At 35.1% G+C, this 57,671-nt stretch carries 54 protein-coding genes and 4 pseudogenes (1 of these 58 running past the window's edge); 26 read left to right on the top strand and 32 right to left on the bottom strand.

The annotated features are described in order from the left end of the window. The 3 genes and pseudogenes from A9G40_RS06670 to citG all read left to right on the top strand — a co-directional run. A protein-coding gene (locus tag A9G40_RS06670) for a gamma carbonic anhydrase family protein (RefSeq protein ID WP_065579575.1) crosses the window boundary here: on the top strand, positions 1-360 show its 3' portion. The gene continues 165 nt to the left of window position 1, outside the view; only the last 360 of its 525 coding nucleotides appear in the window; its start codon lies beyond the left edge, outside the window; its stop codon occupies positions 358-360. Between the two features lie 146 nt (positions 361-506). Further along, positions 507-3,440: pseudogene (locus A9G40_RS15835) on the top strand (DNA translocase FtsK 4TM domain-containing protein); the annotation flags it as partial. 219 nt (positions 3,441-3,659) lie between these two features. Beyond that, positions 3,660-4,553: a triphosphoribosyl-dephospho-CoA synthase CitG gene (citG, locus tag A9G40_RS06660; RefSeq protein WP_065582408.1), complete on the top strand. Its 894-nt coding sequence runs from the start codon at positions 3,660-3,662 to the stop codon at positions 4,551-4,553. A 145-nt stretch (positions 4,554-4,698) separates the two neighbouring features. Here citG and A9G40_RS06655 read toward each other — a convergent pair whose 3' ends face one another. From A9G40_RS06655 to A9G40_RS06635, 6 genes are all read right to left on the bottom strand, one after another. Next, positions 4,699-5,841 (bottom strand): AAA family ATPase, encoded by a 1,143-nt coding sequence (locus A9G40_RS06655; RefSeq protein WP_065582407.1) that lies wholly within the window; start codon positions 5,839-5,841, stop codon positions 4,699-4,701. After that, positions 5,838-6,701: an RNA ligase family protein gene (locus tag A9G40_RS06650; protein ID WP_176700446.1), complete on the bottom strand. Its 864-nt coding sequence runs from the start codon at positions 6,699-6,701 to the stop codon at positions 5,838-5,840. Before A9G40_RS06650 ends, A9G40_RS06655 begins: the two co-directional genes overlap by 4 nt. Before the next feature lie 548 nt (positions 6,702-7,249). Continuing rightward, complete coding sequence (locus tag A9G40_RS14955; RefSeq protein WP_176700445.1) at positions 7,250-7,387, bottom strand: hypothetical protein; 138 nt, start codon at positions 7,385-7,387, stop codon at positions 7,250-7,252. A 124-nt stretch (positions 7,388-7,511) separates the two neighbouring features. Beyond that, complete coding sequence (locus A9G40_RS06645; RefSeq protein ID WP_065582406.1) at positions 7,512-9,062, bottom strand: hypothetical protein; 1,551 nt, start codon at positions 9,060-9,062, stop codon at positions 7,512-7,514. 701 nt (positions 9,063-9,763) lie between these two features. Then, the gene (locus A9G40_RS06640) at positions 9,764-10,465 is read right to left on the bottom strand and encodes a response regulator (protein WP_065582405.1); all 702 of its coding nucleotides are present in this window, start codon (positions 10,463-10,465) and stop codon (positions 9,764-9,766) included. A 14-nt stretch (positions 10,466-10,479) separates the two neighbouring features. After that, positions 10,480-12,069, bottom strand: coding sequence for an ATP-binding protein (locus tag A9G40_RS06635; protein WP_065582404.1), 1,590 nt, complete (start codon positions 12,067-12,069; stop codon positions 10,480-10,482). 275 nt (positions 12,070-12,344) lie between these two features. Between A9G40_RS06635 and A9G40_RS06630 the strand changes: the two are divergent. The 7 genes and pseudogenes from A9G40_RS06630 to citX form a co-directional block, all read left to right on the top strand. Continuing rightward, positions 12,345-13,637 (top strand): annotated as a pseudogene (locus tag A9G40_RS06630) (2-hydroxycarboxylate transporter family protein); the annotation flags it as partial. A 94-nt stretch (positions 13,638-13,731) separates the two neighbouring features. After that, on the top strand, positions 13,732-14,571 hold the full coding sequence (locus A9G40_RS06625; protein ID WP_065582403.1) for a fumarylacetoacetate hydrolase family protein: 840 nt from the start codon (positions 13,732-13,734) through the stop codon (positions 14,569-14,571). Positions 14,572-14,581: 10 nt separating this feature from the next. After that, complete coding sequence (gene citC / locus A9G40_RS06620; protein WP_065582402.1) at positions 14,582-15,616, top strand: [citrate (pro-3S)-lyase] ligase; 1,035 nt, start codon at positions 14,582-14,584, stop codon at positions 15,614-15,616. Positions 15,617-15,637: 21 nt separating this feature from the next. After that, positions 15,638-15,928: a citrate lyase acyl carrier protein gene (gene citD / locus A9G40_RS06615; RefSeq protein WP_065582401.1), complete on the top strand. Its 291-nt coding sequence runs from the start codon at positions 15,638-15,640 to the stop codon at positions 15,926-15,928. Continuing rightward, entirely contained in the window at positions 15,925-16,812 is an 888-nt protein-coding gene (citE, locus tag A9G40_RS06610; RefSeq protein ID WP_065567640.1) for a citrate (pro-3S)-lyase subunit beta, read from the top strand. The genes citD and citE overlap by 4 nt, the downstream gene beginning before the upstream one ends. Positions 16,813-16,824: 12 nt before the next feature. Then, entirely contained in the window at positions 16,825-18,354 is a 1,530-nt protein-coding gene (citF, locus tag A9G40_RS06605) for a citrate lyase subunit alpha (protein ID WP_065582400.1), read from the top strand. Between the two features lie 77 nt (positions 18,355-18,431). Continuing rightward, positions 18,432-18,983, top strand: a complete 552-nt coding sequence (gene citX, locus A9G40_RS06600; RefSeq protein ID WP_065582399.1) for a citrate lyase holo-[acyl-carrier protein] synthase — start codon at positions 18,432-18,434, stop codon at positions 18,981-18,983. 77 nt (positions 18,984-19,060) lie between these two features. Here the strand turns inward: citX and metB are convergent, their stop codons facing one another. Continuing rightward, complete coding sequence (gene metB / locus A9G40_RS06595; RefSeq protein WP_065582398.1) at positions 19,061-20,227, bottom strand: cystathionine gamma-synthase; 1,167 nt, start codon at positions 20,225-20,227, stop codon at positions 19,061-19,063. A gap of 177 nt (positions 20,228-20,404) precedes the next feature. On the opposite strand from metB, the gene metJ reads away from it, so the two are divergent. Beyond that, the gene (metJ, locus tag A9G40_RS06590; protein WP_065582397.1) at positions 20,405-20,722 is read left to right on the top strand and encodes a met regulon transcriptional regulator MetJ; all 318 of its coding nucleotides are present in this window, start codon (positions 20,405-20,407) and stop codon (positions 20,720-20,722) included. Between the two features lie 95 nt (positions 20,723-20,817). Here metJ and rpmE read toward each other — a convergent pair whose 3' ends face one another. From rpmE to A9G40_RS06550, 8 genes are all read right to left on the bottom strand, one after another. Next, complete coding sequence (gene rpmE, locus A9G40_RS06585; RefSeq protein ID WP_065567636.1) at positions 20,818-21,033, bottom strand: 50S ribosomal protein L31; 216 nt, start codon at positions 21,031-21,033, stop codon at positions 20,818-20,820. 140 nt (positions 21,034-21,173) lie between these two features. Continuing rightward, positions 21,174-22,226, bottom strand: coding sequence for an outer membrane-stress sensor serine endopeptidase DegS (gene degS, locus A9G40_RS06580; protein WP_065582396.1), 1,053 nt, complete (start codon positions 22,224-22,226; stop codon positions 21,174-21,176). A 110-nt stretch (positions 22,227-22,336) separates the two neighbouring features. Then, positions 22,337-23,710, bottom strand: coding sequence for a Do family serine endopeptidase (locus A9G40_RS06575; RefSeq protein WP_065582395.1), 1,374 nt, complete (start codon positions 23,708-23,710; stop codon positions 22,337-22,339). An 80-nt stretch (positions 23,711-23,790) separates the two neighbouring features. Further along, positions 23,791-24,195, bottom strand: a complete 405-nt coding sequence (locus A9G40_RS06570; protein ID WP_065582394.1) for a YhcB family protein — start codon at positions 24,193-24,195, stop codon at positions 23,791-23,793. Between the two features lie 62 nt (positions 24,196-24,257). Continuing rightward, positions 24,258-24,719 carry a DUF721 domain-containing protein gene (locus A9G40_RS06565; RefSeq protein ID WP_065582393.1) on the bottom strand — a complete coding sequence of 154 codons (462 nt, stop codon included), beginning with the start codon at positions 24,717-24,719 and terminating at the stop codon, positions 24,258-24,260. 238 nt (positions 24,720-24,957) lie between these two features. Then, entirely contained in the window at positions 24,958-26,220 is a 1,263-nt protein-coding gene (locus tag A9G40_RS06560; RefSeq protein ID WP_065582392.1) for an MFS transporter, read from the bottom strand. A gap of 41 nt (positions 26,221-26,261) precedes the next feature. Continuing rightward, complete coding sequence (gene uxaC, locus A9G40_RS06555) at positions 26,262-27,668, bottom strand: glucuronate isomerase (protein WP_065582474.1); 1,407 nt, start codon at positions 27,666-27,668, stop codon at positions 26,262-26,264. 16 nt (positions 27,669-27,684) lie between these two features. Beyond that, positions 27,685-29,154, bottom strand: coding sequence for a mannitol dehydrogenase family protein (locus A9G40_RS06550; RefSeq protein WP_065582391.1), 1,470 nt, complete (start codon positions 29,152-29,154; stop codon positions 27,685-27,687). Positions 29,155-29,427: 273 nt separating this feature from the next. Here A9G40_RS06550 and A9G40_RS06545 point away from each other — a divergent pair, with 273 nt between their 5' ends. The 3 genes from A9G40_RS06545 (at position 29,428) to A9G40_RS06535 (ending at position 32,135) form a co-directional block, all read left to right on the top strand. Then, positions 29,428-30,189 (top strand): GntR family transcriptional regulator, encoded by a 762-nt coding sequence (locus A9G40_RS06545; protein WP_065582390.1) that lies wholly within the window; start codon positions 29,428-29,430, stop codon positions 30,187-30,189. Between the two features lie 75 nt (positions 30,190-30,264). Continuing rightward, positions 30,265-31,446, top strand: coding sequence for a mannonate dehydratase (uxuA, locus tag A9G40_RS06540; protein ID WP_065582389.1), 1,182 nt, complete (start codon positions 30,265-30,267; stop codon positions 31,444-31,446). 257 nt (positions 31,447-31,703) lie between these two features. Beyond that, a complete protein-coding gene (locus tag A9G40_RS06535) occupies positions 31,704-32,135 on the top strand; it encodes a DUF3597 domain-containing protein (protein WP_065567627.1) in 432 nt (143 codons plus the stop codon). 89 nt (positions 32,136-32,224) lie between these two features. Here the strand turns inward: A9G40_RS06535 and pth are convergent, their stop codons facing one another. Continuing rightward, complete coding sequence (gene pth / locus A9G40_RS06530) at positions 32,225-32,815, bottom strand: aminoacyl-tRNA hydrolase (RefSeq protein ID WP_065582388.1); 591 nt, start codon at positions 32,813-32,815, stop codon at positions 32,225-32,227. A 73-nt stretch (positions 32,816-32,888) separates the two neighbouring features. Then, entirely contained in the window at positions 32,889-33,836 is a 948-nt protein-coding gene (locus A9G40_RS06525) for a ribose-phosphate pyrophosphokinase (RefSeq protein ID WP_065582387.1), read from the bottom strand. Between the two features lie 240 nt (positions 33,837-34,076). Here A9G40_RS06525 and trmB point away from each other — a divergent pair, with 240 nt between their 5' ends. Genes trmB through A9G40_RS06505 form a run of 4 tightly spaced genes read left to right on the top strand, consistent with a single transcriptional unit; the run spans position 34,077 to position 36,687 of the window. Next, positions 34,077-34,781, top strand: coding sequence for a tRNA (guanosine(46)-N7)-methyltransferase TrmB (gene trmB / locus A9G40_RS06520; RefSeq protein ID WP_065582386.1), 705 nt, complete (start codon positions 34,077-34,079; stop codon positions 34,779-34,781). A gap of 18 nt (positions 34,782-34,799) precedes the next feature. Next, positions 34,800-35,525, top strand: coding sequence for an oxygen-insensitive NADPH nitroreductase (gene nfsA, locus A9G40_RS06515; protein WP_065582385.1), 726 nt, complete (start codon positions 34,800-34,802; stop codon positions 35,523-35,525). Continuing rightward, positions 35,522-35,740: a histidine-type phosphatase gene (locus A9G40_RS06510; protein WP_065582384.1), complete on the top strand. Its 219-nt coding sequence runs from the start codon at positions 35,522-35,524 to the stop codon at positions 35,738-35,740. Before nfsA ends, A9G40_RS06510 begins: the two co-directional genes overlap by 4 nt. After that, positions 35,737-36,687 carry a histidine-type phosphatase gene (locus A9G40_RS06505; RefSeq protein WP_141675210.1) on the top strand — a complete coding sequence of 317 codons (951 nt, stop codon included), beginning with the start codon at positions 35,737-35,739 and terminating at the stop codon, positions 36,685-36,687. The genes A9G40_RS06510 and A9G40_RS06505 overlap by 4 nt, the downstream gene beginning before the upstream one ends. Before the next feature lie 557 nt (positions 36,688-37,244). Here A9G40_RS06505 and A9G40_RS06500 read toward each other — a convergent pair. Further along, the gene (locus A9G40_RS06500) at positions 37,245-37,814 is read right to left on the bottom strand and encodes an IS3 family transposase (protein WP_065582382.1); all 570 of its coding nucleotides are present in this window, start codon (positions 37,812-37,814) and stop codon (positions 37,245-37,247) included. 165 nt (positions 37,815-37,979) lie between these two features. On the opposite strand from A9G40_RS06500, the pseudogene A9G40_RS06490 reads away from it, so the two are divergent. Both A9G40_RS06490 and A9G40_RS15455 read left to right on the top strand, forming a co-directional pair. Then, positions 37,980-39,061, top strand: a pseudogene (locus tag A9G40_RS06490) (IS3 family transposase). A gap of 222 nt (positions 39,062-39,283) precedes the next feature. Then, a pseudogene (locus tag A9G40_RS15455) lies at positions 39,284-39,994 on the top strand (IS256 family transposase). Between the two features lie 103 nt (positions 39,995-40,097). On the opposite strand, the gene hslU reads toward A9G40_RS15455, so the two are convergent. From hslU to sucC, 11 genes are all read right to left on the bottom strand, one after another. After that, positions 40,098-41,426 (bottom strand): HslU--HslV peptidase ATPase subunit, encoded by a 1,329-nt coding sequence (gene hslU / locus A9G40_RS06480; RefSeq protein ID WP_065582381.1) that lies wholly within the window; start codon positions 41,424-41,426, stop codon positions 40,098-40,100. A 26-nt stretch (positions 41,427-41,452) separates the two neighbouring features. After that, entirely contained in the window at positions 41,453-41,980 is a 528-nt protein-coding gene (gene hslV / locus A9G40_RS06475; protein WP_065582380.1) for an ATP-dependent protease subunit HslV, read from the bottom strand. Between the two features lie 150 nt (positions 41,981-42,130). Beyond that, the gene (tolA, locus tag A9G40_RS06470) at positions 42,131-43,261 is read right to left on the bottom strand and encodes a cell envelope integrity protein TolA (protein WP_176700444.1); all 1,131 of its coding nucleotides are present in this window, start codon (positions 43,259-43,261) and stop codon (positions 42,131-42,133) included. Between the two features lie 29 nt (positions 43,262-43,290). Then, positions 43,291-43,710 (bottom strand): colicin uptake protein TolR, encoded by a 420-nt coding sequence (gene tolR, locus A9G40_RS06465; protein WP_065582378.1) that lies wholly within the window; start codon positions 43,708-43,710, stop codon positions 43,291-43,293. Positions 43,711-43,712: 2 nt separating this feature from the next. Beyond that, complete coding sequence (gene tolQ / locus A9G40_RS06460) at positions 43,713-44,393, bottom strand: protein TolQ (protein WP_065582377.1); 681 nt, start codon at positions 44,391-44,393, stop codon at positions 43,713-43,715. Further along, positions 44,394-44,789 (bottom strand): tol-pal system-associated acyl-CoA thioesterase, encoded by a 396-nt coding sequence (ybgC, locus tag A9G40_RS06455; RefSeq protein WP_065567709.1) that lies wholly within the window; start codon positions 44,787-44,789, stop codon positions 44,394-44,396. A 192-nt stretch (positions 44,790-44,981) separates the two neighbouring features. Then, complete coding sequence (locus A9G40_RS14670; protein ID WP_141671992.1) at positions 44,982-45,092, bottom strand: cytochrome bd oxidase small subunit, CydX/CbdX family; 111 nt, start codon at positions 45,090-45,092, stop codon at positions 44,982-44,984. A 9-nt stretch (positions 45,093-45,101) separates the two neighbouring features. Then, positions 45,102-46,238: a cytochrome d ubiquinol oxidase subunit II gene (gene cydB, locus A9G40_RS06450; RefSeq protein WP_065582376.1), complete on the bottom strand. Its 1,137-nt coding sequence runs from the start codon at positions 46,236-46,238 to the stop codon at positions 45,102-45,104. A 19-nt stretch (positions 46,239-46,257) separates the two neighbouring features. After that, entirely contained in the window at positions 46,258-47,829 is a 1,572-nt protein-coding gene (locus A9G40_RS06445) for a cytochrome ubiquinol oxidase subunit I (protein WP_065582375.1), read from the bottom strand. Positions 47,830-47,927: 98 nt separating this feature from the next. Next, positions 47,928-48,800 carry a succinate--CoA ligase subunit alpha gene (gene sucD / locus A9G40_RS06440; RefSeq protein WP_065582374.1) on the bottom strand — a complete coding sequence of 291 codons (873 nt, stop codon included), beginning with the start codon at positions 48,798-48,800 and terminating at the stop codon, positions 47,928-47,930. A 27-nt stretch (positions 48,801-48,827) separates the two neighbouring features. Continuing rightward, complete coding sequence (sucC, locus tag A9G40_RS06435) at positions 48,828-49,997, bottom strand: ADP-forming succinate--CoA ligase subunit beta (RefSeq protein WP_065567705.1); 1,170 nt, start codon at positions 49,995-49,997, stop codon at positions 48,828-48,830. A 178-nt stretch (positions 49,998-50,175) separates the two neighbouring features. Here sucC and fldA point away from each other — a divergent pair, with 178 nt between their 5' ends. From fldA to cls, 5 genes are all read left to right on the top strand, one after another. Next, positions 50,176-50,688 (top strand): flavodoxin FldA, encoded by a 513-nt coding sequence (gene fldA, locus A9G40_RS06430; RefSeq protein WP_065582373.1) that lies wholly within the window; start codon positions 50,176-50,178, stop codon positions 50,686-50,688. Between the two features lie 78 nt (positions 50,689-50,766). Continuing rightward, the gene (gene fur, locus A9G40_RS06425; protein WP_065567703.1) at positions 50,767-51,225 is read left to right on the top strand and encodes a ferric iron uptake transcriptional regulator; all 459 of its coding nucleotides are present in this window, start codon (positions 50,767-50,769) and stop codon (positions 51,223-51,225) included. A 67-nt stretch (positions 51,226-51,292) separates the two neighbouring features. Next, positions 51,293-51,835, top strand: coding sequence for an inner membrane-spanning protein YciB (locus tag A9G40_RS06420; RefSeq protein ID WP_065567702.1), 543 nt, complete (start codon positions 51,293-51,295; stop codon positions 51,833-51,835). Between the two features lie 26 nt (positions 51,836-51,861). Further along, positions 51,862-52,317, top strand: a complete 456-nt coding sequence (gene yciA, locus A9G40_RS06415; protein WP_065567701.1) for an acyl-CoA thioester hydrolase YciA — start codon at positions 51,862-51,864, stop codon at positions 52,315-52,317. Positions 52,318-52,322: 5 nt separating this feature from the next. Next, entirely contained in the window at positions 52,323-53,786 is a 1,464-nt protein-coding gene (cls, locus tag A9G40_RS06410; RefSeq protein ID WP_065582372.1) for a cardiolipin synthase, read from the top strand. A 54-nt stretch (positions 53,787-53,840) separates the two neighbouring features. Here the strand turns inward: cls and cpdA are convergent, their stop codons facing one another. After that, positions 53,841-54,671 carry a 3',5'-cyclic-AMP phosphodiesterase gene (gene cpdA, locus A9G40_RS06405; RefSeq protein WP_065582371.1) on the bottom strand — a complete coding sequence of 277 codons (831 nt, stop codon included), beginning with the start codon at positions 54,669-54,671 and terminating at the stop codon, positions 53,841-53,843. A gap of 166 nt (positions 54,672-54,837) precedes the next feature. Then, positions 54,838-55,467, bottom strand: a complete 630-nt coding sequence (gene nudF, locus A9G40_RS06400; protein WP_065567698.1) for an ADP-ribose diphosphatase — start codon at positions 55,465-55,467, stop codon at positions 54,838-54,840. A gap of 138 nt (positions 55,468-55,605) precedes the next feature. Between nudF and tolC the strand changes: the two genes are divergently transcribed. After that, positions 55,606-56,952: an outer membrane channel protein TolC gene (gene tolC, locus A9G40_RS06395; protein ID WP_065582370.1), complete on the top strand. Its 1,347-nt coding sequence runs from the start codon at positions 55,606-55,608 to the stop codon at positions 56,950-56,952. 40 nt (positions 56,953-56,992) lie between these two features. Here the strand turns inward: tolC and A9G40_RS06390 are convergent. Continuing rightward, positions 56,993-57,671: transposase (locus tag A9G40_RS06390; protein ID WP_141675209.1), on the bottom strand; the 679-nt coding region annotated here is incomplete at its 5' end.

Below are 57,671 nucleotides of genomic sequence, written 5' to 3'. Positions count from 1 at the left end.
AATGTGCAAGATAATTGCACTGTACATGTTGAAACAGGTACCCCTTGTATTGTTGGTGAAAATGTAACAATTGGTCACAATGTTATTCTTCATAGCTGTATTATTGAAGATAATGTATTAATTGGTATGGGAAGTACTATTTTAAATGATGCGAAAATAGCTAAAAATTGCATAGTGGGCGCTAACTCATTAGTCACACGCACGCTTCCTTATAGTGAAGGTTGTTTAATTATCGGTTCGCCAGCAAAAATTATTCGTAAACTGACTGAAAACGAAATTGAAGGCAATATAAACAATGCAAAAAGTTACGTGCAAAATAGCAAACGATTTAGTGAAAATCTATTTCCTATAAATCGATAGTAACTACAATAAATGATGTTTTATATTTCATTCGCTCTGTGACATAGCGCAATTTATGGTAAAATGCCAGCAATTTTAATAGCGATAGTTTTTTAGGTACTTGTTTGAAAAAGCCCAAAATGACAAGAAAGCAGATTATTACTCAATTCATTTTGCTTGCAATACTAGGTTTATCTGTTTGTTTATTTTTATCTCTGTTTACTTACGATCCCGCTGACCCTGGCTGGTCTCGTACTGCTTGGCACTATCCTATTAGTAATTTTGGCGGTTATCTTGGCGCATATGCCAGCGACATTTTTTTCCAATTTTTAGGGTTTATCGCTTATAGCATCCCTTTTATTACTATTTTTATTTGTTTACAACTCATAGTTCATTTTTATAAACATGCCAATGATCCCATTAATTATTTTAGTCTTTCATTTAGAATTATTGGTGTTTTGGCATTTATCTTCAGTTCGACGGGTTTTTTTGCTTTAAATATTCGTGATGCAGAACAATTTGAAGCAGGTGGTTATCTTGGGGCAATAGTCATTGAAAGCCTTCTACCCATTATAAATAACTTAACTTTATCATTAACTCTTCTTGGAACTTGCTTAGCCTGTATAACATTATTAACTGGATTTTCGTGGTTGAATCTAATGGAAAAATTAGGTGCTTTTGTCATGATTTTACTGTTACCTATTAGATGGTTAATTAAGGCTTGTACAACAAATAACATTGAACAGACTGCGTTAAAACAAGAAAAAAATATTATACGATCTGATGATGTAACAAAAGAACCTCAATTTACAATACCTTGTGATAACAAAGGTGATAACACCGAAATTATTTCACCAAGTTATTCTGTTAATAATGAAATACCTCAAGAGCAGGCATCAAATACTCTTATTTCAGCTGATGAAAATGAAAAGATTTTAATCAAAACGACCGAAGAATTAATTAAAACCAAAGATTCTTTGCAATTATCACAGGTAACAACACCCCAAGCCGTTGATAATCCACCTAGGAAAGAACTCGACCCAGAGGAAATTTTGTCTCGTCTTGAATCAATTATTCAAAACATAAATGGGGATAAAGCAACACCAGATCAAGAACAGGCTTTATCTTCTTCAATGGCGCAAATAAAGCAGGTGATCCAAACGCAAAAATCTGAAGAAAAACCATCATTTGAACAATCAGATAAATACACAATATCAGATGCACCAAGTAAACCTTTATTTACTTCGGTAGACAATAAACATGAAATTAAATTCAATAATGAAAAGGATTCATTTGAACCCGCTCTAGATATTTCAATAATGAAAACCATTGAAACTGAGCAGCCATTGGTGCAAGAGCCTGAGGCTATTATAAACACAGCTACCATACAAGAGATAGCAGATGCAAAAACTGAAACGCAAACAGGCGTAAAATTAGAAGTAGAACAACTTGAATATGTTGATACTGAAGCATTAAAAAAAGCTAATCCAATCATTGATGATATTTATCCTGAAGAGATAACTCAAGATAATCAAAATTATCATTCCTCAGAAAATGATGAGGCTAGTTTAATTCATCCATTATTGAGACGTAATGATAAACCATTGCCAAAACCAACTACGCCACTACCTTCGCTAAACTTATTAACAGCGCCTCCAACGGCAAGAATTGAGGTGGATCATGTGGCCTTAAACGCTATGTCAGAATTAATTGAAAAAAGTTTGTCTGATTACCGAGTAAAAGCCAAAGTTGTTGATTATATGCCCGGGCCAGTGATTACTCGTTTCGAAATTGAGCTTGCACCAGGTATTAAAGCTGCTAGGATTTCAACACTAGATCGTGACTTAGCACGATCATTATCCATGCCATCGGTTCGTGTAGTTGAAGTTATTCCGGGCAAACCGTATGTTGGCATTGAATTACCCAATAAGAATCGTCAAACAGTTTATTTTAGGGAAGTATTAGACAGTCCTCAATTCAAAGATGCTCAATCACCATTAACAATCGTATTAGGTAAAGATATCTCTGGGCAATCAGTGGTTGCTGATTTAGCTAAGATGCCGCACTTATTAGTTGCCGGTACTACTGGTTCGGGTAAATCAGTTGGTGTTAATGCAATGATTTTAAGTATTTTATATAAATCGCAACCTGAAGATGTGCGGTTTATTATGATCGATCCCAAAATGCTTGAGCTCTCTATTTATGAAGGAATACCACACTTATTAACTCAAGTCGTTACTGACATGAAAGACGCTACCAATGCACTTAATTGGTGTGTGAATGAAATGGAACGTCGTTATCGTCTAATGTCAGCGTTAGGAGTGCGAAATATTGCTGGTTACAATGAAAAAATTAAACAAGCTGATGAAATGGGTAGACCAATTCCTGATCCTCTCTGGAAGCCAACCGATAGTATGGATCTTAATATGCCAACACTCGATAAATTACCCTATATTGTCGTGATGGTTGATGAGTTTGCCGACCTTATCATGGCAGTGGGTAAAAAGGTAGAAGAGTTAATCGCAAGGCTTGCACAAAAGGCCAGAGCGGCGGGTATCCATCTTGTCTTAGCGACACAACGCCCGTCGGTTGATGTGATTACTGGTTTAATTAAAGCTAATATCCCTACACGTATTGCATTTACGGTATCAAGCAAGATCGACTCTCGAACGATCTTAGATCAAATGGGTGCGGAATCACTGCTTGGTATGGGGGATATGCTTTATTTAGCACCTAATAGCTCAATTCCAATACGAGTACATGGAGCCTTCGTCCGTGATGAAGAAGTTCATGCTGTAGTTCAAGACTGGAAGGCACGAGGTGCACCAAAATATATTGAAAATGTAACCGTTTCAAGTGGTGATAACGATGGCAATAATTCAGAGAGTATCGATGAAGAACTTGACCCTATTTTTGACCAAGTGGTCGAATTTGTTATAGAAACTCGTCGAGCCTCTATATCTAGCGTGCAAAGAAAATTCAGAATTGGTTATAATCGAGCAGCAAGAATTGTTGAGCAAATGGAGATTGAAGGCATTATTAGTGCTCCAGCGCATAACGGTAATCGAGAAGTATTAGCAGTTAAAACCAGTGAATATTGATCTTTATTTAAGATGCTAATTTATTTTTATCAATGAATTAGCGCTTTCACAAAAAATAATATAACGTTATTGCTAGATTGTAACTAAATAAATTGAGGATAATAACTATCGTGTGAATAAATAGTAAAAAATACTTAACTATCATATTGATAATATTAATTATTATTATCAAAAATTCTTATCATACTTCAAAAACACTTTAATAGGTACCGATCAATAATGAGTGATTATTCACAGCAAATCGCATTATTAGAATTAAAACTTAATAATGATCCTAATCGATGTTTACCTGCACAATTAGCAACCAAAGCATTAATAAAAGAAATTTGCTTATCACCTAAACCTGGATTAGTTGATATGAATAATAGCGGTGCACATCGTGATATGGATTTTCAAACCTTTGTCCAAAGTATTAAAGCTATTTGTATTTGGTTTGAGCGTTTTTATAAGTACGGTAAAAATTCCGCCAACTATGATAATCAACATTTTTTAGCAGGCATTAGACCAATTGGCATTGAGTGTGAACAAGCCATGTTTCGAGCAACCAATCAAATCAATACGCATAAGGGCGGTATATTTGCCTTTGGTCTATTAATGGGGGCTATTGGCAAATTAGAACAACTAGGATTACCAGTCAACACGCAAAGTATTTGCGATGAGGTCTCAGCAATTTGCCAAGGTATTGTCCAAAATGAGCTAAAGCAAAATATACAAGCAAATACTGTAGGCGAAAGGTTATTTAAACGCCACAATCTGACTGGTGCAAGAGGAGAAGCTGAATCAGGCTATGCAATAGTTAGAAATATCTCTCTTCCGATTTTTCAAAAAATGCAAAACAGTGGCTATGATGAAGAAACTTGCTTGCTACAAGCCATGTTGTACTTGCTTGCTTTTAATCAAGATACTAATGTCGTTTCAAGAGGAGGATTAGACGGATTGTATTTTGTTCAGCAAGAGGCGAAAAATCTTATTGATCAAGGTGGTATTATTCATTCTGACGGTCGAAAAAAATTATATCAACTTGATACCGAATTCATTAAACGTAATTTAAGTCCTGGCGGTTCGGCGGATTTAATTGCTATTACTTGGTTTTTGTCTGAGTATAACAAATAAGATAAACCAATAAGAAATAACCTTTATTTATGGGTATTAAAATAAAGGTATTTAATATTGTGCACAACTATTGAAGCAAACAGCTATTTAAGCAAATTTGGGGCTTTGATATCAGCCCCAATTTACCTTATAAAATATTGTGCAATTATTGGTTAATTACATAGCTCACCTTATGTGCTTCGGTTGGTAGCGGAACCTCCCATTTATTTAATAACCGCTGAATGGTTTTATTGGGCAAAGTCGTGTCACGTGCGGCATTACGGCGATACAACTCTTTTTCTGGTTGTTCAATATATACAATTTTCACGTTGGCATGATAAGCGTAGAGTAAATCGAGCGCTTTTTGTCGCATTTCTTGCGATAAATGGGTCGCATTCCAAATAAAAGGTTGTTTTACTCTTAACCACTGTTTTACCTTGGCTAAGACAAACTGTATAACCTGCCCTTCGTTTTCGCCATGCTTCAATTTTAGTTCAGATCTGGCATCATCATAAGACGCAACAGGCCATGTTGGATAATGTTTGCTTACCCAACTATTTTTACCTGAAGCGGGTAAACCAGCTAGCATAATTACTTCCGATCCTTCTTGGGGATATAACGCATAATCAGGTAAGACATTACTGCCCCGAAAATATTGAACCCGAGTATAATCATCCACAAATTGGCGAGGGTGATATAAACACCCTTCTTCAAGTACCAACTGTTTAAATAGCTCAACTTCATCAAGTGCTCTTTTTTTATCGGCACAAATGCGGCCTTCCATATCCGCTTTAGCTTGTAGGCATAACATCCAAATTGGTAGCTGCCACGATAAATGATGAATTAAATATTCAGGTGTTCTATTTTTTCGCTCTTCACTTAAAGCAAAAAAAGGGACTTGATGCACACTAATGATTCGGCAAATTTGCTCTCTTAAATCAAACGGTACGCCCATTCGCCATAATAATATGCGACTATAAATCTCGCCTTTTTTTGAGTGCCGAGGTTGGGTTATTTTACCTGTGATTTTATCAATCACCGTCGTTTCAGGCTTAGCTATATCATGCAATAAAGCCGTCATAAACAACACAAATTGTTCATCTTCTGTTGCATTAGCAAATTCACTCTGCCCCAATAACGCTCTGATAACCATTTGAGTGTGAATCCATACATTCCCTTCACCATGGTACATAACATCTTGAGGTGTAGTTAACAAACGGTTCAATTCAGGAATACAATTTAACCATGGGCTAAAATCACCCGTTGCTATGGTGTGTGTTATTTGCTGTTTTAATGCTGGATAATTCATACCTTTCCTCCATTTATCAATCTGCTATTCCAATTCACGGTTAATTGTGGTGTATAAAGCTCAACACCGTTGGCTAGTTGATTAGGAATAAACGGTTGTTCAGAGTGGTGTTGCCCTGCATCTAAAATCGCTTGCACAAAATCGTGTCTAACCCATTTGAGGCGATCAACTGTTTGTTCTTCCGATTCGATTTTTAGATATAATCCTTCCATAAAATCAGAATTATCACATTGCTGCCATGCTTTGGTTAAATCAAGTTTTTCGCGAGTTACAATTTTTTCAAAACAAGTTCGCCAATTAGCTGTTTTAGCCATAGATTCCTTAACCAAATTCAATAATTCACTTAATTTAGCTGGTGCCGATCCTGCAAATAAAACTGGCACCGATAAAACAGGACCATCTGCTAGTAATTGATGCCGTTTTATAGTAGATAAAAAACAGTTTTGTTGCCTATCCCAAATATCAAACTCGCAAAAATAATGAGGCAATGCGTCATAAAAAATTGCATGTTTTTTATGTAGCCATTCACCATAAAGAATATAGCGATCTTCTAATCGTTTTAATAGCCAATATTCATGCACGCAAGCCCAGCGCCTTAACAGATTAAATTGGCGTTCTCGTGACCCCCCCATTAAATAATGCCCTCTAGATTGAAGTAATAGTTCTCCGCTGGCTGAAAAGCTAATAGCACAATTAGCGCCGTCTAACTTTTCTTCAACAACGATATGTTGACCAACTAATTGATTATAAGGGCGTTGTCCATGTTCACTATCACCAAATTGTAAGCGAGAGCCTTCTAGGTGTGGTGTTCGTGGGTATTTAATTAATTCTAAATTTTGAATATAAGATTCCATTGTCATCACGTTTTCTCCAAAAAGTAAGGGAAAACCGACAAGGCAAAAAATCTATAGATTGAATTGTAATAAAAGCGCTTAGGTAATACCTAGCAAAAGACAATATAATAGAGAATACCGTGTCGGCATTAAGATAAAGTGTTAACTACAGGCATTTTGCCATCTCGCTATAATAAAAATTCAGGTTAAAAAACGGCATTATTATCAAAAGTTGTTTATGCTTTGTCAAGTTTAATTATAATAAATAATCATTTATGGAAATAACTAATTATAAGTTATTTGTTTTTTTTAATACAAATAAAATCAAAATTATATCTAACTGTTTTTGCAACAGCCCTTTATCAGCTCTGGGCTAATTCTAATGCCAGATTAATGACTATCTTCACCTTTAGATGTTATGAAAAATTGGAATGTTTTTCTATAAAACAGTTAGACATTTAATTAATTTTATTGAATTTTTTATGATTTTTAATAAAATTAGATACTTATAGTTCGTTTTTTTGGGATTTTATATTTAAGTAAAGTCTATATGGATACGGTTAAGCTCGAACGTTTTAACCTTTGGGAAAATAAATAATACTAGTATCAACATCCGAAACCTTACCAAACAAAATACCTTTAAAATTTACCCTTTTAATGCCAACCATGCCTGTGCGTCGTCGAACGGGAGCGTTTTTTTGACTTTCAGTCATTAAAGCGCAAGGTCGCAGTCATACCTGTTCAGCGCCCAACTGAGCAGGGGCTGGGTTCTTTGTTAGATTGCCTCTATTTGCACCAGAAGCGCCCCCGTGCCCTAAGGATTAAGAACTAAAAAAACTAAGGTGCGGTGCAAACAGCATAATAGCCGAAGGTGGCTCCTATGTTATTGCTATTGACGTAGCCAGTGTCCGAGTAGATATAGAACTGACGGTTAGATATGGCATTACTCATCCAGTAACCATAGTGGGAGTGGGTACTGTAGGCGAAGTCCGCATCAGCATAATGCGACATGTAGCCCCACTCTGTGAAAAATCCAGCTCCAATTCGACGCTGGTAATTATTATCAGCTGAAGACGGCGTGGCGCCAGAAATAGGAACACTAGCTGTTCTGACTGCATTGGTTAAATCTCTTATCTGCGAAAGACGATACCCCAAACGACTACACCATGTTGTTTGAGCTGGGGCTGTATCGTATTTACCTCCTCGGTTAACAAACCACTGCTTTAACACAAATCCATACCTCACCACTACATTATTACTACGATCCTTTCCCACTAACTCAAAGGTCTTCGGTAACCTTGGCTTAGCTATTCGATTAGGATTAGGATTGCTCCATTGATTTCTTGCCTCTGGGCCTGTTAGTTTAACTCGAGCTACGGCTTTTCCCTTATCCAAATTAGGAATCCATCTATCATTAGGTACAACATTTGTCACTGTTGCAGTAATTCCCTCATGCGTGACTGGTTCCCATTTCAATTCATTTATATCTACTCCACTTATGAGTAAATCAAAATATAAATTATGCGCACCTGTAGTTGGGAAATTTAAATCGTAAGATGATGAACTTGTAGATTGAGTTAGAAAACCCTTAATAGGACTCCATATGCTAGATGGGCCAGCGAATATAGGATTGTCGTTAGAATCGATGCCAGTCGTACCACCATATAGCAAATTCGGCCTGACCGAACAAATAACTGGTTGTGACGGCGGAGTGATATAATACACCGCGGTACCTTCACTGAAAGTACTACTTTTTGGCACGCCATACTGCGTTGCTAAACTACCTACAGTACTACTTAATGTTATCTTATAAGGTGCCTTACAAATATCTAATGCATCACGACGACTAATGGTATTACTATTTTTATCCGCAAATGATACCGATATATGCCCCATTGCCGTTACCTGATTATCACCATCATCATCGCCCCATTTACCTTGTGCCACCAAATCATTTAAGCTCACTGAATCAGCTGGTTGGGCTATCATATCGATATTAGCCAAAGTATCCCCTATGTTAGGTAACTCAATTGGCACTGTCGGTGATGAAGGATTATTTTGCGGTGTGAATGTTCGTCCATCTGATAATTTAATAGTTAATAAGTCATCTGTTTTAGTCACTTTAGTAACACCGCCATCAAAAGTTAAATAAGGCGCAGTACCGTGAATGCGATCAGAAGTAGTAGCCGATAAGGCCTGCGATTCTAAGGAGTACGGCAATAACAATAATAGCGCTAATGCCAATGGAATTTTTGAAAATAATTTTATGGATAATTTCGAAGATATAAATGAGTTCCGTGCGAAAACTCGTCGAATAGGGTTATTAGATAAATTTAAGACGTAGACTTGCCTTGTGCCTTGTGCCTTGTGCCTTGTGCCTTGTGCCAAAAATGATACTGCATTACGTTCCTCGCGTCAAGTAATATTTTGTTTATTTAGATTTTTTATAATTATTCGCTTATTTTCCTATAGCATTAGCAGTATAGCCATTAAAAAAATAGTTGGCTAGCTTTTTGGCGGGCTTTTTTGTAAAGAAATGTAAAGATGAAAACGATTCAGTTTTAGAGATAGGTGAATTTTTTAATTAAAATATGGTGTTATGTTTCGGTCATTTTGAGATTTGGTGGAATTATTAATATCTACGCCTACATTTCAGCCCATCCTATTTAGTGTAATAACTTTGCTTAGTTATCATCACATTTTAACACTATGATAAGGCAAGTATATTATCCTTACGATGTTGTGTGGTTTTCTCTCTAAAAACACTCGGCTATACCATTGATTTTATTTAAGTTTTAATAAAACAATTCGATTGTAGCAAACCGAAATGTTGTTTAGTTGTAGTAGTTACGGATGTTTTAGCGTTTGATGGAATGATTAATATCGGTGATAACATCTGCTCCAAACATCCTTGTTTGGCGTACTACCTTGCTTAGCTGTCGCATATTCTAACGCCAAAATAAGGTAGATATATTGGCATTTGGGTGCTATAAAAGCTGTTTTTTCCTGTGTTACTAGTGCCAACAACTAAACAAAAGCTCAAATAGGTATATTTTCAAAGTTATATTTTATCTGAGACAGATAAAAAGCTATTTTCCTAAACGTTTATATAGCCTTTCTGGGCGACCAATTTTGCCGTGATTAAGCTCGACCGTTAATAATTTTATTTGAACACAATACTCTAAGTATCGTCTGGCAGTTGTTTTACTAATATTGGCTTTTTCAACTATTTCATCAACGGTTAGTACGTTATCGGTCTGCATAAAAATGTCTTTCACTTTCTGTAAAGTGATTTCTTCAATACCTTTTGAGTGTCGATTCATGTTCACAAAGTCTTTTGTTTGTAAATTGAAAAGCTCATCAATTTTTCGTTGGTTGACATGTTTTTGTAGGCTTTGTCGATACAAAAAGAGTTCAAAACGTTCAAGTGAATGTTTTAAACGTTGGTAAGAAACTGGCTTAATCAAATAATCAAAAGCACCGTAACGAATGGCTTTACTACACGTTTCCATATCACTTGCTGCTGTAATAAAAATTACATAACAATCTAAATGATTATTAATAATATATTCAAATAATTCAATTCCTTTGCCATCAGGCAAATAATTATCCAGTAAAATCAATGTTGGTTTGAGTCTTTCAACCATGATTTTAGCTTCTTCTAGATTGGAAGCAATACCTATGACTTTAACTCTTGTATCTTTTTGAATAAATTCTGCATTTAACTCAGCTAGTATTGGCTCATCTTCGATAATAAGCACTTTAATGACATCTTCTTGAAACTCGTTCATATAATTACCTTTTATTATTTAGGGATAAATACAGAAAAAATGGTTCCATAGGGAATATTATCTTCAAACGTAATATAACCATTGGCTTTTTTTATGTAAGTTGAAACAAGGTGTAAACCAATACCATGTTCTTTACCCTCTTGTGATGTGACACCGGGTTCAAAAATTGAATTACGAATACTTTTATCAACACCACAACCTTGATCAGTCACTTCTAATACAATTTCGTCTGTTGCATCACTAAGATATAAATAAATTGTTTTATCTCCAAGATCATTTTTCAAACTCGCATTAAAAGCATTATCAAGCAAGTTACCTAAAATTGACATAAATTCTGTTTCAGCCATAAGTAAGGGTAATTCACTTAATTGGCATGCAGGATCAAATATTAAATTTAAGCCTAGCTCATGCGCTTTTGAATATTTACCGATTAATAAACCACATACAGCTGGAACCTTAAAATGCTCCGTAATAAAATCTAGATTGCTTTGATTATCTGCAGAATGTAATGCAATAAAAGATTGAGCTTCTTCATACCGTTTCATATAAATTAAACCAGATAATGTTGCCAACCAATTAAGATGCTCATGCCTTAATGCACGTAAATTATCAACATACTGCTTCACTTGTGTTAATTGCATACTTAATATATTAATATCGTCAAAGTTACGGAAAGTAATAACCCAACCTTGAATTTTATCATCGATCACCACGCGAACTTTGTTCGCAATCACGATAATATTATTGAAATAACAAATATGATCGTGTATGTCTTCTGTTTGACTTTCATTTCTAAAAATAAAATCGGTTGATTGAATAAACTCGCTTAAATTATGTTTATGTAGCTCATCATCACTGATTTTAATATCCAACATAGTGCGAGCTGATTGATTAATATTGATAATGTTATAACTCAGATCGATTGCAATAACACCTTCAAAAATAGATTCCATAATCGATTTTTGGCTTTTTACCAGTAATGCAATTGCTTTAGGCTCTAAATTAAACATCTGTTTTTTTATTGCTTTTGAAAAAAAATAAGAAAAAATAAATAACGCTAAAAACAATAACGAACAACAAATAATAAATGGTATAACTTGTTGTATATGCAATGCATTAATATCATCAATCATATAACCGACTGAAACAATACCTATAATTTTACCGTTATCAACGATCGGCGCTTTACCTCTTAATGCTAAGCCAAGAGAACCCTCACTAATTGTAATGCTACTATTACCACTAAGAACCTCCTTATTATCGCCACCAATCATAGGCGAGTGTAAAGGGCTATTAGCCGTATGGAATAGACGATTAGCCTTTGCATCACCAATAACAATATAGCTAGCATCACTTTGTTCAAATATATCTATGATAAGATCAGCTATTTTTGAAGTATCTTTATCTTTGACATATTGAATTAAACTTGGTAAAACAGATAGCTCTTTTGCTTGGATTTGAGCTTTTTCGCCCAGGCTACGATATAAATTAGTTTCTATCGTATTCCAAATATAGCTCTGTAATAACGCAAGCACAATCAACGAAAAAAACAGCAGCGATAAAAAAAGTTTTTTTGTAAACGATAACTGAATTTGTTTTCGCATTTTACATTTGCTTCTCAAATTAAATTAAAACAATTCTAACATAGCATTAAAAAACATATAGCCGTTAAAACCATAAAAACCACAGTTAATTTATGATTTATATCACAAAAAAATTATTAATTTTTTGTAAAGATACGCCCATTAAATTTGAATAAGTAAAATCATTTTGGAGAAAAAAATAAATGGCGGATTTTAAGTCACTTGAAAATAAACGTAATCAAAAAGAATCAACGAGTAAGTCCTTTGAAGAAAGGCTAACAGGTTGGCCATATAATTGGTGGCGCCTAATGGACAACTATAAAATTGGTGTCATTCCATTACCATTATTTATTATTGCCGGCATCCTTATCTTTAGTGAAGTATTAGTAACTGGTAAATTGCCTAGCGAAATTGTTGTCATGGTAGTGACTTGTGCTTTTTTTGGTTTTTTATGTGGTGAAATCGGTAAACGCTTACCAATCGTTGGGAAAATGGGTGCAGCAGCAATTTGTGCAACCTTTATTCCATCAGCGTTAGTTTATTATGGCATTCTTCCTAAGCCAGTTGTTGAAGCTACAACAAAATTCTATAAAGATACCCATATTCTGTATTTATATATTTGTTGTATCATTGTGGGCAGTATTATGAATATGGATAAGAAAACCCTTATTCAAGGCTTCTTAAAAATCTTCGGCCCAATGGTCTGTGGTGAAATTGTTGGTATGCTTGTTGGTGTTGGTGTTGGTTATTTACTTGGTTTAACGCCATTTGAAACATTTTTCTTCTTAGTATTACCTATTATGGCTGGCGGTGTTGGTGAGGGAGCGATCCCACTTTCAATTGGGTATGCATCAATTTTAGGTATGGAGCAAGGCGAAGCACTTGGGCGCGTATTACCAATTGTTATGTTAGGTGGTTTAACGGGTATTATCTGTGGCGGTATTTTAAATCGCATCGGTAAAGCTTATCCACACTTAACAGGTAACGGTCGATTATTGCCAGCATCTGCAGATGATGAAGTTATGGATAAAAAAGCTACTAAAACTGAATCTATTATTGATGTAACAACCTTTGCTTCAGGTGTATTGTTAGCCGCTATCCTTTATATGGTTGGTATGATTGGGCATAAAGTAACGGGCATTCCTGCACCAGTAGGAATGTTATTTGCTGCAGTTTTTGTTAAACTAATTTCTGGTGTTTCGCCTAAAGTATTAAGTGGTTCACAAGTTGTTTACAAATTTTTCCAAACCTCAGTTACCTATCCAATTTTATTTGCGGTAGGTGTGGCAATTACACCATGGGATAAAATTGTTGCAGCTTTCACTATTACAAACTTAATTGTTATTGTTTGTACTGTTGTTAGCCTAGTTACCACTGGTTTCTTTGTTGCTAAAAAACTTGGTATGTATCCTGTTGATGCTGCTGTTATTTCTTGTTGTCAAAGTGGTCAAGGTGGAACGGGTGACGTGGCAATCTTAACTGCTGCAGAACGTATGGAACTTATGCCGTTTGCACAAATTGCAACTCGTATTGGTGGTGCAATTAATGTATCAGTATCATTACTTATTCTCGGCAATTTCTTAGTATAGATTTTACATATTAAAAAACAACCTTGGTTTATACTAAGGTTGTTCATTTTTATTTAATATTTACAATTAACAAAATAGCTTTTAAGGAGTTTTCATGAAGCTTGTCAGTTATCTTGTCTCTGGTAGAGCAAGTTTTGGTCTTCTTACTCACAACGGTATTGTTGATTTAAAGCAAAAATTAGGTGATAAATATGCCGATTTAAAATCACTACTTGCCGATAAAGAAGGACTATCTATTGCCAAAACCTACCTTAATGCCCCAAGTGACATTGATGAACAAGACATTACTTATTTACCCGTTATTCCAAATCCAAATAAAATCTTGTGTGTTGGTATGAACTATGCCGAAAAACGAGCAGAATTTAATGAAACCAGTTCAGCACCAACGCTTTTTGTTCGTTTCCCTGATTCTCAAACAGGTCATAAAACCAACATTATTAAACCAGCTATTACTAATGAGTTGGATTATGAAGGAGAATTAGCTATTATTATAGGTAAAGCGGGTTTTCGCATTAAGCAAGAAGATGCGTTATCATATGTAGCTGGCTATAGCTGTTATATGGATGGTTCTATTCGCGATTGGCAATATACTTGGTTTACCGCAGGTAAAAACTGGCCTAGCACTGGTGCTTTCGGTCCATGTATTACAACAAGCGATGAAATTCCTGATCCAAAAGTATTATCTTTAACTACTTATTTAAATGGCGAGCAAATGCAACATGATTCAGTTAGAAATCTTGTGCATACTGTGCCTGAATTAATTTCTTATATTAGTGCTTTTACCCATTTATCTCCGGGTGATGTTATTCTTACTGGATCACCTGGTGGAGTTGGTAAAAAACGTAATCCTCCAGTATTTATGAAAGATGGCGATACAATTGAAGTCGAAATTACAGGAATTGGTCGACTAACTAATTATGTAGTAGCTGAATAGAGGTAAATTTATGTACGATTTAGTTGATTATGCCGTTGTTGATATTTCTAAAGCGGAACAAGATTATCAAGAAATTAAACAGTTGTTATCTTGCTCTGATCTTGATCTGGATTCACAAGTTACTGTTTTTATGGTAGCTAAAATCAATGAACAAATTATTGCTTGTGCAGGTATTGATCGCAATATTATTAAATGTGTTGCTATTGATCCTAATTATCGTGGCAATCAACTAAATCTAACCTTGATGGATCATGCAATAAAATATGCCAATGAAAACGGCTATTTCCATCTTTTTTTGTATACAAAACCTGAAAATATAGATTTCTTTAAAGGATGTGGGTTTTATCCTATTGTTGAAATAACAGATCTTGTTGTCCTAATGGAAAACAATCCAGTTGGAATAAGACAATATTGTAAACAGCTAAGCACGCAACAAAAAGAAGGGAGCAAAATCGGTAGCATTGTTATGAATGCTAATCCTTTCACTAAAGGCCATCAATATCTTATTCAATATGCTGCAAGTCAATGTGATTGGTTGCATGTTTTTGTCGTCAATGAAAATGCATCGCTATTTTCATTTGATACACGTTTGAAGTTAGTTAAAGATGGTACTAAACAGATAAAAAATGTTACGGTGCATGCAAGTTCTCCTTATATTATCTCAAGAGCAACATTTCCAACTTATTTTCTAAAAGATAAGACAAAAATCGATCAGGCCTATATGGGTATCGATCTGCTTATATTTCGAAATTATATTGCTCCAGCACTTAATATTAACTATCGATTTGTTGGAACTGAACCCTATGACGAAGTAACTAAGGCTTATAATGAAGCAATGGCTTATTGGCTTGAAGATAAAGCAGTTAGTAACCACTCAGCAATTACTTTTGTTGAAGTTCAACGAATAGCCGAAGGTGACACTATTGTATCAGCTTCATTAGTAAGAAAATTATTGGCATCAGTGCAATATGAAGAGGTAAAAAAACTAGTTCCATCTACTACTTGGGATTACCTTTCAGCTAATTTGGATAAATTTAAAATTTAATACGTTTTAAAAGGTAAAAAAATGAAAATACAAAAAGAAGCCATGGCAGGGACTCTTGAATCAAGTGATTTGTTAGTCAAAGTCATGCCAAACGCGGGAATTGAAATTGTTATTAATAGTGATGTTAATAAACAATTTGGCGATCAAATCCGCGCGGTTGTTGAACAAACTTTAAATGAGCTTAATGTCACTGATGGTTTAATCATTATCGATGATAAAGGTGCACTGGATTGTGCTATTAAAGCAAGAATTCAATGTGCGGTATTACGTGGCGCAGAAGAAGAAAACTTAGATTGGAGTAAATTACTATGAAAAAATTACGTCGAAGTATGCTATTTCTTCCAGGTGCAAACGCTGCCATGTTGTCGACTTCGTTTGTTTATAAACCTGATTCAATTATGTTTGATCTTGAAGACGCCGTTTCAATTAAAGAAAAAGATTCAGCTCGTTTATTAGTTGCCCAAACATTACTGCTTCCTGTGTATAAAGAACACGGAATTGAAACAGTAGTTCGAATCAATGCACTTGATACTCCATTTGGCTTAAAAGACCTTGAGGCAGTAGTAAGAGCTGGCGTTGACGTTGTGCGCTTACCAATGACTAACTGTGCCGAAGATATCCATGAGTTAGAAGCACACGTTGAAAGAATCGAAAAAGAGTGTGGACGCGAAGTTGGTAGCACCAAATTAATGGCTGCAATTGAATCGGCTCAAGGTGTAGTTAATGCTGTTTCTATTGCTAAAGCTTCTCCACGTTTAATTGGTATTGCGTTAGCGGCATTTGATTATCTTGTTGACATGCAAACTGAGCGAGGTGATGGAACAGAGTTATTCTATGCTCGTTGTGCAGTACTACATGCAGCGCGTGTAGCCAAAATTGATGCTTTTGATGTGGTTTATTCTAATGTTAATGATGATGAAGGTTTCTTAAAAGAAGTCAGCCTAATCAAAAAATTAGGTTATAACGGTAAATCACTGATTAATCCAAGACAAATTGAGTTACTACATAACGCATATGCGCCAACAGCAGCTGAAGTTGAACACGCCCAAAAAGTGGTTGAAGCAGCAGAAGAAGGTGAAAGAAAAGGTCTTGGCGTTATCTCTCTAAACGGCAAAATGATTGATGCACCGATTATTGCTCGTGCTAGAAAAGTTATTGAGCTAGCCAAGTATTCTGGTGTACGTAAAGAAATTTGATAGGATTGAAAAATGACTACTTCCATAAATAAAAAAATTGATGATTTGCTTAAACAGCACCCTGATCTCAAGAATATCACGCCATTTATTGACGCTAATGCCACGACTCCATATTTAAAAGATGAATCTAAATATACGCGTAAATTGTGTGACTCTATTGAACAAGCAATCAAAAAATGTGAATTACGTGATGGTATGACCATTTCTTTCCATCATGCATTTCGTGAAGGCGATAAAGTTATCAACAAAGTAGTTGAAACTATTAGCAAATTAGGGATTAAAAATTTAACATTAGCATCAAGCTCACTATTAAGCTGTAATGCTGCACTTATTCCTCATATAGAGTCAGGTGTGGTTACTAAAATTTATACCTCTGGTTTACGCGGTAAATTAGCCGATGCGATTTCTCATGGTTTAATGGAAAATCCTGTCCATATCCATTCTCATGGCGGGCGTGTAAAACTTATCCAAAGCGGTGAAATTAATATTGATATCGCATTTTTAGCTGTATCGACAGCGGATGAGCAAGGTAATGCTAATGGTGTATCAGGCAAATCACAATGTGGTGCTCTTGGTTATGCGATGGTTGATGCACAATTTGCTAAAAAAGTGGTACTACTGACTGAAGATATTGTTGGATATCCTAACCATCCAGCAAGTATTCGCCAAGATCAAGTTGACTATATCGTTAAAGTTGATGAGGTGGGTGATCCAACTAAAATCAGTGTGGGTGCAGCGCGTATCACTAGCAATCCACGCGAACTGATGATCGCTCGTTATGCAGCTGATGTTATTGAACATTCAGGCTATTTCAAAGATGGTTTTTCAATTCAAACTGGTTCGGGTGCATCGTCAACTGCGGCAACGCGTTTCCTTGAAAATCGTATGCGTGCGAAAAATATCACTGCATCATTTGCATTAGGTGGTATTACCGCAAGTATTGTTGATCTTCATGAAAAAGGATTAGTTAAACGTTTATTAGACACTCAAAGCTTTGATGGCACAGCTGGACAATCTTTAGGTAAAAATAAAGATCATATTGAAGTATCAACCAACGTTTATGCGAATCCGGCATCAAAAGGGGCGAGCGTTGATGAACTTGATATTGTTATTTTAAGTGCTTTAGAAATTGACCTTAATTACAATGTCAACGTATTAACGGGTTCTGACGGCGTTATGCGTGGTGCGTCTGGCGGTCACTGTGATACTGCTGCTGGTGCCAACTTAACAATTGTTGTTGCTCCACTTATTCGTAGCCGTATTCCAACGGTAATTAAAAAGGTAACAACATTAGTTACTCCTGGTGAAAGCGTTGACGTGCTAGTAACTGACCATGGTATTGCAGTTAATCCTAATCGTCCAGAAATTGCTGAACGTTTAAAAGCAGCTAATTTACCAATTATGAGCATTGAAGAGCTTTATCAACGTGCTGTATCTTTAACTGGTGAGCCAAAACCAATCGAGTTTAAAGATAAAATTGTTGGTATTGTCCATTTCCGCGACGGTTCAGTTATTGATGTCGTGCGTGAAGTTAAAGATTAATTTTAATCTTTATTAATATAGTAATAGCCTGACATGTAAAAGTGTCATGCTATTACTTTTTCTATCCAATGAAAAAAATGCAAATTAAATTCGATGATGGCACTCCTATTACCCTTGAGCAAATGCTACTAGCCAAGGAAAAGCGAGTTGAAAACCAAAAGAATGCAATGACATGCTATAAATATCCGATCATATCATTAAGCATAGTTATTCCTGGTCCAATAAAAAACAGTAGCGGAGCCCGTTATCTTTTTGACGAAGCAATTACAGCTTTACATCACTGTTTTTTACAAAACGATATAACAATAATCAATGAAGATCATTTTCATTACATCACTGGTTCAGAAGCAATTATAGCAATTAAATGTTCAGCTAAAACCCTTAAAAAATATTGTATTGAAGTTGAAAATAATCATCCCTTAGGGCGTTTGTGGGATATTGATGTTATTGACATTGTTACACAAAATAGCCTGTCACGTTCACAATTCGAAAATCAACCAAGACAATGTTTGGTCTGCAATGAAGAGGCAAAAATTTGTGGTAGAGCTAAACGGCATTCAATCGATGAAATTTTTACCGAGATAAAAAAGAAGATAGAAAATTTCAAAAAAAATAAAACATTACTTTAACAAAATTGCAAATAATGGATTGATGAAATAACATTACAGCATTATGTCATCAATCCTTTTTTAATCTAAAAATTTAATTAAATTGTTTCAAGTGCTTGCTGTAAATCAGCCAGTAAATCAGTAATATCTTCTAAACCAACTGAAATACGTAATAGCTGATCTGAAATACCCGCTGTTTTTCGTGCTTCAGCACTAATACCTGAATGTGTCATTGTTGCAGGGTGGCAGACAAGGCTTTCAACGCCACCAAGTGATTGAGCTAATGTAATAATTTTAAGCGCTTTTAAAAATTTCGGCATTACATCGGCATCACCAGCCAATTCAAAACTTAGTAACGAACCAAACCCCTTTTGTTGTTCTTTAGCAATATTATGCCCAAGATTAGATGGTAAAGAGGGATGAAAAACTTTTGCTATTTTTGGGTGATTAACAAGAAACTCAACAACTTTTTGGGCATTTTTTTGTTGCAAATTAACTCGAGCAGCAAGAGTCCGTAATCCACGCAATAACAGATAACTATCAAATGATGAAGTAAGCGTACCAATATTATTTGCCCACCATAATACTTCTGTAGCGAGTTGTTGATCTTTGAAAACTAAAATGCCAGCGAGTAAATCCGAATGCCCGTTTAAAAATTTGGTACAAGAATGGGTAACCATATCAGCACCAAGCTCTAATGGTTTTTGCAAAATAGGCGTCATAAAGGTATTATCGACTAAAACCAAAGCGCCAATGTTATGTGCTTGCTGCGCAATTTCTTTAATATCTACAACTCGGAGCAAGGGATTGCTTGGCGTTTCAATTAATACTAATTTAGGATGTAAACTCAATGCTTCTTGCAATGCGGCTGGGTCAGATTGATCAACGAATTTTACTTTAAAGTAGCCTTTTTGGCTTAAACTATTAAAAAGCCGATAGCTGCCACCATAACAATCATGAGGAGCAACAACTACATCGTTTGGTGTTAATAAGGCAACACTAACAAGGTGGATGGCAGACATACCGCAGTTAGTTAAAATAGCATCTGCGCCACCTTCTAATTTTGCAACGGTTTGCTCGACTAAGCGACGGCTCGGATTTGCTTTCCTTGCATAGTCAAACTCTCTTGGCTTAGCAAATTCTTCATAACGATAACAAGTAGATGGAGTGATAACTGGTACGACACTGCCATATTGCTCATCAGTATTGAGTCCACCACGAACAGCAATGGTTCCTTGGCTTAATTTGTTAAATTGATTAGCCATAATAACCTTCCTCTAAATAGCACTTTGTTTAGCTCAAGAATCGATTGTATAAGAATAACACATTCTAAAAAGACGTCAACATGTCTAGACGTCTAACTATCTTGGTGTGTAGATTGCAGCAAAATCAAAAAAACGTTAAAATTACCCACATTATTTATGATGTAATTTGGTGAAAATATTATGGAATGGAATGGCGAGTATATCAGCCCCTATGCAGAGCATGGCAAAAAAAGCGAGCAAGTAAAAAAAATCACAGTGTCGATTCCGTTAAAAGTATTAAAAATATTGACTGATGAGCGCACCCGCCGACAAGTTAATAATTTACGTCATGCAACAAATAGCGAATTATTATGTGAAGCTTTTCTTCATGCTTATACTGGCCAACCATTACCTTGCGATGATGATTTACAAAAAGATCGTGAAGACGGTATTCCTGAACAAGCTCAGAAAATGATGCGAGATTTAGGTATTGATCCTAACTTACTTGATGAGTAAGTGCCAACTAAATAATCAACAATACTTAAAATAATCAATATTCAAAAACAACAAAAGGCGCATTATGCGCCTTTTGTTTACTAAGCGTTATAAAATTATTTTTTACCGCCAACCATAGCAAAACGTTGCTTGAATTTATCTACACGTCCACCAGTTGCAACATCGCGTTGTTTACCAGTATAGAATGGATGACACTCACCACATACGTCAAGATGAATATCATGACCAATAGTCGAATGCGTTTTAATAACGTTACCACAAGAGCAAGTTGCGCTAATTGCAGTATATTCTGGATGGATACCTTCTTTCATAATAAACCTCTGTAGTCTGTTTGTGTCGCTATATAAATGGCTATAAAGCAGAATTTATACACCACACAAGTGTTAAAAAACATGATAAGGTTGCGAATTATACGACCAATGGCCGTTATAATCAAGTCATAAAAAAACAATCAGACTGATAGCTGACCTATTGTGACTTGCAGTTCAATTTTTTCACCATTTCGCAAAACTATAATGGGGACAATCGTTCCTGGTTTCAACTCAGCGATTTGATCCATTGTTTCCACAATAGATTTAACTGGCTTATTATTTACCATAATTAAGATATCATTAGCTAGAACACCTGCTTGCAACGAAGGACCTTCTGTATTGGTAACTAAAATACCTAATACTATTGGCATATCACTTGGGTTTTGCGTTGGAGCAAATTCTAATCCATCAATACCTATATAACCGCGAATAATTTTGCCATCCTGAATCAATTTATTCATGATCTTTACAGCTAAAGAAGCTGGAATTGCAAATCCAATACCCTCAGGAATATCATTACCTAGGTTTTTTGCAAAGGTGAGGGTATTAATTCCCATTAATTCACCTTTGGTATTAACTAGCGCTCCTCCAGAATTACCATGATTAATTGATGCATCAGTTTGTATAAAATTCTGTCTTCTATACGGGCTTAACCCATCACGACCTGTAGCACTAATAATACCTTGTGTTATAGTTTGCCCTATATTGTAAGGATTGCCTATAGCTAACACAACATCTCCAATTTTGGGCTCACGCTGGGGATTAATGAGTATAGTTGGAATATTAGAGGCAGCTATTTTTAATACAGCAATATCAACAAGCTTATCAGAGCCTACTGATAAAGCCTCGAAAATTCGTCCATCTTGTAGTGCAACAATAATTTGTTCTGCATCCTCAACAACGTGATAGTTAGTAATAATATATCCCTGTTTACTCATAATTACTCCAGAGCCAAGCGGAGTAATTGGGCTATCTTGAGATGTTTGGGAAACAGAATTAATCGAACGACTATAAATGTTAACGACAGCTGGAGCAGCAACGTTGACAGCTCTAGAATAGCTTAGTGGACCATCGCTAAAAATTGATCCTGAAAAATTTACTTGATTTCCATTTCGTAACGTAGGAAAAACAATCAATAAGATAATAGCGAAAATAGTTCCAATTAATATTGACCATAGAATTTTCTTGAGCATTGGAATCAGAATGATAGAGGGAACAATGGTTAGAATTTTAACATATCTATATAAGGGTTAAAATGATGTTTTCATCGATGCCTAAACATCGATGAAATAAAGCAAAATAATTACCGTAAAATCAAATATAAGCGGCTATTGCCACGAATAATATTTAATGCAATTACAGATGGGCTACTATCAATAATTTTTCGAAGATCTGCAATGTTAGTTACTCTTTCTTTATTAACCCCAGTAATAAGATCTCCTTCTTGCAAACTAAGTCGAGATGCTGGCGAGTTTTTAATGAGTTTTTCTATTAAAACGCCTTTTTGCCCTTTAATTTCCCCATTACTAAGTGTTGCACCATCAAGAGCTGTATGAAGTGATTTTGCTTCGGTTACTGCCTCATCACTGTTTTTGAGTTTTACCTCAACAGACATTTTTTTACCATCTCGAATTAAGCCTAATGTTACAGTTCGCCCTGCGCCTGTTGTTGCAATCTTTGCACGTAATTGAGCAAAACTATCAATGGGTTTACTGTCCATCGAAATAATGATATCGCCAGATTTAATTCCTGCAGCCTGCGCTGCTGAATTTTCAATAACTTCACTAACAAAAGCACCCTTTTGAACATCAACATCAAATGCTTTTGCTATATCTGATGTTAGCTCATTCCCTTTGATGCCTAACACGCCACGTTTGACTTCACCAAATTCAATAAGTTGCGAAGTTAAGCTTTTCACCATATTACTAGGAATAGCAAACCCGATACCCACATTCCCACCGTTTGGTGCAATAATCGCCGTATTAATACCAACAAGCTCACCATTTAAATTAATAAGTGCGCCTCCAGAGTTCCCTTGGTTAATTGAAGCATCTGTTTGGATAAAATTTTCGAAACCATTCATATTAAGCCCACTGCGAGCCAAAGCTGAAATAATCCCAGAAGTAACCGTTTGACCAATGCCAAATGGATTACCAATCGCAACAGCGTAATCGCCAACACGCAAATTATCCGAATCCGCCAATTTAATTGCCGTTAATTTTTTTGCATCATCGATTTTAAGTAATGCAATATCACTTTGCGGATCTTTGCCAATTAATTTCGCTTTAAATTCATGTCCATCATTTAGAGCAACCGTAATTTTATCGGCACCATCAATAACATGATTATTGGTAACAACATAACCTTTTTCAGAATCAATAATCACACCTGATCCTAAACCTGTAAAAGATCTTGATTGACTATCAGGATAACCAAAAAATCGCCTAAATTCCTCTGGCATATTATTTTGCATTTGAGTAGTGCCTTCTACTTTGATACTAACAACGGAAGGCAATACCGTTTCTAGCATAGGCGCTAAACTGGGAAGCTGAGCATTGTTCGCAGTTGTCATAGAAGGAAAAGAAGCATAAGCATTCGGAAGTGTAGATAAACTTAGTCCTAAACTTAAAGCTAAAATACTTAGCAATTTTTTTCGATCTTTTAATGAATTAATCATCTTATAACTCTCGCTTTTACAAAAATTAATCTCTATAAAAATGCTTTGCCATTAATTAACGGCGTATTAAACTATAATTGTTAAGATTTATTTTCATCTGTTTTAAATAAACCAGATGAATTATCCGAATAATCTCTAGGTTGCTTATCAAGCGTAATTTCTTTTGTTTCATGGGGATTAGAACTAGAATCAAAATCCAAAGATGAAACGTTATCACTATCAATAAATTGACCAGAGCTTTCAGCCATATGTTGATAAAGACGGCGAAAATCGTTAGCCATACTATCCAATATCTCAGCACTATGAGAAAAATGTTTAGCAATCATTTGTTTTTGTGCTATTAATTCATCTTTTGCTTGTTCTAGCTCATGTTTAACTTTGGTATATTTACGAGCCTTAGGGCTAATAACATTTACAAAAATAAAACCAATAATAAAACCAATTACTAATCCAATTATAAGATAAGTAAGCATATCTTTATCCATTATTCACTCCTTATATCTTTAAGATATATAATTTTATAAAATTGAAAACTAATTATCAGCGCTTATTTTGCATGGTTAGCAAGTTTTATCAATTGTTTTTTTAACTTGTCTGGTGCATTTTCTGCTAATGCAGATAAAAACATTGCGCTTTTTTGTGTCATTGCGCTTGAAGCTAAAGATGACTTATCACTGTGATAATTGCTCTGTGGCCACCTCACCGAAATATCTGGATTAATCTGATATTGAATAGAAGATAAGGATGGTAAAATATTTTTTCGTATTTCAGATATTAAATTGCTTTGTTCATATTTCAATCTAGTTAACCAACAAGCTGAACTAACCTCTAAAATCAACATACCTTGACGATAGTTAGCAACTCGGCATTGTTGATTCAATGGTGAAGGCAATAAATCATAAATGACTTTAGCTAAAGAGCATAATGCATTAGTTCTATCTTGAATCTTAGACAGAGAAGAGGCTTGTGTCAAAATTGACGTCAACATTTGTGGTTCGTTATAACGCATAATTATGCCTTTTATTAAAAAATAATAATAACTAAAATACAAAAATATTTTTCCACCAATGTTTAAGTAATTTATCTTATTTGAATGAAAAAGTCCTTTAAAAAAAGAATATTTTCACTTAATTAACACTTTATAAAAAAGTTCACAAATAACTAAAAATTAAAAGAACAAAATAAAAAATTGGCAAATACTATTAATATCTGCCAGTTATTATAAAAATAAAAGCTAATTATTAATGTTAACTTTGCTTATTTGACTTATTTTCTCTAATAAAAGCCCATAAAACAATAGCACCAATAACATCAAAAAATGCTAATGCAACAAAGAAAGGACCAAACCCAATTATGTTAACAAAAGCACCAATAAATAGATTAAAAATTAGCTGACCTGTCCATGCACACGCTCCAGCCATTCCAACGGCTGTTGCGACCTGATTTTTTTTGAACAAATCACCACCAAGTGTTGATGCTACGGTCGAGAGTAATTGATGAGAAAAACCACCTAAACTAATTAAGAACACGGCTAAATAAGGGTTTTGAACAACACTTACAAAACCAATTGTCATCATAATTACAGCGCCTATAGAAAAAGTAATTAATCTTGATCTAATTAACGAAAAACCTCTGTCATTTAAAAATTTAGCTACAAATCCACTAGCTAAACATCCTAAATCTGCCATTAAAAAAGGTAACCAAACAAACATAGCAATTTCTTTTAGGCTAAAGTGTAGTGTTTCAACAAAAAATATTGGTACCCAAAAGTTAATAGTCCCCCAAGCAGGATCGGCAAGAAAACGTGCAATACCAATTCCCCAAAAGTTTCGTTGAGAAAGAATTGATGAAATAGAAACTTTTTCTTTTTTATCAATATCTAAATATTTCTCTTGACCAGCCTCAATATATGCACGTTCTTCAGCCGATAGCATTTTAGAATCTTTAGGATCTCGATAAAAAGTAAACCAGGCAAGTGCTGCAATCAATGCTAAAGAGCCAGAAACAACAAAAGCAAATTGCCAACCTTGAAATAAAATACACCATGCAATTAAAGGTGGAGCTAACATTGCACCAAATGAAGTCCCCATATTAAATATGCCTGAAGCAATACCTCGTTCTTTTGCGGGAAACCATATCGATGCTGTTTTTATACCGGCGGGTATTGCTGAGGCTTCACTGAAACCCATTATCCCTCTCATAAAAGCTAAACCTTGCCATGTACCAGTTAATGCATGCCCCATAGTTGCAAATCCCCACACAATAGCACAAATAGCAAAGCCTAGCCTTAATCCAATAGTATCAATAAAAAATCCCATAATTGGTTGACCAATTGTATAAGCCAACTGGAAGGCACTTACTACCCAAGAATATTGTTCTTTAGTAATGCCTGTTGTTTCTAAAATAGTAGGGGCAGCAACACCCAATGCTGTTCTGTCAAGGTAATTAATGATGGTAATTGCACAAATAAGTAATATCATGCTCCACCTAAATTTTTGTACTATTTTCATTATTACTCCTTATTATTCCATGTAAACTTTAATTATTGTTACTATTTAGAAAAGTAAGAATTAGCATTATTGAAGCAAATATCTTTGATCATATTTCCTACCAAATTAAAATCAGCAGGAATTTCACCATTTTCGATCCAATTTCCAACCATATTGCACAAAATTCTTCTAAAATACTCATGTCTTGTAAATGAGAGAAAACTACGTGAGTCAGTTAACATTCCAACAAATTGGCTTAATAATCCCATTTGTGAAAGCTGCATAAGTTGACGCTCCATGCCATCTTTTTGGTCATTGAACCACCACCCTGATCCAAATTGAATTTTGCCAGCGATACCAGAACCTTGGAAATTACCAGCCATTGTAGCTAAGACTTCGTTATCTCTAGGATTTAAGCAATATAGTATTGTTTTAGGTAACTCATCGGTCAGATCTAAAGTTCCCAATAATGAAGATAAAGGTTCAGCGATTGGTCTATCGCCAATTGAATCAAATCCTGCATCTGGACCCAGCAATTTAAACATCCGTTGATTATTATTGCGTAAAGCACCTAAGTGTAATTGCATAACCCAATTACGTTTATGATATTGTTTACCTAACCAAACAAGAACTGCTGTACTGAATTGTGCTATTTCTAATTCAGATAAAGATTGATTATTTAGACGTTTTTTGAGTATTAAATTGAGTTGTTGTTCTGAAGGGATATCTGCGTAGCGTAATATCTCAATACCATGATCTGATGCTTCACAGCCATGCTGTTCAAAGTGATCAAGCCTTTTTAATAACGCAGTAAGCAGCTCTGAAAAAGTATTTATTTCAATATCACAAACCTGACCTAATTGAGAAATATAGTCAGAAAATCCAGATAATTCAATTTTAAATACTTTATCAGGTCGCCAACTAGGTCTTACTTTAGTTTCAAAGGAATCATCCAAGCTTATTTGTTTATGGTATTGAAGTGAATCAATTGGATCATCAGTAGTCCCTACTGCCCTAATATTCATTTGTTTCAAAATACCTTTTGTCGAAAATTCTTTTGTAGCTAATTGTTCATTAGCCTGAAGCCAAATTCTTTCAGCTGTTTTTTCATTAAAAAGAATGTTTTTTATACCAAACGGACGCCGTAACTCTAAATGAGTCCAATGATAAATTGGATTGCCCAATGTTAAAGGAACCACTTTTGCCCAAGCTAAATATTTTTCGTAATCTGATGCATTACCAGTAATAAATTTCTCATCTACACCGGCGGTACGAAGTACTCTCCATTTATAATGATCACCAGCAAGCCAAATCTCTGCTAAATTACAGAAGTTTTTATTTTCCGCAATATCTTTTGGCGGTAAATGACAATGATAATCATATATCGGTTGATCTGCTGCATAATCAAAATAGAGTCTTTGTGCCGTTTCAGTTAGTAATAAAAAGTTTTCATCCAAAAAATTTTTCATTATATTTAATCCACCCTTAGTTTGATAAATTGCTGACAGTTTGTTTTGCCCCATATTTCATTAAAGAAAGGTAATGTATTGTCACTTTTTCTTTAAATAATTCATTATTCGGCAAATCTAAACCAAAGACAGCCTTTAAACGTAATAAAGCATTTACTCGTTCAACTCCATCAGTACTCGCTTTAGTAATAGTTTGTAGTTGCTCACTCATTGGATCTCGTAAATCTATTGACTGGTTATTATCATCAATGCCGCCGACATAGCGCATCCAACTTGCAACCCCTAAAGCTAGCAATGAAAAATCTGAACCATTTTTGATATGCCAACGGATTGAATCCAACATTCTTTGAGGCAATTTTTGAGTACCGTCCATCGCAATTTGCCATGTTTTATGTTTTAACGATGGATTACTAAAACGCTCAATAAGTTTGTTTGCATATTCTTGCAAATTAACATGACTAGGGACGTGAAGTGTTGGTGCTTGTTGTTGCATCATCAATGTTAAAGTTGCTTTTTTATAATTAACATCATTCATACAATCATTAATGTGCTCGTAACCAGCCAAATAGCCTAAGTAGGCTAGAAAAGAATGGCTACCATTTAACATACGAAGTTTCATCTCTTCATATGGAACAACATTATCAACGAATTCAGCACCGACTTCATTCCAATTAGGACGGTTAGTCACAAAATTATCTTCTATAATCCACTGAATAAAAGGTTCACAAGCAATACCACATGGATCAAACATACCGCCTAATGTATCTTCAATTTCAATTAATGTTTCGGATGTTGCGGCAGGGACAATACGGTCAACCATAGTACATGGGAATGTTGTATTAGACTCAATCCAATTTGCTAATTGTGGATCTCGAGCGTTAGCTAATCCTAATATTGCTTTTTTTAAAGCTAATCCATTTTCAGGAATATTATCGCATGATAAAGCAGTAAAGGATTTTAATCCTCGTTGCATTCTTCTATAAAGTGCCTCTACAATAACACCAGGGGCTGACATAGGCTTTGTTGGATTCGCTAAGTCAGCTTTAATTAATGTATTATTCAAATCTAATCCTGCTCCACTAGGTAACATGCAATACCCCTTTTCTGTTACTGTTAATGAAACAATTTCAACAACTGGATCAGCCATTTTTTCTAAAATTGCATCTATTCCATCTGTTGGTGCTAACAATGATTCTGTTACGCTGCCAATAATAAATGCTTCTTTTGATGTTGCACCTTTTTCTAACACAGTATACAAATGATCTTGTTTACGAATTTCATGAATTAATTCTTTACCACCAACAATATTAACTTCACAAATACCCCAGTCACAGTTTCCCTTGTTAAGTAAACGATCGGTCAATAACGCTTGATGAGCACGGTGAAAAGCACCGAATCCCAAATGGACAATTCGTGAGGTTATTTTTTCCCGGTCATATAAAGGTTTATATTGGATTGATTTAGGAAGATTTAATAAATTTAACATTTTATTCACCGTGATTATCTGTTTAACTACTTTATTGATTAGATATATTTTCATTTGTTGGCAAACTTTTCATCCCAATTTTTTCTTTTTTGTGATCTATATCGCTTTTTTTGGTTTATTTAATATATAATGCTCAAAAAAATCTATAATATAAAACCATATTGGCATTCCAATTATGAAATTAAATGTATTTATCCCATAATTGACTTCTAATACTTGTAATAATTAGCGTATAATTGCTCAAAATAAACGTAAAAATAAAGGATTATAATAATGTTCATGGTTAATCGGCTGTACCAAAAAATTGGTAATGAGCTGAAATCATTATTAAAAAATGGCACCTATAAAATTGGTGAGAGATTACCGCCTGAAAGAGATATTGCAGAAGCCTTTAATGTAAGTAGAACCGTAGTGAGAGAAGCACTAATTATGCTAGAACTCGAAAATCTAGTCACAGTAAAAAAAGGTTCTGGCGTATATGTAATTGGTTTACCAAATGAAATATTATCAGAAACAGATAAAAAGATTGAAGAAGAAGATTTTGGTCCTTTTGAACTATTACAAGCTAGGCAATTAATTGAAAGTAATATCGCCGCTTTTGCCGCATCTCAAATTGTAAAATCCGATATTATTGAGTTAAGAGCTATCTTAGAGCAAGAGCGAAAAATTTTAGAACAAGGTATTTTAGATGATTACAGTGCAGATGAAATGTTTCATATTGCAATAGCAAGAGCAACCAAAAATTCAATACTTGAAAATTTGTTAGATGATTTATGGCAAAAACGTACCGCTAGCAAAATGTGGGGGCAACTACACAGCCGAATTACTGATCATAGTTATCGAAAAAAATGGCTTTATGATCATGAAAAAATTTTACAAACCTTACAGGTAAAAGATGCAATGGCCGCACGTCATGCTATGTGGCAACATTTAGAAAATGTTAAACAAACATTAATGGCAGTTTCGGATAGCGAAGATCCAAATTTTGATGGTTATTTATTTGACTCAATTCCGGTTAACATTGTTAATCAATAGGTAATAATAATCAGCATTGTTTATAGATCTTTATTATTTTAGAAATAACAAAATGAAATCGTGAAGGAGATTTATATGGAACAAACGATGCGTTGGTTTGGACCAAATGACCCAGTATCATTAGATGATATTAAACAAGCTGGAGCAACTGGAATTGTTACAGCTTTACACCATATTCCCAATGGAGAAGTTTGGACCATTGAAGAAATTCAAAAACGAAAAAATATTATTGAAGATAAAGGATTAACATGGTCTGTTGTAGAAAGTATTCCTGTTCATGAAGAAATAAAAACCCACACAGGAAACGTTTTGCAGCATATTGAAAATTACAAACAATCTATTCGGAATTTAGCTACGTGTGGTATTGATACTGTTTGTTATAATTTTATGCCCGTTTTAGATTGGACCCGTACAGATCTTGCTTACGAGTTACCTGATGGCTCAAAGGCCTTGCGTTTTGATCAAGTGGCATTTGCAGCATTCGATATCTATATACTACAAAGACCTAATGCAGAAAAAGATTACTCAAAAGAAGATACTGTTTTAGCTAAATCTTATTTTGAAAAAATGACTCAAGCCGATAAAGATAAACTTATTGCAAACATCATTGCCGGTTTACCTGGCGCAGAAGAAGGCTATTCACTTGATCAGTTTAGGGCGCATCTTGCAACTTATGATGGGATTGATAAAGTTAAGTTACGTGAAAATTATGCCCTTTTTTTAAAAGCTATTGTACCCGTTGCAGAAGAAGTTGGTATTGTCTTAACTGTTCACCCAGATGATCCCCCGCGACCAATTCTAGGGTTACCGCGAATAGTATCAACAATTGAAGATATGCAGTGGATAAAAGAAACTGTTGACAGCATACATAATGGTTTTTGTTTTTGTACTGGTTCTTATGGAGTTCGTAGCGATAATGATTTGGCAATAATGGCTAAAAAATTTGCTGACCGTGTTCATTTTATTCATTTGCGAGCAACAGTTAGAGAAGAAAACCCATTATCTTTTCATGAAGGCGATCATTTAGCTGGTGATGTTGACATGTATGCCGTAATAAAGGCGCTCATTACAGAAGAACAGAGACGTAAAAAAGCAGGAATCAAACGCTCAATCCCTGTTCGTCCAGATCATGGACATCAAATGTTGGATGATCTGAAGAAAAAGACAAATCCAGGCTATTCAGCTATAGGCCGTTTACGAGGTCTAGCCGAAATTCGTGGTGTTGAGTATGCTATCCTTCGAGCTTTTTTTAACTAGTTGAACTAAATTATAATTAATCAAAATCCTAACAATTCTAATGCCCTTTTAAGGGCATTTTTTTGATATAAAATAATTTAAAAATCTAAATAATTGTTTTATATCTTGGCAAACACTTTATCGTAATACATAAAATGCTATTAAAGCATAACTATTTTGACATTCTATCCCTTTAAGCGTTATATTAATTACGATATTTTCTACATCTATATCATTAAGCAGTTTTTTATAAGCAGTTTAAAATTAAGAGGTGTAATATGGGTATCTTAAATAATATTTTTTCTAAAGTGTTTCCTAGTGCTCAAGCAACAGTAGATCATGCTGTTGAGGCAGTAAAAGATAAAGTCGGAGATATAACTGGCTCTGTTAAAGATACGGTATCAAAAGGTACTGAACAGGTTAAGGAAAAGACAGAGCAGAGCACATCAGCATCAAATGTTGATGTTACGTCTATTCTTGATAATTTAGCTAAAAAACACCCTGAAGCGCTTAACTGGAAAACATCTATTGTTGACTTGTTGAAATTGTTAGGCATAGATAGTAGTTTAGATGCGCGTAAAAAATTAGCGCAAGAGCTGAATTATACCGGTAGCACTGATGATACAGCAGCAATGAATACTTGGTTAATTAAAGAAGTTATGAAGAAAATTGCAGAGAAAGGTGGCAATATTACTCATTTATTTTCTTGATTTTCCCATCTTAAAATAATAGCAATCCACCCAATATTGGGTGGATTTTTTATAATAGTCAATTAGTTATTGTACCCTTTCGCGCTAAATCAACAAATTGCCTTAAAAGCGTGTAATTGGTTCATCGCAGCATCAATCCCCTGTGATAATATAATCTCAGTACAGCGCACTGATTCATCAATAGCTTGATCAATTAACGCTTGCTCTGGTTTAGAGGGGGGGTTAAGAACGTAACCAACAACTTTATTTTTATCGCCAGGATGTCCAATACCAATTCTTAACCGATAAAAATTTAAATTATTACCTAATTTATTAGCAATATCTTTTAGCCCATTATGCCCACCATGACTACCGCCAAACTTAAGTTTAGCTATTCCGGGATTTAAGTCGAGTTCATCATGTGCAACTAAGATCTCTTCTGGCTTTATTTGGTAAAACGTCGCCATAGCTTGAACAGCTTTACCACTTAAATTCATGAAAGTAATTGGAACTAATAAACGTACATCATGACCTGAAATATTGATTCGTGATGTGTAACCAAAAAATTTTGGTTCATTTTTTAATGATTGATTATAACGCTGAGCCAATCGTTCAACAAACCATGCGCCTGCGTTGTGCCTTGTTGTTGCATATTCATTGCCGGGATTGGCAAGTCCTACTATCAGTTTTATTGTTGTCATAATATTTTTATTGTCACTGATTTTATTGTGAAAAATGCCCCAAAAGGGGCATTTAACTCAATGATAAAATAGATTATTGATGAAACATAGCTGAGATCGATTCTTCATTACTGATTCGACGAATTGCTTCAGCAAGCATACCTGATAATGTTAATTGGCGAACATTTTTCAATGCTTTTACTTCAGCCGTTAATGGAATTGTGTCGCAAACAACAATTTCATCAATAGCACAGCTTTTAATGTTACTCACTGCTTTACCTGAAAAAATTGGATGCGTTGCATAAGCAAACACTCTTTTTGCTCCTCGTGCTTTTAAAGCGTCGGCTGCTTTACAAAGTGTTCCTGCTGTATCAATCATATCATCGACTAAGATACAATCTCTATCCGCAACATCACCAATAATATTCATCACTTCAGCTTCATTTGCACGTTGGCGGCGTTTATCAATAATCGCCATATCGGTATCATTAAGCAGTTTAGCTATCGCGCGAGCACGCACCACACCGCCAATATCAGGTGAAACCACGATTGGGCGCTCAAACTCACGTTGCAACATATCTTCTAAAATCACAGGGCTACCAAATACGTTATCGACAGGTACATCAAAAAAACCCTGAATTTGTTCTGCATGAAGATCAACGGTTAAAACCCTATCAACACCAACGGTGGATAAAAAATCAGCAACAACTTTAGCGGTAATAGGTACACGAGCTGAACGAACTCGGCGATCTTGCCTTGCATAACCAAAATAAGGAATAACAGCAGTAATACGACCCGCTGATGCACGTCGCATAGCGTCGATCATGACTAGTAATTCCATTAAATTGTCATTGGTAGGAGCACAAGTTGATTGAATAATAAAAACATCTTCACCACGGACATTTTCATTGATTTGGACATTAACTTCACCATCACTAAAACGGCTTACCACAATGTCACCAAGTGAAGTATAAAGGCGATTAGCTATACGCTTTGCTAGTTCGGGTGTGGCATTACCAGCAAAAAGCTTCATATCAGGCACGAGAAATCCTCAAGCATGTATTGATGATTACTTAATCGTAATCGGTTAAATCGGGGCTATAATTATATAATCATTTATCTATCATGCTCAACCACAATATAAAAATATTTGATAAGTTTTTATAAATCATTCATTAAAAAATTCAACTGTAAGATACTTTTGCTGTGAGGAAAAAATCGAGTAAACTAGCAAGCAAACTATCAATTAGCTTTAATAAATTTCATAACCTAAGTAGATACTGTGATGAACGAACAATTAAACTCAGATAACGAAAATATCAAATCTAAAAGAACCATTCGTAGTTTTGTTTTACGACAAGGTCGTTTAACGAAAGGGCAAGAACAAGCACTAAACAATTTATGGCCTATTTTTGGGATTGAGTATGATGCAAATTCACCTATTTATTTTGCTACTGGCAAACCAGCCGTTTTGGAAATTGGATTTGGTATGGGGGCTTCATTAATTGAAATGGCCAAAAATGCACCTAATAAAAATTTTTTAGGCATCGAAGTACACAAGCCTGGGGTAGGTGCTTGTTTAATGGCTATTGAAGAAAACCAATTATCAAACTTAAAAGTGATGTGCCATGACGCTGTTGAAGTATTAGAAAATATGATCCCTAATCATTCACTAGACAAAGTACAAATCTTTTTCCCTGATCCATGGCATAAAGCAAGACATAACAAACGTCGTATTATTCAGCCTAAATTTGTACAATTAGTTCGCCAAAAATTAAAATTGGGCGGTATTTTGCACTTAGCAACTGATTGGCAACATTATGCAGAACATATGTTAGATGTTTTAAATCAGGCAGAAGGTTTTGAAAACTTATCACCAAGCAGCAACTACATTCCGAGGCCTGATGATAGACCGATTACTAAATTCGAAAAACGAGGCCAAAATTTAGGTCACGGCGTTTGGGATCTCCAATTTGTAAACAAATAATTATGTAAAGGAGCCACTATGCAAAATGAAACGATCAACCTACTTTGTCAGCATCGCTCTATTCGTGCTTATAAATCAATAGATTTAACTCAAGAGCAAATAACGTCAATTGTTAGATCAGCTCAGTCGGCTTCTAGCTCTAATTTTATTCAATGTTCGACAATTATTCGTATTACTGACCCCAATAAGCGTGAAAAACTAGCTTATTATGCTGGTGGCCAAAAATATGTTAACCAAGCCCCTGAATTTTGGGTGTTTTGTGCCGATTTTAATCGGCATTATCAAATTGATCCACAACTAAGCCTAGGGAAAGCTGAGCAGCTATTATTGGGCTGTGTTGATACTGCTATTATGGCACAAAATGCAGTGATTGCTGCTGAATCCTTAGGATTAGGCGCTGTATACATTGGCGGATTGCGCAACAGCCTTGATAAAGTTACTCAATTACTTGACTTGCCCAAATACGTCCTTCCACTTTTTGGACTTTGCCTTGGCTATCCAGATGATAATCCAGAAATAAAACCAAGATTACCACAAGATCTAGTCTTTTTTGAGAACCATTATCGCCCCATTGATAGGGAAATTTTGGCAAAATATGATGTTCAAATGGATGATTACTATAAAACTCGTAGTACTAATCAAAAAGCTGGCGGTTGGAGCAATAAAATTGTGAATACAATAAACAACGAGCAACGCGATTTTGTTTTAAATTATTTGCATAAACAAGGATGGATCATCAAATGAATAATAATCATTATCAGCTAGATAAAGTCGTTATAATTAGTCGCCACGGTATTCGTACTCCATTACACAATACTTTACAGTTTTTAGAAAAAGCAACGCCTTTTAAATGGCCAAAATGGAACCATCCATATGGTTATTTAACAACACGAGGTGGCGTGTTAGAAGCCTATTTTGGCCACTATTTATCAACTTGGCTTGAAAAAAACACAATATAAAATTATCAAAAACCGATACCAAATTATTTGTGTATGCTAACAGCCTGCAAAGAACAGTTGCAACCGCTCAATTCCTGACAATTGGCGCCTTTGCTGGGTATGATATTCCTATTCATCACAAATATTCTATTGAAAATATGGATCCGATTTTCGATCCTAGTTTGCGAGATGATTCGCCAGAATTTAAATATGCAGTATTGCATGATATTAAAGAAGCCAACAAAGCCACCAACATCTTTGAAAATCTAGCCCCTGCTTATCAAATCCTTTCCGATATTTTAGATTATAAACACTCAAAGTTATATGCCGAATATCAATGTAATTTAGCTAAAATCCCATCACAACTCTATTTCAAAAAACATGAAGAACCAGCGCTACTTGGGCCACTTGCAATAGGAACTTCGGTCGTTGATGCGTTTTTATTACAATACTATTCAGCCTTTCCAAAAGAACAAATTGCATGGGGAAGACTAACTAGCCAAGAACAGTGGCAACAAATTATCACTATTCGTAATCAATATATTCGTTTAGTTTTCCAGTCTAAAACGCTTGCTAAACATTCTGCTACGCTCATTGTCAATATGATAAGTGATCTAATACAACGAGATAATAAAGTAAACCTACTTGTTGGTCATGATAGCACTATTGCCGCATTACTTGGTGCATTAGACTTTAAAGACTATCAACTACCAAATCAATTTGAAACAACGCCTATTGGTGGCAAGGTCACTTTACAGCGTTTTCGTCATCTACCTACAGATAAATACTTTTTTAAAGCCGAATATATTTATCAAAGCTTTGAACAATTACATAGCGGGCAAGCGCTTGATGCCAATAATCCACCACAACATTATCAACTACATTTGAACAATGCTTCTGTTAATAGTGATGGTTATTACGATTGGTTAGACTTTGAAAAACGAATGAAACCTTTTATAACAAAATAATGCACGATTCAATTATCCGACTAACACCATAAATAGCTAATAATTATAAAAGTTAGGCTAATTTTATTTAGCAAAAGGTTAATTATCAAAACGTTTCAGGTAGAATTACATTTAAGTATAAATATTTATTGTTGGGCTTACTTGAATATTTGGCAGGTATAATATTCAAGTAAGCTAAATTAGCACAATAATATAATTTATTTCAAAACCAATTGCCATCTAGCAATTCCAACCAATTATTTTAATCTTATTTTTCTAAATTCTAAACATAAATCTAGATGGGTAAAGTTATATAAAATACAAAATAAAATTAGTAATGAAATATAATCGATTTTACCAAGTGTTATCCCGATCACTTTTCCCCCGTTCATTTTGATGTGATCATCGCATAAAATAGCTTACCTATTGGTCAAATGTAAATAATTTCTAGATGATGTAATCATTAAAATCCTAACAAAGGGAGCTTATTATAAAACAGAAAATTAAGTTATCACTAAACAATATGAATTATTGGGTATTGTGGTATGTCTACACTTTTTAGTACCAAAAAGATAATGTCATAGATTCCTTTTACATTCAATCGGTGGCTGGTAATTTAAAGACGAATGAAGCCTGTTGTAATTAAACCAATCCACATAGTGATTAAATTGCAACCTGAGTTGTTCAAGTGAATCAAAAATCGTGTTTGACACAAATTCAGTTTTCACCGCTTTAAATGTTGCTTCAGCAACAGCATTATCATAAGGGCATCCCTTATGGCTTAATGAACGCTCAATGCCAAATTCCTTTAAACATTCATCAAGTAGATGATTATCAAATTCTTTTCCTCTATCTGAATGAAATAACTCAACTGAATTTAAGTTAATAGGGATTTGGCTGATAGCATCCATAACCAGTTGAGCATTTTTATGTTTTCCAGCACTTCGTCCCACGATTTCTCGATTGCTTACATCAATAATCACACAAAGGTAATGCCAGTGTTGTTTCACTCTCACATAAGTTAAATCGGTCACAAACACTTTTCGTTGTTGTCCTACCGTAAACGCACGATTAAGCTGATTACTCACTGTTGATTCGTTGCTTTTTTCTGTATCAACACGATATTTTTTACAGGTATATTTTGACACCAAACTTTTTCTTGCATGATTCGACCAATTCGGCGCCTGGATAATATTATGTCTTGCTTTCTAATCTCTGCCTGTAGTCGCTTTGTTCCATATGTAACTACCCCCTAAAATAGTACAGCAAAAAAGTAGAAAATTCTCTATGATAAAAGAAAGGGGGATTTAATTATGAAAAAAATGACTGAACATCAAATCGTAGCTATTTTAAAAGAAGCTGAAGCGGGTATTCCTGTTAAAGAACTGTGCCGTAAATAGGGCATGGGCAATTCAACTTTCTATAAGTGGCGAGAAAAATACGGCGGTATGGAAACGTCGGATATTAAACGCTTAAAGGAGCTGGAGGCTGAAAACTGCAAGCTTAAGCAGATGTTTGCCGAACTGAGCTTAAAATCCCAGCTTCAGGAAGAAATCATAAAAAAGCTTTAGTGCCAACAGGGGCACGTAAAACGTGGGCACAGCAACTACAACAAAATCATTCAGTTACTATTGCTATGAGTTGTGCCATTGTTGGTTTAAGCCGTTGTGCTTACTATTATCAAGCTAAGTTACAGGATGATTCGGTGATTGTTTCGGTGTTGAATGCTATCACAGACCGGCATTTACGCTGGGGCTTTCCTAAATGTTTTAATCGTATCAGAAAGCTCGGCTATCAATGGAATCATAAACGGGTATATCGGGTGTATTGTGAATTAAAGCTTAATCTCAGGGTAAAGCGTAAAAAACGCATTCCTCCACGATGCCCGGAAAGGTTATTAGCCCCCAATAAACAAGGTGAATGTTGGTCAATGGATTTTATGAGTGACAGTAGTCGTAATCAACGTCGCTTTAGGGCATTCAATGTCATCGATGACTTTAATCGTTAGGCGTTAGGTATTGATATTGCAGTAAGCTTACCGGCAGGAAGGATTACCCGTTACTTAGATAAACTGGCCGAATATCATGGGTATCCATTAAAAATACGGGTCGATAATGGGCCAGAATTTACAGGAAAAACCTTTACCAACTGGGCTAAATTACATGGTATAACCATTGATTATATCCAGCCCGGTAGCCCTTATCAAAATGGCTATATTGAACGATTTAATCGTACCTATCGTACTGAAGTACTCGATTTATATCTTTTTAACAACTTAGCTCAAGCAAGGAGAATAACTGAAGAATGGTTAACAATTTATAACACCGAAAGACCGCATGAGGCACTAAATAACATGACGCCGATTGAGTATAAAACACTAAAACAAGCAGCATGATTTTCTACGTGAGTTGTGTACTAAGTTTGGGGTATTTACAATGACCTTATAAAACTGGTACTAATTAGCATAGCCTGTCCTGAGGTATTAGCCAGCATATTGAAGAGATTTATGCTTTTCGTGTTTCTCCTGCAACCTTAACCGCCATTACAGATAAAACTCATTCCCGAATTGTGTTGATGGCAGCAACGGCCACGAGAGTCGATTTATCCGTTTATTTGGATGGATGCAATCCATTATAAAGTAAAAGAAAATGGGGTTTATCATAGCCAGGCTGTTTATACCGTACTCGCCCTTAATTTAGTAGGGAAAAAGGAGGTATTAGGTTTCTATTTATCTGAAAACGAAGTGACGCATTTTGGGTTATCTATTTTGACCGATTTGCAAAACAGAGGGTTAAATGACATCTTAATCGTTTGTGTTGATGGCTGGGTTGGTTTTTCTGAAGCAATGAATACCATTTACCACAAACAGCGATTCAGCTTTGCGTTATTCATCAAATTTGTCATTTAATTAAGTGTATTGCCTTTAAACATGGCAAAGCCTTTATGAGTGATTTGAAAACCTGTTTACAAGGTGGTGTCTCGTGATGCGGCAATTGATGCCTTAGATGAATTTGAGCAAAAATGGGGCGATAAATATCCAATAGTCATCCAGTCGTGGCGTCGTAAATGGGATAATTTATCGACTTATTTCTGCTATCCTGAGCCTATTCGTAAGGTGATTTATACCACGAATATTATTGAGTCTATTCATCGGCAATTTCGCAAATTATCAAAGACCAAAATCAGTTTTCCAAATGAAAATAGCCTGCTCAAGTTGTTGTATTTGGGGTTGCAAAATGCGGAGAAAAAAGGAACAATGCCAATTCAAAATTGGGATTTAGCATTGTCACCGTTGATAATATTTTTCCTAATCGCCTTGATAAGGTGATCTCTTTGTGAATTAAACTGACACAGAATTATGAACAGTCTCCAATAATAAAAAAGGTGAATAAAACTGACCTTTTTTATACTCGATACTCAAGCCGAACTACTTATAAAATAAACTTGCTCAGATCTTCATCTGCAACCAGTTTATCTAAATGATCGCTTACATATTTAGCATCAATTGTAACTGTTTGTCCGTCAAGTTCACTAGCCTCAAATGAAACTTCTTCCATCAAACGCTCTAATACAGTATGCAATCTACGTGCGCCAATATTTTCATTTTGTTCATTCACTTGCCATGCTGATTCTGCAATTTTACGAATACCATCTGGCGTAAAATCGATATTAACCCCTTCGGTTGCCATTAGCGCTTTATATTGAACCGTAAGTGAAGCATTTGGTTCAGTTAAAATACGTTCAAAATCTTCGCTTGTTAGTGCCTGTAACTCGACTCTAATTGGCAATCTACCTTGTAATTCAGGAATTAGATCTGATGGGTTTGCTGTTTGAAAAGCGCCCGATGCAATAAATAAGATATGATCCGTTTTAACAGAGCCATGTTTAGTTGATACTGTACAACCTTCAACTAATGGTAAAAGATCACGCTGTACGCCTTCACGTGAAACATCTGGTCCTGATGAGTTACCGCGCTTACAAACTTTATCTATTTCATCAATAAAGACAATTCCGTTCTGCTCAACCGCTTCAATCGCCTCATGCTTAAGATCATCTGGATTAACCAACTTAGCGGCTTCTTCATCAATAAGCTGTTTAAAGGCATCTTTTATTTTCATTTTTCGTGGTTTAGTTTTTTGTCCACCTAAATTTTGAAACATCGACTGTAATTGGTTTGTCATTTCTTCCATGCCTGGCGGCGCCATAATTTCAACACCAATATTAACACCAGCTACTTCAATTTCAATTTCTTTATCATCAAGTGTGCCTTCACGTAATTTTTTGCGAAAAGCTTGTCTTGCTGTTGAAGCATTATTATCTTCAACTTGCCCCCAACCATCTTTAGCTGGTGGCACTAGCACATCTAAAATGCGTTCTTCGGCTAATTCTTCCGCTCTATGACGATTGCGTTCAATTGCTTCTTGGCGAATCATTTTTACTGCAGAATCTGTTAGATCTCGAATAATTGAATCAACTTCTTTTCCCACATAACCAACTTCTGTAAATTTAGTCGCCTCTACTTTAATAAAAGGTGCATGAGCCAATTTTGCAAGGCGTCTTGCGATTTCAGTTTTACCAACACCTGTTGGTCCAATCATCAGTATATTTTTAGGTGTAACTTCATGACGTAATGTTTCATCAAGTTGCATACGACGCCAGCGATTACGTAGTGCTATAGCTACAGAACGTTTCGCTTTATCTTGGCCAATGATATGTTGGTTTAATTCGCTTACAATTTCGCGAGGAGTCATTTCAGACATAATAATATTCTCTTTAATTCAGTTGATTAGTAATTGAGCTCTTCAATGGTTTGGAAGTTATTTGTATACACACAAATGTCTCCCGCTATTGATAATGATTTTTGCACAATATCGTGTGCAGAAAGTGAGGTATTATCAAGTAATGCTCGTGCAGCTGCTTGTGCATAAGGACCGCCAGAACCAATGGCAATTAAATCGTCTTCGGGTTGGATAACATCACCAGTACCGGTAATAATTAAAGATGCATTTTCATCAGCAACAGCAAGCAATGCCTCTAATTTGCGTAACATCCTATCCGTTCGCCAATCTTTAGCTAGCTCAACAGCAGCTTTGGTTAAATGACCTTGGTGCATCTCCAATTTTCGCTCAAATAGTTCAAATAATGTAAATGCATCAGCCGTACCACCAGCAAAACCCGCAATCACCTTGTTATTATATAAGCGACGAACTTTACGTGCATTACCTTTCATAATAATACGTTCGCCTAACGTGACTTGACCATCACCACCGATAACAACTTGCCCCTCACGACGGACACTAACAATTGTTGTCATGTTTTGCTCCTTATTTTACTTAAATAACTTAATTCGAAATGAATAGATGATATATTGGGGTAATTAATGTAATTTCAATATTCTAATTTATAGATATTGATCATTTATAGTAAATAATTCTAGGGAATATTGCATTTACAATATAAAAAATTAGTTTGGTTGGAAGTCAATTTTCATTATTTTTACTTGATTGTAAAACGTACTTGCAGGCTTTGGAATTATAGCTTGTTTCGTTGCTGAAAGTGCTTCTCGGCATAATGCTTCATCGCCACCTTTCGCACTAACATTAAGTAATAAACCATCAGGTGCAATTTGAATTTCTAATACACAATTTCGCCCACTATATAATTTGTTAGGATTAATAAATTTGTTACTGATAGCATTTTGAACTAGAGATTTATATTTATCTAGCTCCCCATTTGAAACACCTTTCCGACTAGCAGCACCACCTGTTGGGCTGGGTATATTTGATGTAAGTCCACCCAGCAAGTTATCAAGCTCTTTATCTTTTTTTGCTTGCGCTGCTTTTTTTGCTTTTTCGATAGCAGCTTTATCTGCCGCCGCTTTTTCAGCAGCTTGCTTTTTTGCTTGTTCTTCTTTTTGTTTTGTTAACTCTGCTTGTTTACGTTCATTTTCAATTCGTTGCTTTTCAATAAGCTCTTGTTCAGCTTTTACTTTAGCCTCTTGTTCTTCTTTCTGCTTGGCGAGTTCTTCTTGCCTACGTAAAGTTTCTTCACGTTGTTTATCTAATAATTCTCGCTCAGCTTTTAATTTAGCTTCTTGCTCTGCTTTTTGTTTTGCTAGCTCAGCTTGCTGTTGTTCTAAGAGCTGTCTTTCAGCCTGTCGTTGTTGTTCTTCTAACTGCTCTTTAGCTTTTCTAGCATCTTCTTCTTTTTGTCTTGCTATCCGCGCAGCTTGTGCCGCTTCTGCCTCTTTCTTTTGTTGTTGTTCTACTTTTAGGCGCTCTCTTTCTAGCTCTTTAAGCCGCTGTTCTTGGGCAAGTTGTTGTTCCTGCAATATTCGAGCCTGCTCATCAATTTGTTGCTGCCTTTGTTTCTCAGCTTGCTTTTGGCTAACTTGTGTCTTTAGTTGTCTTTGATATTGTTCGGTCATGACAGAAGGATCAACCATAATAGCATCAATAGAATTTCCATCGACACGGCCATAGTTTACATTGCTATCAGATATAACTCGGTATCCTAAAATAACAATTAAAATGACATGTAATATAATGGATAGGGCAATAGCTATACTTAATTTTGAATTTGGTTTATAAGACATTACTGACATTTTACTATATTATTTTTTATTTAAATCGGTTGAGTCATTAATCCTACAGATTTAACGCCTGCAGATTGTAATAAATTCAATGTTTTTATAATTTCTTCATAGGGAACATCTTTCGCACCACCAACTAAAAAAACAGCCTTTTCATTAAGCGACATCTGTTGTTTTACTTCTGCTATAATTTGTTCTTTTGGTAAATTAGTTTGACGATCTTGATCAATAATCATTGCATATATACCAACTCCAGAAACTTCAATAATGATTGGCTTATTTTCTGAAGGAGAAACCGTTTTTGATTCCGATGCTTCAGGAAGATCAACTTCAACACTTTGACTAATAATTGGGGCTGTAGCCATAAAAATAAGTACTAAAACTAATAACACATCCAATAAAGGGACTATATTAATTTCAGTTTTAGTTGAATAACGTGAGCGTCTACGCATAATTAATTCCTAACGGCAACTGCTTGACGTTGTAAAATTGCAGAAAATTCATCAATAAAATTGAGGTAACTTTGCTCAATTCGGCTTACACTCAATGATAAGCGATTATATGCAATTACCGCAGGAATGGCAGCAAATAAGCCAATTGCAGTTGCAATTAATGCTTCAGCAATCCCTGGGGCAACCATTTGCAGTGTCGCTTGTTTAACTGCACCTAAAGAAATAAACGCATGCATAATCCCCCAAACTGTACCAAATAAACCAATATATGGGCTAATAGAACCTACTGTGCCTAAAAAAGGAATATGTAATTCCAAGTTGTCAAGCTCACGATTCATTGCTAAACGCATAGAACGTGATGCACCATCTAATGCAGATTGAGCCATATTGGGATTAATTTGATATAATCGTGAAAACTCTTTAAAGCCTGAATAAAAGATATGCTCAGTGCCGCTGATCTCTTCTTTATTGAATTTTACTTTATCAAATAAAACATTTAAATCATCTGCAACCCAAAAGCTATTATCAAATTGCTCGATTTGTTTTTTAGCTTTACCTAAAATTTTAGTTCGTTGAAATATAATAGCCCATGACATAACAGAAAAAGTAAGTAATAACAACATAACACATTGTACTAAGAGGCCTGCTTGCAAAAACAGATCAATAATATTTAGATTTTCCACTTATATAAACTCCAAAACTAATAACTTGGGAAGCGCGCACGGCTTCATTTTAGTGATATCAACACAAGCAATAAGAACATCTGCTGTACTGATAACGCGTTTATTTTGATTAAAAATAGTCTGTTTAAAAATAATAGACGCCTTGCGAACTTGCTCAACTTGAGTACTAATAGTCAACATATCATCTAAATGGGCTGGAGCATGGTAGCTAATATCCATCTTTTTTACAACAAAAGCAATACTTTCTTGCAATAACGTCTGCTGGCTAATTCCTAATTGCCTTAGTATTTCGGTTCTAGCCCGTTCAAAAAAAGCTAGATATCTAGCATGATAAACTACGCCACCAGCATCAGTGTCTTCATAATAAACTCTTGCATTCCAATTAAATTGTTTCATATCTAAATAGCACTAACTGAATTTGACATTATTATAACTGAATATGAAATTCGCTGCACCATGATATAAAAAAACACAAATGAAAACAATTATCATTTATTGCTTATTTTCAACAACCCTATCAGAAAATTAAGAAAAGATGACTATGGCCACCTTTTTATTGTTGTTTAACTTATATTATTTACTGTTGGTTTATTTGTTGCTTGATTCTTTTTCACCACTATCTCGTTCAACCCATAAACCGACTATAGCTGATAACATACATGCAGCAATAAGTCCTATACACCATAAAACGTAATACATATTAGTTCCTTAATAAAGAGAATGTTTATTATTTTCGATATGATTTTTATCCAGTCTTCCAAACATTTTGATATATGACCAAATTGTATAAAAAAGAACAATAGGCAAAAATATAAGAACAACAATAAACATAATATTAAGAGTTAATTGACTTGATGATGCATCCCATATTGTCAAACTTGCATTTGGCATAATGCTTGAAGGCATAATGAATGGGAAAGTTGCAATACCATAGGTAAATAAAACACAAGCAATGGTTAATGCAGATGAAACAAACACTAACGCATTTTTATTTAGACTAGAAAAAAGAATGGTTAATAGTGGTAACACCACGCCTAAAGCAGGCACTATCCATAAAATAGGATAATTCATATAGTTAGCTAACCACGATGCATCAGTAGATACTGTTTTAGTCAATGGGGTAGATGCGGCATTATAATCAATGATACTAGTAACCTCATAACCATGAATACCAAATGCCACCCAAACACCTGCTAACGCAAATGCAATTAGCATAACTAAACTAGCGATTTGTGTAGCTTTTCTGGCTCTTAAATAGAGCTCACCCGACGTTTTCATTTGTAACCATGCTCCACCATGAGCAACAAATAACATTAAACTCACAACACCAGTCAATAGTGCAAAAGGATTAAGCAAACCGAAGAAGTTACCATCATAAAACACCCGATAAGAGTTATCAAACCTAAATGGAACACCTTCTAATAAATTGCCAAAAGCAACCCCAAAAACGAGGGCAGGTACAAAGCTACCTGCAAAAATGCCACCATCCCATAAATTACGCCATTTTGAGTTTTCTAGTTTACTACGATAATCAAAACCGATTGGTCTAAAAAATAGCGCGCAAAGCACTAAAATCATCGCAATATAAAAGCCAGAAAATGATGCAGCATAGGTCATAGGCCAGGCGGCAAATATTCCCGCCCCAGCAGTAATTAACCAAACTTGGTTGCCATCCCAATGAGGAGCAATTGCATTAATCATAATACGACGTTCCGTATCTGTTTTACCGATAAAAGGTAATAAAATACCCACGCCCATATCAAAACCATCTGTGACAACAAAACCGATTAAAACAACACTAATCAGCACCCACCAGATGACGCGTACAATTTCGTAATCAATCATTGTGTATACTCCCTATGCCCTATTTTGTTATCGGTTGTGTTTTTTCATAATGATAGTTGCCCGTTCCTAACGAACTTGGTCCTAAGCGAGTAAACTTAAACATTAAGAATAATTCAGCAACTAAGAACAATGTATAAAGCCCACAAATAAGTACCATAGTGAATAACACTTCACCCGCTGTTAATGATGAATTTGCCACTCCAGTCGGTAAAATATCTTGAATCGCCCAAGGTTGACGTCCATATTCTGCAACAAACCAACCTGATTCACAGGCCAACCAAGGAAACGGTAAAAATAGAACCAATAAACGATGTAACCAACGTTTTTCACCAATTTTATTTTTATAAGTTGTCCATAAAGCAAAACCTGTGCCAAGGATCATTAACCCGCCAAGACCAACCATGATTCTAAAAGCCCAAAATAGTGGCCACACAGTTGGAATTGAATCTTCTGTTGCCGCTTTAATATGTTCTTCTGTTGCTTCAGGTATAGTTAAATTATCACGATCAGTAAAACGTTTAACTAAATAACCATAACCTAAATCAGCTTTATTAGCTTCAAAAGCTTCAAGTACAGTAGGATCTTGATTACCTTGTTGGATTTTTTCTAAGTTACTGTAAGCTAAAATACCATTTCTAATTCGAGTTTCATTATTGGCTAAAATATCTTTTAAACCTTTTACTGGAGTGTCAAGCGAACGAGTAGCGATTATTCCCATTGCATAAGGAATTTCAATTGCAAATGAGTTCTCTTTATTTTTTTGAGATGGAAATGCAATAACGTTAAATGGTGCTGGGGCAGGGTGAGTTTCCCACTCAGCTTCAATTGCTGCTAATTTAACTGGTTGCACGGTTGTGAGTTCATGGCCTGCTTCATCGCCCATAATGGCAACTGCAATTGACATAATAAAACCAAACATAGCAGCCACAGCAAAAGAACGTTTTGCAAAAGCAACATCGCGTTTTTTTAGCAAATAATAAGAGCTAATACTTAAAACAAAAATTGCGCCTGTTAAATAGCCAGCAGTAACAGTATGAACAAATTTATATTGAGCAACAGTGTTAGTAATCAACTCAAAAAAGTTAGCCATTTCCATACGGGAATTGATAGGATTAAATTCAGACCCTACAGGGAATTGCATCCAGCCATTAGCAACTAAAATCCAAAGCGCTGATAAATTTGAACCAAACGCTACGCACCAAGTCACCATTAAATGTTTACCACGGCTTAATCTATCCCAACCAAAAAAGAATAAACCTACCATGGTTGATTCTAAGAAAAATGCCATTAAACCTTCAATGGCTAATGGCGCACCAAAAATATCACCCACATAATGTGAATAATAAGACCAGTTAGTACCAAATTGAAATTCCATGGTCAAGCCAGTTGCTACCCCAACGGCAAAATTGATACCAAACAGTTTACCCCAGAATTTTGTCATATCTTTCCAGATTTGCTTACCACTAACAACATACACTGTTTCCATAATTGCTAGCAAAAACGCCAAACCTAGCGTTAATGGTACAAAAATAAAATGATACATTGCCGTGAGTGCAAACTGGAGGCGTGAAAGTTCTACTATATCTAACATAAACGCTCCCTAATTCTTAAATGCTCACAAATTTCTATGTTATTGGCGGTTATTATACACCGATAATTACAGAATAAAAATTGATATACATCAAAAAACTATATCTTAGCTTGTTTTTTTACTGCATCACCAATATCGGTAAGGCTCTTTACGACTATAATGCCTGCTGATTGTAATGCTTTTGTTTTTTCTTCTGCTGTACCTTTATTTCCTGAAATAATTGCACCGGCATGCCCCATTCGTTTTCCTGAAGGAGCTGAAACACCAGCGATGTAAGCAATAACAGGTTTAGTTACGTGCTTTTTAACATATTCAGCTGCTTCTTCTTCTGCGCTACCGCCAATTTCACCGATCATAACAATAACTTCAGTTTTAGGATCTTGTTCAAGTAATGCTAAAATAGAAATAAAATCACTACCCGGGATAGGATCACCACCGATACCAACGCATACAGATTGACCTATACCAATATCTGTTGTTTGTTTGACTGCTTCATAAGTTAATGTACCAGAGCGAGAAACTATCCCTACCGAGCCTGCACGGTGAATATGTCCTGGCATAATACCTATTTTACACTCGTCAGGGACAATAATACCTGGGCAGTTTGGTCCTATCATTACTATATTGTTAAGTTGTAATTTTTCTTTAACAATCAACATATCTAAAGTTGGGATGCCTTCAGTAATACAAACAATTAATTTAATTCCTGCATCAATTGCCTCTAAAATAGAGTCTTTACCGAATGCTGCTGGCACATAAATAACACTTGCAGTTGCGCCGGTTGTTGCAACTGCTTCTTTTACAGTATTAAAAACAGGCAAACCTAAGTGAGTTGTACCACCTTTGCCTGGTGTCACACCACCAACTAACTTGGTACCATATGTAAGCGCTTGCTGTGAATGGAAAGTTCCTTGGCTACCCGTAAAGCCTTGGCAGATAACTTTGGTTTCTTTATTAACTAAAATTGACATGATAACTATTCTCCATACATCCTATTACTAGGCAACAGCAACAATTTTTTGAGCCGCATCTATTAAACTTTCTGCAGTAATAACATTTAATTTACTTTTAGATAAAATTTCTCGGGCAAGTTGTGCATTATTACCTTCCAGGCGTACGACAACAGGAACGGTAAGGCTTATTTCTTTTATTGCACTAATAATACCATCGGCAATTAAATCACAACGAACAATACCGCCAAAAATATTCACTAAAATCGCTTTTACGTTTTTGTCAGATAATATTAACTTAAATGCTTCAGCAACACGCTCTTTCGTCGTGCCACCACCAACATCTAAAAAGTTAGCTGGTTCACCGCCATGCAGTTTAATAATATCCATAGTTGCCATCGCAAGACCTGCACCATTAACCATACAGCCAATATTGCCACTTAATGATACATAACTAATGCCTTGTTTTGCTGCGATTGATTCACGCTCATCTTCTTGAGTTGTATCTCTTAAAATATTTAAGCTAGGATGCCTAAAAAGGGCATTATCATCTAAAACAATTTTTGCATCTAAACAAACTAATTCTTCTGAATTAGTAATCACTAAAGGGTTAACTTCGGCTAATGAAACATCATTCTCTAAAAATAATTTAGCGAAATTAACAAATAATTTTGTAAACTGATTAACTAATTTGCCTGTTAATCCTAATTTAAATGCAAGCTCACGGCCTTGGTAAGCACAAGGTCCCGTTAAAGGATCAAGCAAAGTTTTATAAATTAAGTGTGGTGATTTTTCGGCAACACTTTCTATATCAACACCACCTTCTGTTGAAGCCATAATCACTACACGCTTAGAACTACGATCAACCACTGCTCCCAAATAAAGCTCTTTATAAATATTAGATGCTTTTTCAATTAAAATCTTATTAACAGGCTGACCTTTACCAGTAGTTTGATAAGTAACAAGGTGTTGCCCAAACCATTTTTCAGCAAATTGCTTTATTTCATCATAGTTTTCAGTACAAATAACACCACCAGCTTTACCTCGCCCTCCTGCGTGAACCTGACATTTAGCGACTAAAGGGTTTGAGACTGTTTCTGACGATAATTCGGCTAATGTGTCTTGTATTTCATCAATCGAATTACAAACGTATCCTTGTGGTACGGGTAAATTATATTGCTTAAAAAGGTATTTAGATTGATATTCGTGCAGGTTCATAACGAAATTCCACAGCCTAAGTTAATATAAAAATGATGATAATTTTAATGCAAGATAAATAAATTGTATAGCAAATAATAACTTATGTTTGATGTGATTTAGAATCATTGCTGATAATAAATGACAATGATATACTTCTAAGAGAAATTTATATATCGTAAATAACAAAGGTACAAATATGAAACAAGTTGGTATTTTTTTTGGTAGTGACACCGGCAATACAGAAAATGTAGCAAAGCAAATCCAACTCATTTTAGGTAGTGATAAAGCTGAGGTTTTTGATATTGCAAAAGCCACTAAAGAAAACATTGAACAATATAATTACCTATTTTTTGGTATTCCAACTTGGTACTATGGTGAATCACAAGCTGACTGGGATGATTTTTTTCCTAATTTAGAAAAAATTGATTTTAATGGTAAAATAGTAGCTATTTTTGGTTGTGGCGATCAAGAAGATTACGCAGAGTATTTCTGTGATGCTATGGGAACACTTCGCGATATTATCGAACCTAAAGGCGCTAAAATTGTTGGAAACTGGTCTATTGAAGGGTACAGTTTTGAATCGTCAAAAAGCTTAGTTGATGATACACATTTCGTTGGTTTAGCTATTGACGAAGATCGCCAACCAGAATTAACAGAAGAGCGCATCAACAGTTGGGTAAATCAAGTCCGAGCTGAAATGAAAATTTAATCTATTAAAATGATTTCTTTTATTTACGTTATATAGTTCCTATAATGGAAAAATATTAACAAATTAATGGGAAGTAATATGACAAATCATGATAATGATAATAATGCGGCGCTCAAAAGTGCAGGTTTAAAAGTTACGTTACCAAGATTAAAGATTTTAGAATTATTACGGAATCCTTCATGCCAACATATCACCGTGGAAGATCTGTATAAGAAATTAATTGATATGGGAGAGGAAATCGGGCTTGCAACCGTTTATCGCGTTTTGAACCAATTTGATGATGCAGGAATAGTTACTCGTCATAATTTTGAGGGGGGCAAAGCAGTTTTCGAGTTGGCGACACAACAACATCATGATCATTTAATTTGCTTAGATTGTGGCGAAGTATTTGAATTTCGAGATGACATTATCAACACAAGGCAAAAAGAAATTGCTGAGCAATATGGTGTTGAACTAACTTTTCACAGTTTATATCTTTATGGGCATTGTCAATCGGGTAATTGTAAGGCACACCCTGAACTTCATCGCAAAAAATAAGCCTATTCCAATAGGCTTTTTATTCATTTAAAATATGATAACTTACCTTGTGCTAGGCTAATAATCAATGAAACAACTTTTAAACTTCGTTCCACTTGCGTTCTTTTTTGTTTTTCTTTCTATGTATGATGTCTTTGTCGGTGTTCAAGCATTGATGATCACTGCAACAATCTGCTTTCTTCTAATCCTTGCCTTATATAGGAAAATAGATAAAGTAGAGTTGATATCTTATTTAATGGTTATGGTTTTTGGTGGATTTACACTTTATATGCGTGATCCTAATATAATTAAATGGAAAGTCACGATTATTAACTTTTTATTTGCCGCAGCCTTGTTAGTTAGTCAATTTATTTTCAAAAAAAATCTGTTGCAAAAAATGCTTGGCAAAGAAATCCAGCTAGATATAACTATTTGGAATAAATTAAATTTATTATGGGTTGTCTTTTTTATACTATGTGGCACAACAAGTTTAGTAGCAACCTATTACACTACAGATGATTTCTTTTGGATATTTAAAGTATTTATTTTGCCGAGCGCATCGTTACTGTTATCGTTGATATCAGGTATTTATATCTATAAAAATATGAATAATGATTTAGAGAACAAATAATAAATAATAAAAAAGGGTATTTTAGCATGACACAAGATACAAATCCTAAAGGTCAACTAGTGCTTAGAACGCTTGCAATGCCAGCAGACACCAATCCTCATGGGCACATTTTTGGTGGTTGGATCATGTCTCAGATGGATCTTGCAGGCGGTATTTTATCAAAAGAGATCGCAAGAAACCGAGTAGTAACGGTTAATGCTAGTAGTATTACATTTTATAAACCAGCCATGGTGGGCGATGTGGTTTGTTGTTATGCACATTGCATTAAAACTGGAAAAACATCTATCACAATAGGTATTGAAGTTTGGGTTAAAAAAGTCATTGATACATCTGATACAACACAACGATTTTGCATAACAGATGCCGTATTTACTTATGTTTCAGTGGACAAACATAATAATCCCAAACCATTACCAGAGGTATTCCAGCATTATGATTCAACTAAGGATCCGATAACTAAATTAAACCTAAATAATAACTAATAAGTATGCAATTTACCTCATTTCATGCTTTAGTCAGTTCTTTGATCTTCCTCGTTTATTGGTTGATCATTGTTTCAACGACGTTACGTATTGTCTTTAAACGAAGACCAACAACTTACGTTATTGCATGGATGTTAGTTATTTATATCTTACCACTTGTGGGTGTGATCTTATATTTTGCGCTAGGCGAAGCTCACTTAGGGCAACAACGGGTTAAACGAGCTCAAAAAATGCGCCCAACTATTTCCAAGTTTATTCACCGAATAAGTGACTTTTCTGATATCTTCACTGGAAACGTAAGCCAAGTTAGCAAATCCATTTTCCAACTTTGTAAGCACCAGACGGGTCTTGATGGTATTAATGGTAATCACATTGAATTGTTGAGTGAAACCAATGTCATTTTTGACCGTTTAATTGATGATATAAACCAAGCGACATCAAATATTGAAATGGTATTTTATATCTGGAATGAGGGGGGGCGAGCTGATGATGTTGAGCAGGCGCTCATTCAAGCAAGTAAACGAGGCGTAATTTGCCGATTAATGGTTGATTCTGCTGGTAGCCGGCATTTTATCCAAACAAACGCTAGTAAAAGAATGCGCGATGCTGGCATTATCATTGTCGAAGCTTTACAAGTAAACTTGCTTCGCTTTATGTTTAGACGGTTAGATTTACGCCAACACCGAAAAGTCGCTATTATTGATAACTATATATCTTATACTGGAAGCATGAATATAGTTGATCCGCGTTTTTTTAAACAAAATAAACATGTTGGCGAATGGGTTGATATTATGATAAGAATGAGTGGGCCGGTTACAACACTTATGGGAGCCATATATGCTTGTGATTGGGAACTAGAAACAGGTAAACATTTAGCATTACCACAAATTACTGATTTTGCCGAGCCACCAGAAGATAAAAAACACATTATGCAATTGATCCCATCTGGCCCAGGTTATACAGAAAATATGATCCATCAAGTGCTATTAACAGCAATTTATTCAGCACAAGAGCAAATTATTTTTACTACACCTTATTTAGTACCAAGTGATGATATTTTACATGCTGTATGCACCGCAGCACAGCGAGGGGTCGAAGTGATTATCATCATTCCCAAAAATAATGATTCATTAATGGTCAAATGGGCAAGTCGAGCCTTTTTTTCTGAATTATTAAACGGCGGGGTAAAACTCTATCAATTCAATGATAACTTATTACATACTAAAAGTGTTTTAATTGACAACCAGCTCAGCCTTGTTGGTACTGTTAATTTAGATATGCGTAGCTTATGGCTTAATTTTGAAATTACCACTGTAATTGATGATGCAGAGTTTGCTAATTCACTAGCCGATCTTTTACAAAAATATTTATCTAATTCAGATCAAATAAAGGCCGAAAAATGGAACCAACGGCCTATATGGCAACGTGTAACTGAGAGATTGTTTTACTTTTTTGCCCCTTTACTATAACTATTGGGCTAGTGTTAAGCCTACATCTATTATTGCTAGAAATATTGCTACTGACTAATAACCATTTTGAGAGATATCAGGTAAAAAGCGGTTATTCTTTAATCTATAAACCTCACTATCAATGGTTCCATTGGTATTAAGCGTAATTTCTCGCCAACCAGGTGCATCATCACTTGATAATTGAAAATCATAACATTCCGGTTTAAATTGGAAACAAGTTGAAGGCGTTGAGAATGCCTTACATTTATGCCAAACATAATCTTGTTTCTGATGAATATGTCCCCAACCTAGTCCTCTTACATTTGGATGTTTTTGGATAACTTTTTCTAATTGCTCATAATTTTTTAAAATATGATGATCTAACCAATGGCAACCTGAATAAATGGGATGATGGTGTAAAAAAATTAACGCATATCTATGAGAATGTTCAGTTAAGGTGTTGTGTAAAAATTCGAGCTCAGATTCGTGTAAAAAGCCATAAGCCTGACCAACAACTTGACTATTTAATAGAATTGTCAGCCAGTTATCACCCAACAGTACGATTTTATTATCAGCAAGTTGATAGTTTGCAAACACTTCTTGCATATGTGCATAATTATCATGATTGCCAGCCAACCATACGCATGGAGTGTTAAATTTATTTATTTGTTCAGCAAAACGAGCATAAGCTTTTTTAGAGTCATCTTGCACAAAATCACCTGTTGCCACAATTAAATCATATTGCCTATTGCCTTTCTTTATGTCATCGATAACAGCTAAAAAACTTGCATTAGAATTAATACCAAGCAACGAGCCACTATCTTCTGCAAAAAGATGGGTATCAGTTATATGTAATATTTTGCCGTAATTTTTATTACGGGTCTGAAGCTCTAAAAATGACCCCAAAATTTACCTCAATTATTTATTAATCTATAATTATGGTTAATAATGTCAGCAATAAAATAGGTATTGTGATTGAAAGCAAAATACCTTTATAAATCATATTGTTATGTTAAATTGTAAAATAAATCACACGTCTATGAAAGGAATAATTAAACATAATTATAAAAAGTTACTTCCACTCATTTTGTAATAGCTGATGATTAAGCTCCAACCATTGAAGGGCAATAATTGATGCTGCATTGTTAATTATTCCATCTTCAATCCACTGATAAGCTTGAGAACGGCTTACGACATGGACTTTAATATCTTCACTCTCTTCGGCAAGGCCATGAATCCCCTTAGCTGTTGATGAGTCAACTTCACCAGCCAATATATGCAATTGTTCAGTTAAACCGCCGGGTGAGGCTAAATAACTAATAATAGGTTTACATCGACCTATAGTGATTCCCGCCTCTTCCATTGCCTCACGCCTTGCTACATCTTCTAAGGATTCATTCTCGTGATCCATCATACCAGCTATTAGCTCTAACATCCAAGGGCTGTCTTGAGTTTCAATAGCAGCAATCCTAACTTGTTCTATTAGTACCACCTTATCACGCTTTGCATCATAAGCTAAAAGCACAACCGCATTTCCACGTTCTAAAATTTCACGAGTGACAACCTCGCTCATTGAGCCGTCAAACTTGCGATATTGAAAACGGTATTCAAATAAAGAAAAAAAACCTTTATACAAAATTCGTTTAGTTAAATTAACGATATCATTTTTGTTAAAATTTACCGGATTATGTTTAATTTTCATATAAATTCTCGATTGTAAACTGAATTTGAATAAAAAGTGCGAATAGCATACAAACAATGCTTACTATATGCTAATTATCTGTTAAAATTACGCTATTAGAGATGATACTATATTTTAATGATTTCAAAGAGAAGATTAATGAAAAAAACCTTAACTTTTTTAATTGGATTATTGCTAAGCCAATCTGCTTTCGCTGAAAATTTAATACAAGTTTATGAACAAGCTAAAGAAACCAACCCAGATCTACGCAGCTCATTAGCGGAAAAAAATAAAGCATATGCAGCCATTTCTGGTTCTCGGGCAAGTTTGTTGCCACAAATAGGTTTGAGTGCTTCTTATGGTGTAACGCATGGTCGGCGAGATACAAGTGGCGTAAAATCTAAAAGCGGAAATTTATATCAAGTAGCTGTATCGCAAAGCATTTTTAATTTTTCAAATTGGAAAGGCTTAGATATTACTAAAAAGCAAGCAAGCGTTGCTGATATCGCTTATCAATATCAAGGGCAAACACTAATATTAAATACTTCTGTTGCCTACTTTAATGTTTTAAAAACACTTGATGCATTGAGCTTTATTGATGCACAAAAAAAAGCAATTGGGCGTCAGTTAGAACAAACTCGCCAACAACACCAAGTCGGTTTAGTTGCAATTACTGATGTACAAAATGCTCAAGCAAACTATGATCTAACCGTTGCGCAACAAGTTAATGCTTTAAATGATCTAAACAATGCAATAGAAGATTTACGCCAAGTGAGCGGTCGTTTTTATTCTAGTTTAGCAAGCGTTAACACTAATACCTTTAGAACAGAAAATCCAACGCAAATCAGCACATTGTTAAAACAATCTGAAACGTCTAATCTTAATTTACTAACAATGAAATTAAATCAAGATATTGCGCGTGAACAGATCAAACTTTCTCAATCAGGTCATTTACCTACAGCAAATTTAGATGCATCAACAAATCTTAACAAAACTGACCGATATGGTAATAATGTAGCAGTGGGTGGACATGGCAATAAGTCTTACTCAGGAAATAATTATGTTGGTGTTAGTGTTAATCTACCTATTTTTTCTGGTGGCGCAACAATGTCTAAGGTCGAACAAGCACAACAAAATTACGTCAGCTTTAGCGAAAAATTAGAAAGTACCAATAGAAACGTGATTAATCAAGTACGTTCATCATACAATAATATTTCATCATCAATTAGTGCAATCAAAGCTTATCAACAAGCTGTCGTTTCTGCACAAAGTTCATTAGAAGCAACTAATTCTGGCTATCAAGTTGGAACACGAACAATTGTTGATGTATTAAATGCGACAACACAGCTATATAGTGCAAAACGAAACCTATCTGATGCAAAATATAATTATTTAACTAGCTTGCTACAATTAAAATATGCTGTAGGAACCTTAACATCTAATGATCTAGTTTATTTAAACAATATGCTAGGTAAAGAAGTTAGTACGCTAGTAAAAATAAAATAATGCTTCTCCCCCTACTAAAAATAAAAGCAATTAAATTGCTTCAGATTGATGACAAACCTCGATATAATTCGGGGTTTATTTTTTTATTTAAACCATAAATAGGATTTTTAATTTGGATTTTATTAAATAAATTAAAAAATAGCTTAAAAAAACGTAACAAAAATAGCTTTATCGCTATTTTCTTGATATTTTGAGCCGTTGCGGCCAATAAACACTGCATTTGAACCTGCGCTCTTCCTCTAAATCGTGCATAGCGATGTCCGTGATGTCGTTTAGCATCAGCAAAGCTGCGCTCTATCGTTTCTTTTCGCCGAGCATAGACTTTTTTACCCCACTGACTTAAACGAATCTCGTTGGCTTTCTCTTTATCTGCTTCCCAGATATGCCGTGTGATGACTTTCTGTGTATTTTTACTCTGTGTACACTGTGACAATAACGGACAGATTTTGCAGGTTGTTGCATCAGAATGATAATGACGATAACCTTCCCTGCTGGTAGTTTTATATATTAATGTTTGCCCGTTTGGGCAAGTATAAGTATCGTTTTGACTGTTATAGATAAACTGCTTTTTTCTGATGGGATTCGCACCATGGGTGGGGCGGCGATAACCCAACACCGGATATATCTGCTCTGCCAGCAGTAAATGGCAAATGGGAGCCGTAAAATAACCCGCATCAAGACCGACACCAACCGGATTAAAGCCAAACCGCTCTAGCTGG

Source organism: Gilliamella sp. Nev3-1, from assembly GCF_001690435.1.
Taxonomy (GTDB): Bacteria; Pseudomonadota; Gammaproteobacteria; order Enterobacterales; family Orbaceae; genus Gilliamella; species Gilliamella apicola_C.
The sequence above is the reverse complement of the archived record's forward strand: the minus strand, read 5'-3'. Positions and strand labels throughout refer to the sequence as shown.

What these genes read in the sequence shown, in the direction of transcription:
- citG (WP_065582408.1), top strand. Translation starts at nt 3,660, where the DNA reads ATGAGTGATTATTCACAGCAAATCGCATTATTAGAATTAAAACTTAAT.
- A9G40_RS06655 (WP_065582407.1), bottom strand. Translation starts at nt 5,841, where the DNA reads ATGAATTATCCAGCATTAAAACAGCAAATAACACACACCATAGCAACG.
- A9G40_RS06650 (WP_176700446.1), bottom strand. Translation starts at nt 6,701, where the DNA reads ATGACAATGGAATCTTATATTCAAAATTTAGAATTAATTAAATACCCA.
- A9G40_RS14955 (WP_176700445.1), bottom strand. Translation starts at nt 7,387, where the DNA reads ATGACTGAAAGTCAAAAAAACGCTCCCGTTCGACGACGCACAGGCATG.
- A9G40_RS06640 (WP_065582405.1), bottom strand. Translation starts at nt 10,465, where the DNA reads ATGAACGAGTTTCAAGAAGATGTCATTAAAGTGCTTATTATCGAAGAT.
- A9G40_RS06635 (WP_065582404.1), bottom strand. Translation starts at nt 12,069, where the DNA reads ATGCGAAAACAAATTCAGTTATCGTTTACAAAAAAACTTTTTTTATCG.
- A9G40_RS06625 (WP_065582403.1), top strand. Translation starts at nt 13,732, where the DNA reads ATGAAGCTTGTCAGTTATCTTGTCTCTGGTAGAGCAAGTTTTGGTCTT.
- citC (WP_065582402.1), top strand. Translation starts at nt 14,582, where the DNA reads ATGTACGATTTAGTTGATTATGCCGTTGTTGATATTTCTAAAGCGGAA.
- citD (WP_065582401.1), top strand. Translation starts at nt 15,638, where the DNA reads ATGAAAATACAAAAAGAAGCCATGGCAGGGACTCTTGAATCAAGTGAT.
- citE (WP_065567640.1), top strand. Translation starts at nt 15,925, where the DNA reads ATGAAAAAATTACGTCGAAGTATGCTATTTCTTCCAGGTGCAAACGCT.
- citF (WP_065582400.1), top strand. Translation starts at nt 16,825, where the DNA reads ATGACTACTTCCATAAATAAAAAAATTGATGATTTGCTTAAACAGCAC.
- citX (WP_065582399.1), top strand. Translation starts at nt 18,432, where the DNA reads ATGCAAATTAAATTCGATGATGGCACTCCTATTACCCTTGAGCAAATG.
- metB (WP_065582398.1), bottom strand. Translation starts at nt 20,227, where the DNA reads ATGGCTAATCAATTTAACAAATTAAGCCAAGGAACCATTGCTGTTCGT.
- rpmE (WP_065567636.1), bottom strand. Translation starts at nt 21,033, where the DNA reads ATGAAAGAAGGTATCCATCCAGAATATACTGCAATTAGCGCAACTTGC.
- degS (WP_065582396.1), bottom strand. Translation starts at nt 22,226, where the DNA reads ATGCTCAAGAAAATTCTATGGTCAATATTAATTGGAACTATTTTCGCT.
- A9G40_RS06575 (WP_065582395.1), bottom strand. Translation starts at nt 23,710, where the DNA reads ATGATTAATTCATTAAAAGATCGAAAAAAATTGCTAAGTATTTTAGCT.
- A9G40_RS06570 (WP_065582394.1), bottom strand. Translation starts at nt 24,195, where the DNA reads ATGGATAAAGATATGCTTACTTATCTTATAATTGGATTAGTAATTGGT.
- A9G40_RS06565 (WP_065582393.1), bottom strand. Translation starts at nt 24,719, where the DNA reads ATGCGTTATAACGAACCACAAATGTTGACGTCAATTTTGACACAAGCC.
- A9G40_RS06560 (WP_065582392.1), bottom strand. Translation starts at nt 26,220, where the DNA reads ATGAAAATAGTACAAAAATTTAGGTGGAGCATGATATTACTTATTTGT.
- uxaC (WP_065582474.1), bottom strand. Translation starts at nt 27,668, where the DNA reads ATGAAAAATTTTTTGGATGAAAACTTTTTATTACTAACTGAAACGGCA.
- A9G40_RS06550 (WP_065582391.1), bottom strand. Translation starts at nt 29,154, where the DNA reads ATGTTAAATTTATTAAATCTTCCTAAATCAATCCAATATAAACCTTTA.
- A9G40_RS06545 (WP_065582390.1), top strand. Translation starts at nt 29,428, where the DNA reads ATGTTCATGGTTAATCGGCTGTACCAAAAAATTGGTAATGAGCTGAAA.
- uxuA (WP_065582389.1), top strand. Translation starts at nt 30,265, where the DNA reads ATGGAACAAACGATGCGTTGGTTTGGACCAAATGACCCAGTATCATTA.
- A9G40_RS06535 (WP_065567627.1), top strand. Translation starts at nt 31,704, where the DNA reads ATGGGTATCTTAAATAATATTTTTTCTAAAGTGTTTCCTAGTGCTCAA.
- pth (WP_065582388.1), bottom strand. Translation starts at nt 32,815, where the DNA reads ATGACAACAATAAAACTGATAGTAGGACTTGCCAATCCCGGCAATGAA.
- nfsA (WP_065582385.1), top strand. Translation starts at nt 34,800, where the DNA reads ATGCAAAATGAAACGATCAACCTACTTTGTCAGCATCGCTCTATTCGT.
- A9G40_RS06510 (WP_065582384.1), top strand. Translation starts at nt 35,522, where the DNA reads ATGAATAATAATCATTATCAGCTAGATAAAGTCGTTATAATTAGTCGC.
- hslU (WP_065582381.1), bottom strand. Translation starts at nt 41,426, where the DNA reads ATGTCTGAAATGACTCCTCGCGAAATTGTAAGCGAATTAAACCAACAT.
- hslV (WP_065582380.1), bottom strand. Translation starts at nt 41,980, where the DNA reads ATGACAACAATTGTTAGTGTCCGTCGTGAGGGGCAAGTTGTTATCGGT.
- tolA (WP_176700444.1), bottom strand. Translation starts at nt 43,261, where the DNA reads ATGTCTTATAAACCAAATTCAAAATTAAGTATAGCTATTGCCCTATCC.
- tolR (WP_065582378.1), bottom strand. Translation starts at nt 43,710, where the DNA reads ATGCGTAGACGCTCACGTTATTCAACTAAAACTGAAATTAATATAGTC.
- ybgC (WP_065567709.1), bottom strand. Translation starts at nt 44,789, where the DNA reads ATGAAACAATTTAATTGGAATGCAAGAGTTTATTATGAAGACACTGAT.
- A9G40_RS14670 (WP_141671992.1), bottom strand. Translation starts at nt 45,092, where the DNA reads ATGTATTACGTTTTATGGTGTATAGGACTTATTGCTGCATGTATGTTA.
- cydB (WP_065582376.1), bottom strand. Translation starts at nt 46,238, where the DNA reads ATGATTGATTACGAAATTGTACGCGTCATCTGGTGGGTGCTGATTAGT.
- A9G40_RS06445 (WP_065582375.1), bottom strand. Translation starts at nt 47,829, where the DNA reads ATGTTAGATATAGTAGAACTTTCACGCCTCCAGTTTGCACTCACGGCA.
- sucD (WP_065582374.1), bottom strand. Translation starts at nt 48,800, where the DNA reads ATGTCAATTTTAGTTAATAAAGAAACCAAAGTTATCTGCCAAGGCTTT.
- sucC (WP_065567705.1), bottom strand. Translation starts at nt 49,997, where the DNA reads ATGAACCTGCACGAATATCAATCTAAATACCTTTTTAAGCAATATAAT.
- fldA (WP_065582373.1), top strand. Translation starts at nt 50,176, where the DNA reads ATGAAACAAGTTGGTATTTTTTTTGGTAGTGACACCGGCAATACAGAA.
- fur (WP_065567703.1), top strand. Translation starts at nt 50,767, where the DNA reads ATGACAAATCATGATAATGATAATAATGCGGCGCTCAAAAGTGCAGGT.
- A9G40_RS06420 (WP_065567702.1), top strand. Translation starts at nt 51,293, where the DNA reads ATGAAACAACTTTTAAACTTCGTTCCACTTGCGTTCTTTTTTGTTTTT.
- yciA (WP_065567701.1), top strand. Translation starts at nt 51,862, where the DNA reads ATGACACAAGATACAAATCCTAAAGGTCAACTAGTGCTTAGAACGCTT.
- cls (WP_065582372.1), top strand. Translation starts at nt 52,323, where the DNA reads ATGCAATTTACCTCATTTCATGCTTTAGTCAGTTCTTTGATCTTCCTC.
- nudF (WP_065567698.1), bottom strand. Translation starts at nt 55,467, where the DNA reads ATGAAAATTAAACATAATCCGGTAAATTTTAACAAAAATGATATCGTT.
- tolC (WP_065582370.1), top strand. Translation starts at nt 55,606, where the DNA reads ATGAAAAAAACCTTAACTTTTTTAATTGGATTATTGCTAAGCCAATCT.